General features: G+C 67.8%; 50 protein-coding genes and 1 pseudogene (2 of these 51 cut by a window edge). 25 read left to right on the top strand and 26 right to left on the bottom strand.

Annotated features, from left to right (window positions below; translation table 11 throughout):
• The 9 genes in view from GQ56_RS0103695 to GQ56_RS0103655 are tightly spaced (at most 50 nt apart) and all read left to right on the top strand, a layout consistent with a single transcriptional unit that may run on beyond the window.
• On the top strand, positions 1-1,024 hold the 3' portion of the coding sequence (locus GQ56_RS0103695) for an undecaprenyl-phosphate glucose phosphotransferase (protein WP_052007136.1). 398 nt of this gene lie to the left of the window's left edge; 1,024 of the gene's 1,422 nt are visible here — the last part of the coding sequence; its start codon lies off the left edge, out of view; it ends in the stop codon at positions 1,022-1,024.
• 50 nt (positions 1,025-1,074) lie between these two features.
• The gene (locus GQ56_RS0103690) at positions 1,075-2,229 is read left to right on the top strand and encodes a polysaccharide biosynthesis/export family protein (protein WP_031397362.1); all 1,155 of its coding nucleotides are present in this window, start codon (positions 1,075-1,077) and stop codon (positions 2,227-2,229) included.
• Complete coding sequence (locus tag GQ56_RS0103685; RefSeq protein WP_031397361.1) at positions 2,226-2,717, top strand: low molecular weight protein-tyrosine-phosphatase; 492 nt, start codon at positions 2,226-2,228, stop codon at positions 2,715-2,717. Before GQ56_RS0103690 ends, GQ56_RS0103685 begins: the two co-directional genes overlap by 4 nt.
• 4 nt (positions 2,718-2,721) lie before the next feature.
• Positions 2,722-5,022 (top strand): polysaccharide biosynthesis tyrosine autokinase, encoded by a 2,301-nt coding sequence (locus GQ56_RS0103680; RefSeq protein ID WP_031397360.1) that lies wholly within the window; start codon positions 2,722-2,724, stop codon positions 5,020-5,022.
• Positions 5,019-6,266: a glycosyltransferase family 4 protein gene (locus GQ56_RS0103675; RefSeq protein ID WP_031397359.1), complete on the top strand. Its 1,248-nt coding sequence runs from the start codon at positions 5,019-5,021 to the stop codon at positions 6,264-6,266. Before GQ56_RS0103680 ends, GQ56_RS0103675 begins: the two co-directional genes overlap by 4 nt.
• Positions 6,263-7,417, top strand: a complete 1,155-nt coding sequence (locus tag GQ56_RS0103670) for a polysaccharide pyruvyl transferase family protein (protein WP_031397358.1) — start codon at positions 6,263-6,265, stop codon at positions 7,415-7,417. Before GQ56_RS0103675 ends, GQ56_RS0103670 begins: the two co-directional genes overlap by 4 nt.
• A gap of 16 nt (positions 7,418-7,433) precedes the next feature.
• On the top strand, positions 7,434-8,717 hold the full coding sequence (locus GQ56_RS0103665; RefSeq protein WP_031397357.1) for a lipopolysaccharide biosynthesis protein: 1,284 nt from the start codon (positions 7,434-7,436) through the stop codon (positions 8,715-8,717).
• Positions 8,707-9,846, top strand: coding sequence for a hypothetical protein (locus GQ56_RS0103660; protein ID WP_043301056.1), 1,140 nt, complete (start codon positions 8,707-8,709; stop codon positions 9,844-9,846). Before GQ56_RS0103665 ends, GQ56_RS0103660 begins: the two co-directional genes overlap by 11 nt.
• Positions 9,839-10,876 carry an acyltransferase family protein gene (locus GQ56_RS0103655; protein ID WP_052007145.1) on the top strand — a complete coding sequence of 346 codons (1,038 nt, stop codon included), beginning with the start codon at positions 9,839-9,841 and terminating at the stop codon, positions 10,874-10,876. The genes GQ56_RS0103660 and GQ56_RS0103655 overlap by 8 nt, the downstream gene beginning before the upstream one ends.
• 380 nt (positions 10,877-11,256) lie before the next feature.
• Here GQ56_RS0103655 and GQ56_RS40345 read toward each other — a convergent pair whose 3' ends face one another.
• The 11 genes from GQ56_RS40345 to GQ56_RS0103595 form a co-directional block, all read right to left on the bottom strand.
• The gene (locus tag GQ56_RS40345) at positions 11,257-12,192 is read right to left on the bottom strand and encodes a fimbrial protein (RefSeq protein WP_200877965.1); all 936 of its coding nucleotides are present in this window, start codon (positions 12,190-12,192) and stop codon (positions 11,257-11,259) included.
• 100 nt (positions 12,193-12,292) lie between these two features.
• A complete protein-coding gene (locus tag GQ56_RS0103645) occupies positions 12,293-14,827 on the bottom strand; it encodes a fimbria/pilus outer membrane usher protein (protein WP_235212616.1) in 2,535 nt (844 codons plus the stop codon).
• 220 nt (positions 14,828-15,047) lie between these two features.
• On the bottom strand, positions 15,048-15,794 hold the full coding sequence (locus GQ56_RS0103640) for a fimbrial biogenesis chaperone (RefSeq protein ID WP_235212615.1): 747 nt from the start codon (positions 15,792-15,794) through the stop codon (positions 15,048-15,050).
• Between the two features lie 132 nt (positions 15,795-15,926).
• Positions 15,927-16,502, bottom strand: a complete 576-nt coding sequence (locus GQ56_RS0103635) for a fimbrial protein (protein ID WP_052001007.1) — start codon at positions 16,500-16,502, stop codon at positions 15,927-15,929.
• A 731-nt stretch (positions 16,503-17,233) separates the two neighbouring features.
• A complete protein-coding gene (locus tag GQ56_RS0103625) occupies positions 17,234-20,299 on the bottom strand; it encodes an ATP-binding protein (protein ID WP_031397350.1) in 3,066 nt (1,021 codons plus the stop codon).
• 177 nt (positions 20,300-20,476) lie between these two features.
• Positions 20,477-21,151 (bottom strand): response regulator, encoded by a 675-nt coding sequence (locus GQ56_RS0103620; protein ID WP_031397349.1) that lies wholly within the window; start codon positions 21,149-21,151, stop codon positions 20,477-20,479.
• Positions 21,152-21,563: 412 nt separating this feature from the next.
• The gene (locus GQ56_RS0103615; protein ID WP_321029191.1) at positions 21,564-21,836 is read right to left on the bottom strand and encodes a hypothetical protein; all 273 of its coding nucleotides are present in this window, start codon (positions 21,834-21,836) and stop codon (positions 21,564-21,566) included.
• Positions 21,837-21,861: 25 nt separating this feature from the next.
• A complete protein-coding gene (locus GQ56_RS0103610) occupies positions 21,862-24,933 on the bottom strand; it encodes a hybrid sensor histidine kinase/response regulator (protein ID WP_043301055.1) in 3,072 nt (1,023 codons plus the stop codon).
• 363 nt (positions 24,934-25,296) lie between these two features.
• On the bottom strand, positions 25,297-26,328 hold the full coding sequence (locus GQ56_RS0103605; protein WP_031397346.1) for a hypothetical protein: 1,032 nt from the start codon (positions 26,326-26,328) through the stop codon (positions 25,297-25,299).
• A gap of 113 nt (positions 26,329-26,441) precedes the next feature.
• Positions 26,442-27,269, bottom strand: a complete 828-nt coding sequence (locus GQ56_RS0103600) for a hypothetical protein (protein WP_031397345.1) — start codon at positions 27,267-27,269, stop codon at positions 26,442-26,444.
• Between the two features lie 116 nt (positions 27,270-27,385).
• Positions 27,386-27,976, bottom strand: coding sequence for a tetratricopeptide repeat protein (locus tag GQ56_RS0103595; protein WP_031397344.1), 591 nt, complete (start codon positions 27,974-27,976; stop codon positions 27,386-27,388).
• Between the two features lie 361 nt (positions 27,977-28,337).
• Here GQ56_RS0103595 and GQ56_RS0103590 point away from each other — a divergent pair, with 361 nt between their 5' ends.
• The 3 genes from GQ56_RS0103590 to atsR are packed head-to-tail and all read left to right on the top strand — an operon-like array spanning position 28,338 to position 31,589.
• A complete protein-coding gene (locus tag GQ56_RS0103590; protein ID WP_031397343.1) occupies positions 28,338-29,210 on the top strand; it encodes a response regulator in 873 nt (290 codons plus the stop codon).
• Positions 29,211-29,251: 41 nt separating this feature from the next.
• Positions 29,252-29,755, top strand: a complete 504-nt coding sequence (locus tag GQ56_RS0103585) for a molybdopterin-dependent oxidoreductase (RefSeq protein WP_031397342.1) — start codon at positions 29,252-29,254, stop codon at positions 29,753-29,755.
• A 13-nt stretch (positions 29,756-29,768) separates the two neighbouring features.
• Positions 29,769-31,589, top strand: a complete 1,821-nt coding sequence (atsR, locus tag GQ56_RS0103580) for a hybrid sensor histidine kinase/response regulator AtsR (protein ID WP_031397341.1) — start codon at positions 29,769-29,771, stop codon at positions 31,587-31,589.
• A 50-nt stretch (positions 31,590-31,639) separates the two neighbouring features.
• Here the strand turns inward: atsR and GQ56_RS0103575 are convergent, their stop codons facing one another.
• Complete coding sequence (locus GQ56_RS0103575) at positions 31,640-32,059, bottom strand: secondary thiamine-phosphate synthase enzyme YjbQ (protein WP_031397340.1); 420 nt, start codon at positions 32,057-32,059, stop codon at positions 31,640-31,642.
• Positions 32,060-32,070: 11 nt separating this feature from the next.
• Positions 32,071-32,397, bottom strand: a complete 327-nt coding sequence (locus tag GQ56_RS0103570; protein ID WP_031397339.1) for a thioredoxin family protein — start codon at positions 32,395-32,397, stop codon at positions 32,071-32,073.
• Positions 32,398-32,622: 225 nt separating this feature from the next.
• Between GQ56_RS0103570 and GQ56_RS0103565 the strand changes: the two genes are divergently transcribed.
• The 4 genes from GQ56_RS0103565 to GQ56_RS0103550 all read left to right on the top strand — a co-directional run bounded on the left by GQ56_RS0103565 (position 32,623) and on the right by GQ56_RS0103550 (position 35,661).
• Positions 32,623-33,324, top strand: a complete 702-nt coding sequence (locus GQ56_RS0103565; RefSeq protein ID WP_031397338.1) for a flavin reductase family protein — start codon at positions 32,623-32,625, stop codon at positions 33,322-33,324.
• 223 nt (positions 33,325-33,547) lie between these two features.
• Positions 33,548-33,880 (top strand): DUF2322 family protein, encoded by a 333-nt coding sequence (locus GQ56_RS0103560; RefSeq protein WP_031397337.1) that lies wholly within the window; start codon positions 33,548-33,550, stop codon positions 33,878-33,880.
• Between the two features lie 70 nt (positions 33,881-33,950).
• A complete protein-coding gene (locus tag GQ56_RS0103555) occupies positions 33,951-34,820 on the top strand; it encodes a hypothetical protein (RefSeq protein WP_052007133.1) in 870 nt (289 codons plus the stop codon).
• Between the two features lie 208 nt (positions 34,821-35,028).
• Entirely contained in the window at positions 35,029-35,661 is a 633-nt protein-coding gene (locus GQ56_RS0103550) for a LysE family translocator (RefSeq protein ID WP_031397335.1), read from the top strand.
• Positions 35,662-35,677: 16 nt separating this feature from the next.
• Here GQ56_RS0103550 and GQ56_RS0103545 read toward each other — a convergent pair whose 3' ends face one another.
• The 3 genes from GQ56_RS0103545 to GQ56_RS0103535 form a co-directional block, all read right to left on the bottom strand.
• Positions 35,678-36,379: a YebB family permuted papain-like enzyme gene (locus tag GQ56_RS0103545; RefSeq protein ID WP_043301053.1), complete on the bottom strand. Its 702-nt coding sequence runs from the start codon at positions 36,377-36,379 to the stop codon at positions 35,678-35,680.
• Between the two features lie 145 nt (positions 36,380-36,524).
• On the bottom strand, positions 36,525-37,094 hold the full coding sequence (locus tag GQ56_RS0103540; protein WP_031397333.1) for a hypothetical protein: 570 nt from the start codon (positions 37,092-37,094) through the stop codon (positions 36,525-36,527).
• A 220-nt stretch (positions 37,095-37,314) separates the two neighbouring features.
• Positions 37,315-37,773, bottom strand: a complete 459-nt coding sequence (locus GQ56_RS0103535; RefSeq protein WP_031397332.1) for an Lrp/AsnC family transcriptional regulator — start codon at positions 37,771-37,773, stop codon at positions 37,315-37,317.
• A gap of 125 nt (positions 37,774-37,898) precedes the next feature.
• Between GQ56_RS0103535 and GQ56_RS0103530 the strand changes: the two genes are divergently transcribed.
• The 3 genes from GQ56_RS0103530 (at position 37,899) to surE (ending at position 39,895) form a co-directional block, all read left to right on the top strand.
• Entirely contained in the window at positions 37,899-38,633 is a 735-nt protein-coding gene (locus tag GQ56_RS0103530) for an AzlC family ABC transporter permease (RefSeq protein WP_031397331.1), read from the top strand.
• Positions 38,626-38,934, top strand: coding sequence for an AzlD family protein (locus GQ56_RS0103525; RefSeq protein WP_031397330.1), 309 nt, complete (start codon positions 38,626-38,628; stop codon positions 38,932-38,934). The genes GQ56_RS0103530 and GQ56_RS0103525 overlap by 8 nt, the downstream gene beginning before the upstream one ends.
• A gap of 181 nt (positions 38,935-39,115) precedes the next feature.
• A complete protein-coding gene (gene surE / locus GQ56_RS0103520; protein ID WP_031397329.1) occupies positions 39,116-39,895 on the top strand; it encodes a 5'/3'-nucleotidase SurE in 780 nt (259 codons plus the stop codon).
• A 90-nt stretch (positions 39,896-39,985) separates the two neighbouring features.
• On the opposite strand, the gene GQ56_RS0103515 is transcribed toward surE, so the two are convergent.
• From GQ56_RS0103515 to GQ56_RS0103500, 4 genes are all read right to left on the bottom strand, one after another.
• Entirely contained in the window at positions 39,986-40,807 is an 822-nt protein-coding gene (locus GQ56_RS0103515) for an SDR family NAD(P)-dependent oxidoreductase (RefSeq protein ID WP_031397328.1), read from the bottom strand.
• Positions 40,808-40,992: 185 nt separating this feature from the next.
• On the bottom strand, positions 40,993-41,460 hold the full coding sequence (locus GQ56_RS0103510; RefSeq protein WP_031397327.1) for a cupin domain-containing protein: 468 nt from the start codon (positions 41,458-41,460) through the stop codon (positions 40,993-40,995).
• 164 nt (positions 41,461-41,624) lie between these two features.
• Positions 41,625-42,977 (bottom strand): pyridoxal phosphate-dependent decarboxylase family protein, encoded by a 1,353-nt coding sequence (locus tag GQ56_RS0103505; RefSeq protein ID WP_031397326.1) that lies wholly within the window; start codon positions 42,975-42,977, stop codon positions 41,625-41,627.
• Positions 42,978-42,996: 19 nt separating this feature from the next.
• Positions 42,997-43,296, bottom strand: coding sequence for an ArsR/SmtB family transcription factor (locus GQ56_RS0103500; RefSeq protein WP_031397325.1), 300 nt, complete (start codon positions 43,294-43,296; stop codon positions 42,997-42,999).
• Between the two features lie 129 nt (positions 43,297-43,425).
• Here GQ56_RS0103500 and GQ56_RS0103495 point away from each other — a divergent pair, with 129 nt between their 5' ends.
• Positions 43,426-44,565, top strand: coding sequence for a hypothetical protein (locus tag GQ56_RS0103495; RefSeq protein WP_052007131.1), 1,140 nt, complete (start codon positions 43,426-43,428; stop codon positions 44,563-44,565).
• A 13-nt stretch (positions 44,566-44,578) separates the two neighbouring features.
• Here the strand turns inward: GQ56_RS0103495 and GQ56_RS39135 are convergent.
• Positions 44,579-45,429 (bottom strand): annotated as a pseudogene (locus tag GQ56_RS39135) (LysR family transcriptional regulator).
• Positions 45,430-45,560: 131 nt separating this feature from the next.
• Here GQ56_RS39135 and GQ56_RS0103485 point away from each other — a divergent pair.
• Positions 45,561-46,598, top strand: coding sequence for an aldo/keto reductase (locus tag GQ56_RS0103485; protein WP_031397323.1), 1,038 nt, complete (start codon positions 45,561-45,563; stop codon positions 46,596-46,598).
• 36 nt (positions 46,599-46,634) lie between these two features.
• On the opposite strand, the gene GQ56_RS0103480 is transcribed toward GQ56_RS0103485, so the two are convergent.
• Positions 46,635-48,299, bottom strand: coding sequence for an ABC transporter ATP-binding protein (locus GQ56_RS0103480; RefSeq protein WP_031397322.1), 1,665 nt, complete (start codon positions 48,297-48,299; stop codon positions 46,635-46,637).
• 307 nt (positions 48,300-48,606) lie between these two features.
• Between GQ56_RS0103480 and GQ56_RS0103475 the strand changes: the two genes are divergently transcribed.
• Positions 48,607-49,083 carry a GNAT family N-acetyltransferase gene (locus GQ56_RS0103475; protein ID WP_031397321.1) on the top strand — a complete coding sequence of 159 codons (477 nt, stop codon included), beginning with the start codon at positions 48,607-48,609 and terminating at the stop codon, positions 49,081-49,083.
• 287 nt (positions 49,084-49,370) lie between these two features.
• Positions 49,371-50,357 carry a hypothetical protein gene (locus tag GQ56_RS0103470; RefSeq protein ID WP_031397320.1) on the top strand — a complete coding sequence of 329 codons (987 nt, stop codon included), beginning with the start codon at positions 49,371-49,373 and terminating at the stop codon, positions 50,355-50,357.
• 167 nt (positions 50,358-50,524) lie between these two features.
• Here the strand turns inward: GQ56_RS0103470 and GQ56_RS0103465 are convergent, their stop codons facing one another.
• The 4 genes from GQ56_RS0103465 to GQ56_RS0103450 form a co-directional block, all read right to left on the bottom strand.
• Positions 50,525-51,559, bottom strand: coding sequence for a fimbrial protein (locus GQ56_RS0103465; RefSeq protein WP_031397319.1), 1,035 nt, complete (start codon positions 51,557-51,559; stop codon positions 50,525-50,527).
• Complete coding sequence (locus GQ56_RS0103460; protein ID WP_031397318.1) at positions 51,556-52,296, bottom strand: fimbrial biogenesis chaperone; 741 nt, start codon at positions 52,294-52,296, stop codon at positions 51,556-51,558. The genes GQ56_RS0103465 and GQ56_RS0103460 overlap by 4 nt, the downstream gene beginning before the upstream one ends.
• A 3-nt stretch (positions 52,297-52,299) precedes the next feature.
• Positions 52,300-54,786, bottom strand: a complete 2,487-nt coding sequence (locus tag GQ56_RS0103455) for a fimbria/pilus outer membrane usher protein (RefSeq protein WP_081894810.1) — start codon at positions 54,784-54,786, stop codon at positions 52,300-52,302.
• A 65-nt stretch (positions 54,787-54,851) separates the two neighbouring features.
• Positions 54,852-55,361 (bottom strand): fimbrial protein, encoded by a 510-nt coding sequence (locus GQ56_RS0103450; RefSeq protein ID WP_031397316.1) that lies wholly within the window; start codon positions 55,359-55,361, stop codon positions 54,852-54,854.
• A gap of 507 nt (positions 55,362-55,868) precedes the next feature.
• Between GQ56_RS0103450 and GQ56_RS0103445 the strand changes: the two genes are divergently transcribed.
• Positions 55,869-56,072 (top strand): hypothetical protein, encoded by a 204-nt coding sequence (locus GQ56_RS0103445; protein ID WP_031397315.1) that lies wholly within the window; start codon positions 55,869-55,871, stop codon positions 56,070-56,072.
• Positions 56,073-56,334: 262 nt separating this feature from the next.
• Positions 56,335-57,671 carry the beginning of an ESPR-type extended signal peptide-containing protein gene (locus tag GQ56_RS0103440; protein ID WP_031397314.1) on the top strand. It continues 2,014 nt past the right edge of the window, so only the first 1,337 of its 3,351 coding nucleotides appear in the window; the start codon lies at positions 56,335-56,337; its stop codon lies off the right edge, out of view.

The raw sequence follows: 57,671 nt of genomic DNA, 5'->3' as shown, positions 1-57,671 counted from the left end.
GCACCGGACGCTCACGCGCAGGCATGCGGGCGAGCGGCTGGTCGCCGTCGTCGGCACCGGCCCGCACGGCGCCGCCGTCCTCGGCCGGATCACGCAATCGCCTTCCGGATATCGCGCGGCCGCCATGCTGGACGTGGCGGGCGCATCGGACGCGGCGCGAGACGCACACGCTGCTGGCGACGGCATGCGACGTTTCCACGCGCTCGATGCCTTCGCCGAACACGTGCGCTCGCACGCGATTCCGGAAGTCTGGATCGCGCTGCCGATCGCCGACGTACGCGGCGTCGAAAGCGTGCTCGATGCGTTCCGGCACGACCTCGTCAACATCCGCTTCATGCCCGACGTCAGCCGGCTCGCGATGTTCGACGCCGAAATGGTCGATCTCGTCGGCGCACCGGCGTTCAACCTCGTCGCCTCGCCGTTGCCGCCGCACGCGCTGACGCAAAAGGCCCTGTTCGACCGCCTGTTCGCCGCGGCGGCGCTGCTCGGCACGGCGCCGTTGCTGCTCGCGATCGCGGCGGCGGTCCGGCTGTCGTCGCCGGGCCCGGTGCTGTTCCGTCAGCGGCGCAAAGGCGCGGACGGCAAGACCTTCACGATCTACAAGTTCCGCACGATGCGGGTCCACGCCGCAACCGCCGGCAGCGTGCAGCAGGCGACGCGGGACGATCCCCGCGTGACGCGAGTCGGCGCGTTCCTGCGCCGCACGAGCCTCGACGAGCTGCCGCAGTTCATCAACGTGCTGCGCGGCGACATGTCCGTCGTCGGGCCGCGACCGCACGCGATCGAGCACGACAACCTGTACCAGACGGTCGTCGACGGCTACATCCATCGCTACCGCGTCAAGCCCGGCATCACCGGCTGGGCGCAGATCAACGGCCTGCGCGGCGAAACCGACCGCATCGAGAAGATGCAGCGCCGGATCGAGGCCGATCTCTACTACCTGCGCAACTGGTCGTTCGGGCTCGACATGCGCATCGTCTTCGCCACCGCCACGCACGGCTGGATACACCGCAACGCGTACTGACACGCGCGACGCCGCCCGGCACCGCGTCGCCTTACTCAAGAGGACTGCTTATGGAAACCACTCCGATCGAGCGGAATGACACAGCGCGCCCGCGCGGCGCCTGTATCGGGCTGATGGTCGCGGCCAGCCTCGCGCTTTCCGCGTGCGCCTTCGCGCCCGGCATGCGGATGAGCGACGCGCCGCCGCCGGCCGGCACGCAATCGGCAGACGGCCTGCCGCCGTTCGAGATCACGACGATCGACACCGGCCTCGTCCGCGCGCAGAAGGCGCAGGCCGACCGGCAACTGGCCGCGCAAGCCGGCCTGCTGGCCGCGCCGCCGGCCGCCTACCGGATCGGCCCGGGCGACGTGCTGCAGATCACGGTCTGGGATCACCCCGAGCTCGCGGCCGCACAGGGCGCCGCGCCGCAGGCCGCGCCGCGCGCGGCCGATCCCGCCGCGGGCTTCGTCGTCGACCAGAAGGGCGGCGTGTCGTTCCCGTTCGCGGGCACGGTGCCGGTGGCCGGGCTGACCGCCGACGCGGCGCAGGCCCGCCTCGCCGCCGCGCTGTCGCGCGTCTACCGCGCGCCGCAGGTCACGCTGCGCATCGCGTCGTTCCGCTCGAAGCAGGTGTACATCGACGGCGAGGTCCGCACGCCCGGCGGCCAGCCCGTCAACGACGTGCCGATGACGCTGTACGAGGCGCTCGGCCGGGCCGGCGGCATGGGCCCGGAGGCCGACCAGAGCCGTATCGCGCTGGTGCGCGACGGCGTCACCCATCCGCTCGACCTGACCCGGATGCTGCGCGACGGCCGCAATCCGGCGGACGTCGTGCTCGCGGCCGGCGACCTGCTGCACGTGCCGGCGCGCGGCGACTATGGCGTCTACGTGATGGGCGAGGTCAACAAGCCGTCGCTCGCGAGGCCGCTGCGCGACGGCCGGCTAACGTTGTCGGATGCGCTGGCGCAGGCCGGCAGCGTGAACGCCAATACCGCCGACGCCGCGCAGATGTTCGTGGTCCGCGGCTCCGGCACGGATCGTCCGCAGGTGTTCCATCTCGACGCCCGCTCGCCCGTCTCGATGGTGCTCGCCAACGAGTTCGAGCTGCAGCCGAAGGACATCGTCTACGTGGACGGCAACGGCCTCGTGCGCTTCAGCCGCGTGCTGAGCCTGCTGCTGCCGAGCGTCACATCCAGCGCCACCGCCGCGGCGCTCGCCGTCAAATGATCGCCGGCGCCACGCTCCTCGTCGTGTGCGTCGGCAACGTCTGCCGCAGCCCGATGGCCGAGGCGCTGCTGCGCGCGCGGCTGCCGGGCGTCGACGTGCAGTCGGCCGGCATCGGCGCGCTCGACGGCCGGCCCGCCGATCCGCACGCGGTCGCGCTGATGCGCGAACGCGGCCTCGACATCGGAGCGCATCGCGCGCGCCAGTTGCCGTCGTGGCTCGCCCTGCGCGCGGGCCTGATCCTGACGGCCGACCTCGACCAGAAGCACTGGCTCGAACGCCGGCATCCGTCGCTGTGCGGCCGCGTGTACCGCCTCGGCAACGGCGGCCGCTCGCCCGACGCCATGCGGCGCGGCTTCGACGTGCCGGACCCGTACCTCGGCCCGCGCGCGTCGTTCGCGCACAGCCTGCGGCTCATCGAGCGCGGCGTCGACGCATGGTGCGCGCGCATCGCGCCGCCGCCCGCCCCTTCCTCCCGCCTTCCGGACTGAACCGATGCCCCTTCCCCATTCGACCCAGCATCCGCCCGACCGCGCCGACGAGATCGACCTCGCGGCCGTGGTCGACGCCCTCGTCTCCCGGCGCTGGCTGATCGCGCTCGTGACCGCCGCGTGCGTCGGCGCCGGCACGCTGTACGCGTTCCTGAGCCACCCGCAATACCAGGCCGACATCCTCGTGCAGATCGAGGACGGCGGCGACGCATCCGCGGCGAAAAGCCTGCTCGGCGACGTGTCGTCGCTGTTCGACGTGAAATCGACCGCCGCCGCCGAAGCGCAGATCCTCGCGTCCCGGCTCGTCGTTGCGCGCGCCGTCGACGACCTGCGCAGCTACATCGTCGTTCAGCCGAAGCGCTTTCCCGTCGTCGGCGATTTCATCTCGCGCTTCAACGCGGGCGTCACGCGCCCCGGCGTGTTCGGCATCGGCGGCTACGCATGGGGCGACGAGCGCGTGGATCTCGCGCGCTTCGACGTGCCGAAGCCGCTCGAAGGCGAACGCTTCGCGCTGACGATGCTCGACGGCGGACGCTACCGGCTGTCCGGCGCCACGCTGCCCGCGGCGGTCACCGGCGCCGTCGGTCGCGCGGAGCGGTTCCCGACCGCCGACGGCCCGCTCGTCGTCGAGGTCACGCGCTTCGATGCGAATCCCGGCACCCGCTTCGCGCTCGTGCGGCAGTCCCGCGCCGAGACGATCGATACGCTGCGCCGCGCACTCGACGTGCAGGAGAAGGTCAAGCAGTCCGGCGTGATCGTCGCGACGCTGCGCGGCCCGGACCCGCAGCGCCTGCAGGCCCAGCTTCAGGCGATCGCCGATCACTACCTCCGCCAGCACCTCGAGCGCAAATCCGCCGACGCGGCGCAATCGCTCGCGTTCCTCAACAAGCAGTTGCCGGCGTTGAAGCAGCAACTGGAGCACGCCGAGCAGCGCTATACGAACATGCGCAACGCGAACGGCACCATCGACCTCACCGAGGAATCGAAGCTGCTCCTGCAGCAGGCGGCCGACACGAAAACCCGCCTGCTGGAACTGCAGCAAAAGCGCGACGAGATGGCCACCCGCTTCGCGCCCGGCCATCCCGACATGGCCGCGCTCGACGCGCAGATCGGCACGCTGCGCGGCCAGCAGCACCAGGTCGAGCGCCAGGTGAAGCGCCTGCCCGATCTCCAGCAGGATGCGGTGCGGCTGATGCTCGACGTGAAGGTCGATACCGATCTCTACACGGCGCTGCTCGCCAACGCGCAGCAGCTCGAGCTGGTGAAGGCCGGGCGCACCGGCAGCGTACGGCTCGTCGATGCGCCGGTCGTACCCGAGGAAACCGTGCGTCCGAACCGGCCGGTCGTGATCGGCGCCGCCGCGCTGCTCGGCCTGCTGCTCGGCACGTCGCTCGCGTTCGCCCGCAGCTTCCTGTTCGGCGGCATCGGCCATGCCGATGAAATCGAGCGGCACCTCGGCCTGAGCGTCTACGCGACGATCCCCGACTCCCCGGCGCAGCGCCGGATCGCTCGACAGCTCGACGCGCGGATGCCCGGCACCCATCTGCTGAGCGTCGCGCATCCGCACGAACCCGCGATCGAAAGCCTGCGCAGCCTGCGGACCGCCATCCATTTCGCGATGCAGGACGCGCGCAACAACGTGATGCTGCTGACGGGGCCGGTGCCGGGTGCGGGCAAGTCGTTCGTGTCGGCGAATTTCGCCGCGCTGCTGGCCGCGAACGGCCAGCGCGTGCTGCTGATCGACGGCGACCTGCGCAAAGGCCACCTGCACGACCATTTCGGCGTCGCGCGCGAGCGCGGCTTCTCCGGGCTGGTGACGGGCGCCCTCGCGCCGCACGACGCGATTCACGCGAACGTGGTCCCGAATCTCGATTTCATGGCGACCGGCACGCTGCCGCCGAACCCCGCCGACCTGCTCGCGCACGACCGCGTCGCGACGCTGATCGATACGCTGTCCGCCCGCTACGACGCGGTCGTGATCGACTCCGCGCCGATTCTCGCCGTCACCGACGCGGTCGCGCTCAGCCGCCATGCTGGCACGCTCCTGCTCGTCGCACGCGCGGGCGCCACGCGCCTCGCCGAGCTCGGCGAGGCTGCCCGGCGCCTCGCGCACAACGGCGTCGCCGCGAGCGGCGTGCTGCTCAACGGCGTCGACACGCACGCGGGCCGCTACGGCTCCCGCTACGGCACCTATCGCTACACGCAATACGACTACGCGCCGCGGCACGATCGCAGCCCCGGCTCGCCCGCGATGCGCGCGCTGCGCGCGTTCGCCGGCCGGATTCGACGCGGAGGTGCGCGATGAGCCAGACGCCCCGTATCGACGGCCCCGGCCGCGCCCGCCTCGAAGCCTCCCGGCCGGCCTTGCATGCCGCCGCACGCCCGGCGGCGGCAGGTACCGCCGCGCGTCCGCTGCGCGTCGTGCTCGTCGCGGAAGCGGCGGCCGGCGGCGTGGCGGTCCATCTCGCCAGCCTGATCGACGGGCTGCACGCCATCGAAGGCGTCGAGCTCCACCTGATCGTGCCCGACGGGCCGCGCTTCGACGCGTCGATCCTCGACGCGCGCGTGCTCGCGCGCTGCAAGTCGGTTCACCGGGCGCCGATGCGACGCGCGGTCGGCTGGCGCGACGCCCTCGCCGTCCTGCACGTCTACCGGCTGCTGCTGAGCATCCGCCCCGACATCGTGCACAGCCACAGCTCGAAAGCGGGCGCCATCGCGCGGCTGTGCGCGGGGCCGTGGCGGCACGTCTACACGCCGCATGCGGTCTACACGCTCAACCCGCTGTTGAGCGCCCGGCAGCGCCGCTTCTACGGCGCGATCGAGCGCCTGCTCGGCCGCGCGTGCACGAGCCGGATCATCGCGGTGTCGCAAGACGAAGCCGCGCACCTGCACGACGCGCTCGGCATTCCCGCGCACCGCATCGACACGATCGTCAACGGCGTGCCGCCTGCCGCGCCGATGCCGCGCGCCGACGCGCGGCGCGCGCTCGGCCTGCCGGACGACGCGATCGTCGTCGGCTTCGTCGGGCGCTTCGACCACCAGAAAGGCATCGACCGCCTCGTGCGGATCGCGCGCGGCGTCTTCCGGCAGTGCGGCGACGCCGTGCAGTTCGCGGCGATCGGCCCCGGCGATTTCAGCACGGCGGCGGGCCCGGAAGCCGACGACGTGCCGCGCAACCTGCGCGTCGTCGGCCCGCTTCGCGACGCCGCCCGCTACTTCTCCGCGTTCGACCTGTTCGCGCTGCCGAGCCGCTACGAAGGCTTTCCCTACGTGTGCCTCGAGGCGATGGCCGCGCAGGTGCCGACGGTCGCATCGCGCGTGGCCGGCGCCGCCGAGCTGATCCGCTCGGCCGGGATCGGCCTCGTCGTGCCGAACGACGACGACACGACCGATTTCCGGCACGCCGTCGTCACGCTGGCGGGCGATGCGCCGCTGCGCCGCGCGATGCGCGCGAATTGCGCGGCGGCCGTCGAACGCTATTCCGCCGCGGCGATGGTTCGCCGCACGCTCATTCTCTACCGCGGTCTCGTTCACAAGGAGCCGACATGACGTCGACCACCCACGTCGCGCTGCTGCATGCGTACAGCGCGTGCAATTCCGGGGACGGCCTTCTGGTCGACCTGTCCGTCAAGCTGCTGAAGGAAGCATTCGGAGACACGACGCGCGTGTCGATCGTCGCGGCCGATCCGTCGTCGTTTCCGCAATACGGCGACGTGCGCGCGGCCCCCGTGCTCGCGGATCGCGGCGCGGCCCGCCTGCGCGGCGCGGCCGGCTTCCCGCTGCCCGTCGGCGCGAACGGCCGCCTGCGCGACCTGCGCCGCCTGCTGGCCGGCGCCGACCTGATCGCCGGCGTCGGCGGCGGCTACCTGCGCGCGCGCCATGCGGTCGAGGCGCTCAAGCTCGAAGCCGGGCATCTGCTGCAGATGCGTGCGGCGAAGGCATCGGGCAAGCCCGTCGTGTATCTGCCGCAAAGCATCGGCCCCGCGCATTACGCATGGCCGATGCGCGCGCAACTGCGCGGGCTGCTCGCATCGTTCGACAGCGTCTTCGTGCGCGACGACCGTTCGCTCGCGTTTCTGTCGGCGAACCCGAACACACGGCGCGCGCCCGATCTCGCGGTGCTCGAGTTCGAACGGCGCCGCGATGCGATCCTGCAGCGCGCCGCGCGCGCCGGCGCCGATGTTCGCCACGTCGCGTTCGTGCTGCGCCGCGCGCCGGCGTGGAACCGCGCTCAGCGCGCCCGGTACGCGGCGTCGGTCGCGCGGCTGATCGAACGCGTCGGCGCGCACTGTCGCGTGACGTTCGCGGTGCAAAGCACCGGCCGCGGCAACGACGACGCCGCGTACTACCGCGACATCGGCATTCGGGACGCGCTCGTACCGCTCAGGACGCTGCTCGCGCACGATCCGCCCGACCGCGTCGTGTCGGTGCGCCTGCACGGTGCGCTCGAAGCGGTGCTGCAGGGCGTGCCCGCGTTCCACCTCAGCTACGAACGCAAGGGCTTCGGCGCGTACGGCGATCTTCACCTCGACGACTGGGTCGTCAACGGCGCCGGATTCGATCCGGACGAGGCCGCCCGCACGATCCTCGCGCCCGGAGCGGCCGCCGCGTTCTGGCAGGCGGCCCGGACCGGGCTCGACCGGATCGGCGCCGCGCGCGAACGCGTGATCGACGCGCTGCGCGCCGCACGGCAGGCATGACGACGGCGGATCCCCGATGCTCATTCGACTTTTTCTCCGGTTCGCCGCGCTCGGCCTGAAGTTCGGCCTGACGCTCGTCGTCGCACGCACGCTCGGCTTCGACGCGGTTGCCGCCTACGGCCTCGCGGTCGCCGCGTCGGTCATCGCGTCGAAACTGCTCGGCCTCGGTTTCAGTTCGGAACTCAACCGCCGCCTCAGCCTGCGCGACCCGCTGCCCGCGATCCACGATGCCCGCGCGTTGGGCGTCGTGTTCTGCACGCTCTATCTCGTCGTCTGCGCGGCGCTCGCCATCGCGCCGCTTGCCGGCCTCCGCGTCGACGCGTTCGGCATGCCGCCTCCCGTGGCGACCTGGATCGCGCTCGTCGCGCTCTCCGAGCATGCGGCCTCCGAAACGAACGCCTGGGTCTATTCGCTGCATCGCCCGCGCGCCGGTTCGCTGCTGCTGTTCGCCCGCACCGGCGCATGGGCCGGCGTCGCGTGCGCCGGGCTGCTCGCCGGCGCGGTGCGTTCGATCGATACCGTCTTCGCGCTCTGGTTCGCCTGCAACGCATGCGTCGTCGCCGCGTCGTGGCGCGTCGTCCGCGCGCACGCGCGCCACGCGCACCGCCCCGCCCGGTTCGACGCGTCGCCGCCCGCACGCCGCATGCTCGGCGTCTGGCTGAACGGCCTGCCGTTCTACGCGGCGGGCATCGTACTGTCGCTGCTGCAATATCTCGAACGCTTCTTGGCCGGCAGTCACGCGGACGCGGCCGCGCTCGGCCGCTACATCTTCGTGTGGTCGATCGCCAACGCCGTGCAGGCGGTCGCGTTCTCGACCGTCGTCGTCGCGGCCGGGCCCGGCTTCGTGCGCACGCTCGCGGACGAACCCGGCCGGCTGCGGACACGCATTCGACGCGCGACGGTAGCAAGCGCGGGCGTTGCCGCCCTGTCCGGCGTCGCCATCCTTGCCGTTCAAGACGACCTGTTCCGCCTCGCGCACCAATCGGGCGACACGCGGGAAGTCGCCCTGCTCGCGGTGCTGCTCGCGTCGTTCGTGCTGCGCGCGGTCGCGGACGTGCTGTGGACCGCGGCGATCGCGCTGCGCGCCGGGCTCGCGACGATGCTGTCGATGGGCGTCGTCGCAGTCGTCTGCGTGCCGGCCGCCTGGTTCCTGACCGTGCATTTCGGCATGCCGGGCGCCGCGCTCGCGCACCTGACCGCCAGCGTCGCGATCGTCGCCGTGCTCGCACGGCTCGTCGCGCGTGGCGCACGCGCCGGCACGCCGCGCGCAACCCTGGAGACCCTGCCCGATGCTGCATAAGCTGACCGAAGCCGGGCCCGCGCTCAGCCGGGGATTGAGATCCGCGATCGCGACGCTGGCCGTATTGCTGTACTGGATCGTCTATGCAAAGGCCGGCGCGTTTCTCCCCGAATACGTGTTCCGGGACGCCGACAAGATCCAGAGCCAGATCGGCGGGTCCGGCGACTACGACGGCACGTCGTTCGATGCGGTCGCGAAGTTCTACGCGATGCTGGGCGCTTCCGGCACGCACGTGCTGACCGCCGCGATCGGTGCGCTGTGCATCTGGATGACGATCGCGCACGCGCGCCGCGTCGGGTCGTTCGTCGCGAGCCTCGTGCTGCTCGCGCCGTGCGTATTCTTCAACCTGTTCGTCGCGAGCAAGGACACGCTCGTCGTGCTGATGGCCATCGTGCTCGCCCGCGTCGCGCAGCGCCGCTCCATGTTCGTCACCGTCACGGCCGCCGTCGTGCTGTACGGCGGCTACGCGGCCGTCGTGCGCGGCTATTTCGCGCTGATTCTCGCGATCGCACTCGCCGCGCTGCTGTTTCGGCGCGGATCGTGGGGCCGCAGGACCTGGCTGATGCTCGCCGCACTGCTCGCGCTGTTCCTGCTGCCGAACGACATCTATTACCTGCTGCAGCATCCGCGCGACATGGCGGCCGACTATCTCGCACACGGCTCCCCGTTCGGCGCGCGCACCAGCTTCCACAACCTCGTCGCGCCGGATTCGTTCGGCGCGTTCTGCATGAACTACCTGTACGCGCTGTCGCGGCTGAATCTGCCCGTGCTGTTCTCGCCGGGGCCGAAGGAAATCGCGATGCAGGTGTTCGTCTGGATCGCGCTGGCCGCCGTGTGGCGCCGTGCGCGCCATGACACGAAGCCTGCCCGCGACGTGCTCGCCGCGCTCGTCGTCGGGCACATCGCGGTGTCGATGCTGTTCGAGCCCGACCTGGGCAGCTACACGCGCCATCTGTCGAGCGCGGCGCTGCTGTGCGCCGTACAGTTCGCGACGGTGTCGCGCCCGGCGCGCAGGCCGGGCCGGCGACCCGATGCGCCCGGCATCGCCGTCGTCGACGCCCCGGCCGCCGTCCCCGGCACGCCCCCCGCCCGACGTCACGACCGCCCGTCGCGAGGGCGGCATGCGTGACGCCATGCGCGAACGCGCGTTCTTCCCGAACATCCAGGGCGCGCGCGCACTCGCCGCGCTCTCGGTGGTCGCCTATCACATGCACGTGCTGCCGTTCGGGCAGGCCGGCGTCGACGTCTTCTTCGTGATCAGCGGATTCATCATGTCGTGGGTCGCACCGGACGAAGGCCGTGCGTTCTTTCGCAAGCGCCTGATCCGGATCGTGCCGCTCTACTGGCTGACGACGATCGGCATCTACGCGATCGCCGTGCTGCGTCCGCAATGGCTGAACACGACGACGGCCGCGCCCGAATACCTGGTCAAATCGCTGCTGTTCGTGCCGTACGTCAAGGAAAACGGCCAATGGGGCCCGCTGAACCTGAACGGCTGGACCCTCGAATACGAAATGCTGTTCTACCTCGCCGTTGCGGCGAGTCTCGTGCTGGTTCGCGCCCGCCGTGCGACGGCGTGCGCCGCGCTGATGCTCGCGTCATTGTGGCTGTGGATCGAGATCGACGGCACGCCCGGCACCGTCGTCGATCATCTCGGGCGTCCGGTCGTGCTGGAGTTCGGCCTGGGTGTCGTCGCGTACCGGGTGCTGCAAACCGGCATCGCGAGCCGCATCGCCGCACCGGTATGGGCGGTCGTGGCGGTCGGCGCGGTCATGACGATTCCGCTGTCCCACGCCGTATACGGTACGCCGCAGGCATTCACACGGATCGCGCTATGGGGCGTGCCGTCGTGCGTGCTGATCGTTGCGCTGGTCGCGCTCGACATGCGCAACCGGACGATCACGAACCGGATGGTGGCGGCGCTCGGGTCCGCCAGTTATTCGATCTATCTGATCCATCCGTACGTCATCGGCATCGCCGACAAGATTCTCGGGATGCGCGCGGGCCTCCAGACGGGGGCCGGCATCGTTGGTGCGTGCGCCATCCTGGTCATCGTCTGCGTGGCCGGGCATGTCTGCCACGTCCGGATCGAACGACCGATGGTAGCGGCGCTGAACCGACATACCTCGGCGTCGCGCAAACCGACGACACCCCCCTGATCGCGCAGATTTCGTCCACGCCCGACAGAGCGCATGAGAAATGCACGCGGTAGGCGACTCAATACGCTCATCTCGGCGAAGCCGGTGATCGAAAGGACTGAACTGCCGTCGGTTCGTCGGCCTATGCTTCCAGCATATAAAAATGCGAGGAATGAAGCCCGGAAACGGGTTCACCCTCGCATTCGTCAAACCAGGCAACCGCCGTGATATCGGAAATTGCCCCTCGCCTTGCTTCTCGCCGACCGCCGTGGCCATGCGCCGATCAATCGGCTCGGCCATCGTCGTGATGCGAATCCGTCACGCCGGCATCGATATCGCTGTACCACGCCCCGTCGATTCGATCTCGACAACACGTGCCAAACGCGAACGCCGCCCTATTCTCACTGATAATCCAGCAACACGGTCATCGCACCGCTTACCGTGCCCAGCGTAACCTTCGCATCGGTCTTGATATACGATGCCAGCATCGGAACCGCATACGAACCGCCCGTGGCCTTTTCGTAGGCATTCAGCTTGATCGAGGTGCCGAAAGTCGCCGGCACGCCCTTGTCGTCGGTAATCCGGAGCTTCACGCCGCTGGCGGTCGACCCGGTGCCGAGCGGCAACACCCCCGGGGCATTCGCGATCGCGCCGCCACGCGGCTGGAGTACATAGCCGACCCGGTTGTATCCCTTCGGACAATTCTCGACCCGGATCTGGAAACTGTGAGCACCCACAGTCGAACCGACGTCGCCGAATTTATTCAACAGTGCACCCGGCAACGTCACATTCTGCGCCGGCGTCGAGCAGGTGCCGTCGATCGGCGTGACTGATCCCTGAAGGTAGATATTCAATTCGCGGCCGTTGGCCATATAGAGCGAGAAATAGCCCGACCTGGTCGTCCCTAGCGATCCCCTTTGAATGGGAGTGCCGCCGCTAAGCAGTTGCACTTCGAGCGGTTGAGAGAATTCGATCCGTTTTTCAGGCGTAGCCTCTTGGTTATCAATGGGTTTTCCTTCGACCAACAGACGCGCCAACACACCCGTCACGTTCGTCGCAATCGCCGGGCCATTTCCCCACGCGGAACCACCATAGGGGAAGAGTAAGTTTGAAATTATGGAGCACTTCGATAACCCGCACGCCTCCATCGGCGAAATGTAATGCCGCCCCAGCACGACATAACTGGCAGTGATCCTCGGGAACGCAATCTCCATCCCGAATGCAGTGATGTCGGTCGCCCGCGCCGATTGCAATGCTCCAGCCGCCAGCAACACGAGCGGCACCATCGTGCATAGCGCGCGCATCCGGCGCGGTCGCGTCAAGTCGTTTGTCGTCATCTCGTCACTTCCTCTTTCCTGGTATTCACTATCGGATCGCACGGCGGCGGCGCTACGTGAAGCGCCGCCCGGTCGCCGTGTCGGCAAACCCGGAGACATGTCACTGCGCATCGCACACCGCATCGAACCGCCGCACGGCATTGTTTCGCGCGCTGCTTTTTGCGACAGGCAACGCGTATCGGATTGAACACAGCGCGTTCGCGTCTTCGCTCCAGCGCACGGTCAGCGTCCCGTTGTCGTCGAGCCCGCGCGCGAATATCCGGCCACCCTGCCCGACGACGCCAATTTCCTTGCCCGACGCATCGACCACCGCCGCGCCGAACGGCAGCGTGCCGCCGTCCGCACGACGCGCGTCGATCACCGCCGATTTTCCCGATATCGTCTGGAACGACAGCATCGGCACCGCACCGGCGCGCGGCGCAATCTGCTGCGTCGTCGCCTTGATTTCGACGTCGGTCGACAAACCTTCCGGATCGAGTTCGATCGCATTCATCGAATACGGCGTCAGATAGGGCACGACCGCATACCCGCGCCAGTCGACACGCGCGCCCGGTGAATTGAGCACGCGCGCACCCGCCGCATCCGGCGCATTGACGATCGCGAAGGTTTCCGACAGCGGCTGCGCGAACGTGATGCCGCCACGGTGCGCGACCACTCCGCCGCGGATGCCGAGCGAGCCCTGTTGATAGCCGGTGCCGGCGCCCGCCGTGGCCGATACTTCGCCATAGGCGCCGCGATAGACGACCGAGCCGCTGCCGTCGTTGCTCGCGCTGCCGCCACCGCCGGACGAGCGGTTCGCCGTCACGCTGTACGACAGCCGATCGTCGTGAAGCGACGAGCCCGACACCGTCGCGAGCGCCTGCGTCTGGCCGTTCGTGTTGTGCGAGAAGCTCGTCGTCGCCATCGTCGACGACGTCTTGCCGAGCGGGATCGTCGCGCTCACGTAGTACTGCGTTTCGTTCCGGCCCATGCTGTTCTGCTGGCGAAGCACCGAAACGCCGTAGCTGACGTTGCGGAACGTGTTCGAATAGGACGCCGAGTAGCTGACGTCCGAACCGCCGCGATTCCAGTAATTCATCGCCGACACGGAGAGCGCCAGCCGGCCGCCGCGGTCGCCGAACGCCTGGTTGACCGTCAACGACGCACGGCTGCGCTGCCGCGCCACCGAGTCGACCGACCCCCGGTTGTCAACGCGTTCGCGCACGAGCATCGCGTCGTTCAGCCCGAAATAGCCGCTGGTCGAATAGCGATAGGCGGCGATCGTCACGTCGGTTTGCGTCTGCGTGATCGACTTCGAGTAGCTGACGCGCGCACTCGTCCCGTTGAAGCGCTTGACGCCCGGCACCGAGGTCGACGCCTGCGTGACGTCCATCCCCAACGCGCCGAACGGCGTGTTGAACGCGCTGCCGAGCATCACCGAGAGATAGCCCTGCGCGGCGGTAACACCGCCGTACCCGGTCAACAGATTCGTGATGCCCTGCTGCCACGTGCCCTGCATGAACAGCGGATTACGGTCGCTTTGCGTATCGCGCACCGTCCCCGCGACGAAGCTGTAGCGGTGAATGCCGGGCCGCAGCGCCATCGGCACCGCCGCATACGGCACGCTGAACTGGTGAACCGAACCGTTGGCCTCCGTCACCGTCACCTTCAGGTCGCCACCGTAGCCCGTCGCGTACAGGTCGTCGATCTCGAACGCGCCCGGCGCGACGGTCGTCTCGTAAATCGTCACGCCGTTCTGGCGGATCGTCACCTTCGCGTTGCTGTTCGCCACGCCGCGAACGACCGGCGCATAGCCGCGCATCGACTCCGGCAGCATCCGGTCGTCCGACGCGATCTGCACGCCACGGAACTGCGTCGAATCGAACAGTTCGCCTGTCGTATACGATTCGCCAACGGTCAACTGCGCTTTTAACGCGGCGAGGTCTCGGCGCACATAGGTTGCGATATCCTGATACTTGCCGCCGCCCGCCGTCGCCCAGTTGTACGAGCCCTCGTGCCGGAAATGCCATGGCCCGAGGTTCATGCCGGCCGTGAGACCAACGTAGCCTTGCGTGAGCGTCGGCCCGCCGGAATTGCGATGCGTGTAGAGGTTCGCGTTGTAGTTCAGCATGCCCATCGTCACGCCGGAATCCCAACGATTCGGGCCGACGTAGCCGCGCGGGCTACGGCGCAGCACGCTTTGCGGAATGCTCAGGTTGAGCCGCTGCTCGTCGAACGTGAAAACGGCCAGCGCGTCGGGAATCGCGTCCGGCAGCGCCATGCAGGCGTGTCCGTCGCGCAATTGCGCGAGCGCATCGGCATGCAGCCGTTCGACGTCGACGCCGATATCCTGCAGCAGCCGCTCGTCGAAACACGGTTGCGCGTCGATCGACTTCGCGGACGCGCGGAACGTGACCTGGGTGCTCGTGACAAGGTTGTCGTTCACGTAGACGTCCACGGCATACATGCCCGGCATCACCGCGTTGCCTTTCTCGAAGCGCGACAGATCGGCCGCGTTGCGCCCGCCGTCAGTCAGGAAGCCGCTGTCGAACTGCACGCTCGCCACCTGGGTCGCCACGGCTTGCGCGTTCCCGGCGCCGGCCAGCGGCACCTGTTCGGCGCCGGCGGATGCATGCCAGCCGGCAATCGCCGACATCACCATTGAAGTAATCAGACTGACGCGCGGCGCAGAGCGCGTACCAGCACCGCATCCAATAAGTCGATTCATTTTTTCTCCGAATTTACTTCGGATAACGAATTTCTTTATTCGATCGTCCGAAATTTATGTCGTTTGCTGGATCGCACGAGTTCGAAATCAGCCTGCAGGTACTTCCTGTGTGACCGGCACGATCGAACCGGGCCACACGTGCCTGTTATCAGTCGTTCCGCTTGCCGCCGATATCGCTTTTCTTGGGCGGCCGGATCGCGCCCCAGTCGTCGATGATGCTGTAGTCGACCGTTGCCCGCGCCGGCACGGCGCCGAGCTCCTGAACGTCGAAGGTGGCGGAATCCTGCGGGCGAATGAAGCCCGGTTGCAACACGTACTTGCGCCCTTCCGCCTCGAGTTCGATCGCACCGAGGTTCACGACGTATGGCCCGGCATTGGTCGCCTTGAGCGCGACGCCGCGCCCATCCTGCTTCGAAACGATCGTCCAGCTCACCTGGTCGGCCGCGTTGGCCGCGCTACCCGGCAATCCTGCCGGCCGATACATCATTTTGATCCGCGAGCGGAATGCAAGTTGAATCCGGTTCGCGTCGTCGTTGCCTTCCACTTTCGGCGGCACTTCCAGCACGTTCAGCCAGAACAGCGATTCGCGGTCGGCAGGCAGCGGCTCGCCGGCATACAGCACTCGCAGCGACTGTCCCTTGCCGGGATCGAGGCGGAACATCGACGGCGTCAGCGCGAACGGCACGACGATCTGTTCCGGCGACTCCTTCGCGTTGCCGGTATCGATCCACGCCTGAACGAGTGCCGGCGAATTGCCGTCGTTCATCAGGCGCACCGTGACTTCACGGCTCTCGCCCGGAAAAACGACACGCGTTCCGGTAACCACGACGCTCGCCTGTGCGCATTGGGCCCACACGGTCGCGCATAGCGCGAGTGCTGCCAGGGATTTCGGCATCCTCCAGTTCATAGGTCAACTCGTTTGGTAGATCGTACAAGCCGCGGCTCCGGGCGGAGCGAGCTTGAAGATGGGTCAGGGAGAAATGGGAAACCACCCTGCACGATACCGGGCGGCTTCCCCGTGCGAGACTTACTGGTAGTCGAGCGAGTACTGGATGCGCGAATTCGCGGAGCCGGCGGTTGCCTTGCCGGTTGCGTGGTATTCAGCGTAGTAGTTCAGCGTGGCGGCGCCGTCCTTCAGCGCGACGACCTGCGAGTTCTGCTGCGAGCTCGCGAGGCCTGCCTTGATCTGTTCCTGCGCATCGTTCAGCAGGCTGATCTGGACGTTCGACGCGACGGTATCTTCCGCGCCGGTCGACACGAGGTTCAGGCGGCCGCTGGCGGTATCGACCGTGCTGCCCGCTTCGAACACCGTCGACACCTTCGTCGACTCGCCCGTGCAACCGCTCAGCTGGATCGAGAACGGCGTGCGGCCTGCCACGTCGCCCGAGTTTGCCAGCGCGTTCACCGACACGCTCGGCAGCTTGACCGTCATGTTCTTGTCGCCGGACGCACCGCCGCCCGCGCTGATCGTGCAGGTGGTCGACAGCACCTTGCCGTTGAATGCGATTTCACCATCGGCAGCCATCGCCGGCGACATCGATGCGATGATCGCAACCGCTGCCGCACCCTGAATGAAACGAGCTACATTGAGTTTTTTCTGCATACAGTCACCCTAGATTCAGTTTATTTAAATGAAGCCACTTAAATGAAGCGTTACTCCCGCAGCGCATATCCTTGATTAACCGTCAAGACATGGCTCACATGCTTCAGAATCAATTCTGACGTTTATTGATTGAATCGAATATGAGACGATTACTAAATAAAACCTCACGCCATTAGTACAAGTACTAAAAAAATGAGATAACCCCGGAGAAACGCCAAGTGATCGAAAGAGAAGTGAGATCGATAGGAAACAGCTTCGCACTCCTTCTGGATCCAGACTCGCTTGCGGCAGGCCGCGACGCAAGGCGAAGCGATCCAGGATGCACGCCATGCATGCCCGCCGGTCGCTCGCCCCCGCGCGACGACTACCGTCTGGTGCGCGGCATCGTCGGCCGCCGTCGGTTCCCGGTCACGCGGCCTGACGCTGTTCGACCAAACATGAAATCCATCGCCGGGACCTGATCGACTACCGGCGGCCGCCCCGGTGGCGGGCGATATGAAGCCGGTGCCTCGGCGACATCTCGACAACTTCGCAACGCATCGCGCGCGGCCTCGTTTTCCGGAAGCGATTGCACGCTGAATCGCAGGCCACGCAAACGCGAAAATCGGCCGAGCCGGTTCGCCGACGGCAATCCGGATGCATCGCGCCCGGCGCGTCATGGCCGGGGACAAGGCGACGATCCCGTCATGCGGCACGGTCGGACTTGCGCCCGACACCGACACCGATCGCAGCTACGCGGAATCGTGAGGCCCGTCCGCGCGCGCCTCGGACAGCGCCATCAAGGCACGCTCCATTGCGCCTCGGAACGACGGCCAGATCTCCCGGAATGCAGCCAGTTCGCCTTCATTCAACGTTCTCTCTGCGGACGCGCACGCGTCTCTCGCTTCCGTTGCATGAGAAAGCGCGAAACCGCCGCGCATCGAATGAAGTTCGATCCTGACCAGATCGCAACGATCGTTCGCCAACGCGCTTTCGATCGCGGTCAAGGAATGCAGCGTCGCCGCATGCAACGTCCGCCTGATCTCGTCCGTCATCTCCGGATTCGCGCGATGATCCGGACGCCCGGCATCCGTCTGCGCATCGCGACAGGCATGCCGCCGCAACACGGCTTCGAGCGCACCGATCGACAGCGGCTTCAGCACGACCTCCACCACGCCGGCCCGCTCGCAGTGCCGGCGGTCCTCATCGGTCGCATGCGCGGTCATCGCGATCACCGGCACCGTCGCACCCTGCTCCCGCAGAAAATTCGCCAGCGCGAATCCGTCCAGTTCCGGCATGCCGAGATCCGTCAGCACGACGTCGAACGGATGCGTGAAGTACGCGCGCATCGCCTCCACGCCGTTGGACACGATCGTCGCGTCGTATCGCAACGCATCGAGCTGATCGCGCAGCAACGCACGGCTCGCCGGATGATCCTCGGCAACCAGCACGCGCAGTGGTTCGTCGTCGTCCGCGGCCGGCGCGTGCGGTTCGACGCCGTCCGTCGCATCGCCGCCCTCATCCGGCTCCGGCACGTCGCCGTAACCGCCCGCCGTGTCGGCGAACGCCGGCAGTTCCGGCGCGGCTGCCCGCCACCCGCCGGGCGCCTCGCGCAGCGGCAACGCCGCCACGAACGTCGAGCCTTCGCCGACGCGGCTGTCGACGCTCAGGTCGCCGCCCATCAACCCGACGATGCGCCGGCACAGCGGCAGCCCCAGGCCGGTCCCGCCGAAGCGGCGGTAGATCGACGCGTCGGCCTGGATATACACGTCGAACAGGGTGGGCAGGCTGTCCGCCGGAATGCCGATACCGGTATCGCGAACCACGATCTCGACGCGCTGCGCGCCCGTGCCGCCCGGCGCGAGCCGCACGTCGACCGTCGCGCCGCCGCGCTCCGTAAACTTGATCGCGTTACCGACCAGATTCGACATCAGTTGACGAAGCCGCGTCGGGTCGCCCACGTAGCCGTCGGCGAGGTCCGGCGCGATACGGCAAGCCAGTTCGAGGCCTTTCGCATCCGCGAGCGGCCGGAACATCGCGATCACGTCGGTCGCGACGCGGCGCAGATCGAACGGAATGCTTTCGAGCACCATCTGGTTCGATTCGGCCTTCGACAGGTCGAGCACGTCGTTGATCACGCGCAGCAAGGTGTCGGACGACGACGCGACCGTCCTCAGGCGCCGCCGTTCCGCCGGCGGCAGGGTGGCGCGCGCCATCAACTCGAGATTGCCGATGATCGCGTTGAGCGGCGTGCGGATTTCGTGGCTCATCGTCGCGAGAAACGTCGACTTGGCCTTGTTCGCATGCTCGGCCGCCTCGCGCGCTTCGCGCAGCGTCTCCTCCACCGCCTTGCGCGCGGTGATGTCGATCAGCGTGCACAGCAGCACGTCGATGCCGCGATACTTGGCGCGCACCATGTGCGCATCGAGATAGACGGCGCCGTGTTCCGCATGCTCGATCGTGAACTCGTGCGTGACGAGCCTGCGTGCGCCGCCGTCGCGCACCGCGTCCCGATAAAGCTGCCACAGCCGCTTGCCGAGCGGCAGGCCCGACACGGCCCTCTCGTACGCGACCATCGCGTCATTGCGCACGATCGTGTCGCCGTCGATGATCGACAGCAGCGCCAGCCCGGCCGGCGCCGTGCGGATCAGCGTCCGGTTGAGCGCCTCGCTTTCGATCAGGCGTATCGCACGCCGATTGGCGGGGCGCAGCGCGCGCCGGTCGAACAGCACGATCGCGGCCCACAGCACCGCGATGCCGAACAGCGCCAGGCCGGACGTGATGCCGATCCGCATGGCATTCGCCAGCACCGCGCTTCGCCAAGAATAGCGCCGGATCAGCACGAGATCGGATTCGCCCACACGGTCGCCGAGCACGAACCAGTCGCCGATGCGGTGCGGGATGACCGGAACGGCACTTCGATTCAGGACGCGCGCGAGCGTTCGCGCGACGAGCGCGCCGTCGCGCAGCCTTCCGTACACGACCTGTCCGTTCGGGGCGACGAGCATGTTCTCCACGTCGGGCGTCTGGGACGCCATGATCCGGTCGAGCTCGGGACGGCCGTTGAAGACGAGCCACGCAAACGGCTTGCCGTCCACGTCGTTCAGCAACTGCGCGAAGCGGATCACGGGCCTGCCGAGCACCGGATCGTCGCGCGTCTCGATGACGAGGCCGGCGTGGGCATCGGCCGGTTCGAGCCGGCGCGCAAGCGCCTTCAGCCCGGACGAATCGAATCGCGCGGGGGCCCGCCTGGCCAGTTCGGCGCCGAACAACACCACGAAGTCGCCGTCCACGCCGACGAGATAAGCCGAGAACTGCCTGGCGATCGAAACCGGCGACGGCGTCGACACCGCGTGGCCCATCCGGTAGAGCGCGCCGATATAGCGCGCATACGCGGCCGGCGATTTCCCGGACGCGAGATCGGCGAACCCGACGACCGTCGACTCGCCATGCGGGTCCAGCCAATCCAGCCGGCCGCCACGGTCGATCATGGCTTGCAGGTCGGACGGCGGCACCGCATCGGAGCTGCGGTTGGCCGCGGTCATGTTGTCGGCAAAGCGCCCCAACAACACCTTCGTCACCTGCAATTCGCCGTGCAGTTCCGCCGCGTCCCTCAGGAACGACGAACGCATCTGCGCGACGTAGTCGCCGACGGCGAGTCGCACGACGAGCAGCGCACACAGCATGATGAACGCGGTAATCGCCACGCCTCCGCCGTACAGCAGCCCCTGCTGCTGACGCCGGACCCTGCCCGGCTCGAACGGCTTCCGGCCGACGGCGGCGGCCTGCGCGGCCAGCCTTTTCAATTTTTCGGGCATACGATCCGCCGGGGTTGCACTATCGCCGGCCCCGGGCCGGCATTCGCCCGCGCCCCCGGCAGCTTGCCGGGGAGGCGACCGTGACGACGCGTCGAACCGGCACGCCGGAGCGGCATCCGCACCGCGCCTGCCGCGCGGCTCGCCCGCCCGCTACCCGCGCCGGGTCGTGCGCGCACGTCAGTCCCGCGCGGCGGGCCCGCCCCGACCGGACGGAGCCTGCACGTTGCCTTCGTCCGCATAGCGGATCAGGTCGGCGTCGCGGACGATCCCGAGCTTCTTCATCGCGCTCGACTTCTGGGAGCTGATGGTCTGCTTGCTGCGATGCAGCTGCGTGGCGATCTCGCCCACTGTATAGCCCGCACCGAACAGCCGGACCACCTCGATTTCGCGCGTGGTCAGCGCACGCGCGACGGACACGGCATCGCCGTCCTGCAGCAGCTGCTTCACGAACGGCGACATGTAGTTCGCGCCGACATGGGCCGCATGCACGGCGCCGATCAGGTGCGACAGCGCATCCGACTTGCTGAGGATGCAGTTCACGCCCTGCTTCTGGATCGCACGCAGCACGCTCGGGTTGTCGATCATCGTGATCGTCACGATACGCAGCGCGGGGTAGCGGCGCTGCAGGAACGACAGCAGCACGAGACCGTCGCCGTACTTGCCGCCGGGCATCACATAGTCGAGCACGAGCACGTCGCTCGGCTGCGCATCGAGCGCCGCGACCAGGTCCGTCGAATCCGAAACGGTATTCACCAGCTTGATCGTGCTGTTGCCTTGCAGCGCCTGCGACATTCCGAGCGCCGATGCCGGGTGGTCGTCCGCCACCATCACGCGCACTGAGAATTCGTCCATGTTCCTGTTTCTCCCCGAGGCTTTCCGTCACGCATCCGGCTCGCGGCGCGACGCCCGCATGCTCGCGTCGTCAGCCGATCGTCAGCCGCATTCGGCTCGCCGGACAATATTGACCCAATTTTAAGATAAATCCGGCTGCATTCATCGCGGGCGGGCGGACCGTCGATGCACCGCCCATCCCGCTCGCCGACAGGCTGGTGCGCTGCGGCGGCCACATCGCGCGGCCCACGGGCCACGGCATCGAAAACCGCGCCCCCGGGAAAGCCGTTGCGCCGCGCACCCACACGCGCCAGCGGCGGCCCTTGCGGCCGGCTGGCCCGAGTCGGTCGTCCCGACCGACGCTATCGTACGCCGTGCGGCGCGACGGGCCGGCGCGTCACGATCCCGACGCGCGCCGGCCCGATGCCGCGCGCTACCGGTGCACCGACTCGCCGGGTTCGTCGAATCGGCCGTTTTCCTGGCGCATTTTCCATTCGCTGATCGCGCGACGTCTCTGCGCCGGCGACATCAGCAGGTACTCGTTCATCATCGTCAGAAACTCCTTGCGCGAACGCTCGGACAGCGTCGCGAATTCGATCAGCAGTGTGAATATTTTCCCCAGGTGACGCATGGCCTTCCCCTCCAGTGTGAATTGAAATGTGCTCTGCGACTGGCGCCGGCACTCTGCCTCTGTTATTTCGAACATGCGTTACTGCGTTACCTGTTGTCGGTTACTTGCCCGTCAGTGCCGACTCGCGATCGGCCTGCCCGCGCGGCGCGCGGCGCGATGCGGCGTCGCACCGCTGCCATGCAGGCGCGAGCACGCCGTGCAGGTGCGCAAGCGTCACGGGTTTCGTCAGCACGCGCCGCACGCCCGCCGCCATGCAGCGGCGCATGCCTTCGGGCGTCACGTGCGACGTGATGACCACCACGTCGCTCACGGCCCCCTGGTCGCGCGCGGCTTCGGCCAGCACGTGCGCGGGCAGGTCGTGAAGATCGGCGGCGATCAGCAGCACGTCCCAGCCGCCGCCGGCCAGCGATTCGAGCGCCGCGCGCCCGGACCCGACCTCCGCCACCCTGCAGCCGAGCGCGTGCAACTGCTCGCGGAAAATCGGCCCGTCGACGGCTTCGTCGTGCGCGACCAGCACACGCAATGCACCGGACGCGGGCTGCGGCGGCCATGCGTGCCCGGCGCGCTGCCGGCCACGCGTCGCGACGTGCGACGGTTCGCCGGCGGACGACACGGCGTCCGCACTTGCGCCGCCGCACGCCAGCGCGGCACGCAGGCCGCCGAGCGAATAGCTCGAGACGCGCACCGTGCCACCCGCGCGATGCGGTTCGAGCGGGCCGTCGCGCGTGGCGAGGATCAACGGCGCGCAGCCGTGCAGGCCGCCCAGCTCCGCATGCGACCAGGTGTCCGGATCGCCGAACAGCACGACCGGGCCGGCCAGATCGCCCGGCAGGCTCGACAGGCTGTCGTACACATCGACATCGAACCCCCATGCGTGCAGGTGCGGCAATGCGAACTCGCGCCACGCGCGATGCGCGGCAACGAGCGTCAGCGCGCCTGCCTGGGCGCCTGCGCCGTGCGGCCGGCCGAGCACCGCGACGCCTGCGCCGAGCGGCAGGTGCATCGTGAAGCAGCTGCCGACTCCCGGCTCGCTCGCCACGTCGATGCGGCCGCCCATCGCCGCGATGAGGCCATCGCACAGCGCGAGCCCGAGCCCCGTGCCGCCATAGCGGCGCGTGATCGACGTATCGACCTGCGAGAACGCCTTGAACAGCGCGCGGCGATGCTCGGCGGCAATGCCGATGCCGGTGTCCTCGATCGCGACCGACAGCGCCGGCGCGCCGTGCCCCTCGGCAACGACGGCCACGCGTACGGTCACGCGGCCTGCGCTCGTGAACTTGATCGCGTTGTTCAGCAGGTTGCCGAGCACCTGCGCGAACCGCGTCGGATCGCCGCGCATCCGCTGTGCATCGGACGCGCCGATTTCGCAGAACAGTTGCAGGCCCTTCGCCTTCGCGATCGGCGCAAACGCACTCAGCTCGCGCGCGACCGCCGCGATCACGTCGAACCCGATCGACTCGACCTGCATCGCGCCGGCCTCGATCTTCGACAGATCGAGAATGTCGTTGACGAGCGCGAGCAGGCTCGTCGCCGACGTGCGCAACGTGTCGACGCGGCCGTGCTGGACCGCGTCGAGCGCCGAGCGCTCGAGCAGCTCGAGGTTGCCGAGGATCACGTTCAGCGGCGTGCGGATCTCGTGGCTCGTTGCCGCGAGGAACGACGATTTCGCGGCATTGGCCGAATCGGCCGCGCGCACGGCCTCTTCGAGCTTCTGCATCAGCCGGTGCTTCGCGGTCGTGTCGGCAACCGCGGCGATCAGCACGTCCTCGCCCTGATAGCGTGCGCCGCACGCCGTGAATTCAAGATGCAGGTGCGCGGCCGCGCCGCTGCCGACCACGAGATCGTCGTGCAGCACGCGGCCCGCGCCGCCGTTCGCGACGTGCGCCTGCCACGCGGCGGCCATCTGGTTCGACAGCTCGCGATGATCGCCGCCGATCCGCGCGACCATTTCCCTGAGCGCGGGGCTCGCGAGCATGCAGCGCCCGTCGTCGCGCGCGATCAGCCCCAGCCCGATCGGCGCCATCTCGATCACGCTGCGGCACAGCGCCTCGCTGTCGACCACGCGCTGCGAGCGCGCGTAGAGCGGTGCGAATTCGCGCCGGTGAAAGCGCAACAGCAACACCCACATGACCGCGAGCGTCAGCAGCGTAGCCGCCATCAGCGTGCCGGCCGAATGCCCGACGCCAGACGCGATATCGGCCCACGACAGCGCGTAGGCGAAGGTCCAGCCCGTCGATTCGAGCTTGCCGTGAAACAGCAGGAAGCCGTCGCGGAACGCCGGCGAACCCGGGGTCGCGCCGCTGCGCCACGGAGCCAGTTGCAGCAGGCGCGCGGCGCGATCGGCGTCGCGCGCGGCGGGATCCATGGCAACGAGCCGCCCGTCGGCCGTCGTGATGTAGAACGCGCCGTCGGGCCGATAGTCGGCCAGCCACGACAGCAGGTAGTCGGGCGGATATTCGGTCACGAGCACCGCAAACGTTTTACCGTTGTCGTGTGCCTCGGCCGCGATCCGGATGCGCGGCTGCCCCGATACGGGATCGGTGAACGGTGCGAGCCAGCGCACGTGCGGGCGGGCGTCGACGATGCCCGGATATGCACGATCGAAATCGATACGCAGCGCATCGAGCACACGGGCGCGATCGTCGGGCGACACCAGCGCGGGATCGTCGCGGTTCCGGTTCGGCACCAGCCCGAACATGCCCGTGCGCGTGCTGTAGTGATAGCCCTCCAGCGTGCGCCCGCGATTGAGCGAACTCGCCGCGCAGATGCGCGACAGCAGCACCGACAGCGACAGGTAGCGGGCGACCTCGACGCGGTCGCCGGTTTGCCCCGGCACGCCGAGCACGAGCGACGGATGCGGCCGGATCGCGACGCGCTGGTCGTCGCTGAAGAACGCATCGACGAGCGGTTCGGGCGCGCTATCGGCCTCGCGCCAGATCAGCTGCGCATTCGCGACGCCGTTGCGGAACGAGGTCTCGCTCACCTGGATCTCGTTGAGCGTCTGCTCCAGGCCGTTCAGGTAGTTGCGCCGCTCTCCCTCGACATGGCCCGAGACGATCGCCGTCATCCCGAGACCGCAAGCGATCAGGACCAGGACGGTAACGACGATGCCGCCACCGAACACCGAAATGCTCAGGTAGCGGCGGAGGGCTTGAAGCGGGCTCTGCGACATGACACGCGACGAGGGTCGCGCCCTCGAACGATGCCGATTCGAAACGCGACGTCTTGCCGGAACTCACCCTGGAAAAGATGGAATGAATGCCGACGATGCCAAACGTGTGGGAGAGCGTCCACCCCGAATGAACCGTTTCGTACACGTCAAGTTCTATTGATTGAATATTTAGAACTTGACCTAGACTCGACGTGGAAAAAGGGCGCGCCAGGGCGCGTTCAGGCTGCGTGCACGGCACACCCGACGTGCAACCGGGAGGATGCGGAAACGGGAAAAAGGCGGGGGCGAGCCGTCGAGCGGCAACCCCCGCGGAGGCGCCGCTCAGGCGGCGAGGCACATCGTCGGCCGTCGGGCGACGGCCGGTCAGTTCTGGGTGAGCGGGTTGAGCGTCGTGCACAGGAACCCCGTGCAGTTCGCGGGCTTGAAATAGAACGATGCCATCACCGGCGTCGACACGCCGAGCGCGAGATCGCCCAGATACGCGGTGCTCTGCGCGCCGAATGTATCGGCCTGCTGGACGAAGCCGGCGCCGCTCGACTGGATCGCGGCCGACTGGTACGTGAAGGTCGACGATTGCGTCCGGTCCTTCACGTAGACCCACGAGATCGTGCTGCCGAATTCCATCCCGCCCTTCGCGCGATAGCCCTTCGCGCCTTCGCTGTTCGCCTGCGCGATGAAGTCGCCGACGGTCGTCGTCGGCACCAGTGCATCGTACGCATAGGTCGAGTTCGACGCGTTGTTCTTCATGTACACGTTCGCCTGCGACGACGGCACCGTCCCCACCTGCATCGGCCCCAGGAACCAGAAGCCCGACTGGCCCTGGCCGTTGGCCTGCGTGAGGAACGCGTTCGAATCGGCCGGCAGGGCGGCCGTCGTGTACGTGTAGGTGGCCGGCGAGCCGCCGTCCTTGCGATAGAGATAGCCGTACGCGTACGGCCCTTCGAAGCGATAGCCGCTCGCGCCTTGCGTGTTGGCCTGGTTGACGAAGCTCGTCATGTCGGACGGCGCCGCCTGCAACTGATAGGTGTACGTCGGCACGGTGCCGTCGTTCACGAAGATCGAGCGCGACCCGCCGCTGGTCGGGTCGTAGTAGTCATCGCCCAGATAGCGGTAACCCTTCGCGCCTTCGCTGTTGAGCAGCGTCAGGAAGCTCGCCTGGTCCGCCGCGGTCGGCTGCGCGTCGTAGCGCAGCGTCAGCGTGGCGCCGCCGGAACCGCCCGCGCCACCCGAACCGCCCGAACCGCCGCTTCCGGTACCGCCTGAGCCCGTGCCGCCGGCGCCGCCATTGTTGCTCGTGCCCGAGCCGCCGCCGGACGACGCGGGCGAAGCGCTGTCGTCGCCGCCGCAAGCAGTCAGCGCGAGACAGGTCAATGCGATCACGGCGACGGTTTTCATCGGGGTCCCCTCGAAACGAACAGGACGAACGAAGCCGGCGCGCGGATCATGCCGCACGCACGGACGCTTGCGAAGCGGAAACCGGCCTGCGGCGCACCGCCGGCCGGGAAACGTCAGTTGACCTGGAGCTGGCCGCCGCGGCCGAGGCCGCCCTTGACGTCCTGCGCCTTGTAGCTGCGCAGTGCGATGACCATCTTGTTGTACGCGTCGATGAACGCGACGACGGTCGCCTTGCCTTCCGGCGTCGTCGAGAAGCCCGCGAGCGCGCCGCCCACGCCGCCGCCGAAGCCGCCCAGCGCCGCGCCGTAGTTGGTCGCCGTCGAGCTGCCTTCCGACGCCGCGATCTGCACGGCCGAGCGCACGTCGAACAGCGTCAGCGTGACGACCGACGCCTTCGACTGCAGGTGCCCGGCCACCGCCGCCACCGCGCTGTTGCCGATCAGCCCGCCGATCATGCTGCCGATGCCGCCGATCGGCGAATCGTTGATGATGATCTGCGGTTCCATGTAGTAGTCGGCCGCGACACGCTGGCCCTTCTGCTGCTTCGAGCCCGCGCGATACTCGCCCGAGTTGCGCTGCAGTTCCGTGATGCGCGACAGGCGCGCGTCGCTCTTCTGGTTGCCGATCGAGGTGATCACGAAGCAGTTCGACTGCTGGACGGCCAGGCGCAGCAGCGGGTCGATCGACGTCATCTTGGTCGCGCTGCCGAACGGGCCCCACCAGTCGGCGTTACGGCCGTCGTCGACGGCGATCGTGCCGAGCGGCGACGCGCAGCGCTGCAGCCCCGAATCGGCGCCGGCGCTCGCGCCGCCCGCGGCCGCGCCCGTCACGCCGACGTTCTGGCCGCCGGGCGTCACCATGCCGCCGCAACCCGCCACGGACGCGCACAGCGCCGCGGCAAGCGCACCTTGAGTAAGACGTTGGGAAAAGATGGTCTTCATGTCGTTGTCGATCGATAGTGTCGTTGTTCGGCTTATGTGTTCGTGCGAACTTCGTAAGCCCCCCGGGCATGGCGCGATGGTGGTCTCCCCGCTGCCGCCCGTTGCTTCAGGTCCGGTCAGTAGTACCAGTACGTCTGATGCCAGACGCCGTAGTACTGATAGCCCGAGTACCAGTAGCCGTAATAGACGTCACGCCACTGCGTGCGCCATTTCCAGTCTTCTTCGTCTTCCTTCTTGGCCTTGCGGGCAAGGTCGAGCAGTTTCTTCGATTCCTTGTCGCCGCGCCCCGCTGCGATCGACAGCCACTTGTCCGCTTCGCGCGGATCGGAGCCCATTTCCTCGAGGCCGAACAGGTAGAAACTGCCGAGCGCCTTCTGCGCCTGCAGGTCGCCGCGCTCGGCCGCGTCGCGCATCCACTTGAGTGCCTGATAGCTGTCCTGACGCACGCCGTCGCCGCGGAAATAGCGCAGGCCGAGGTCGTAGGCAGCCTTCGGCTGGGCCTTCGCGGCCTGCTTCAGCGCGACGATCCGCGGATCTTCGCGGTCATCCGCATCGTCCTTCTTTTGGTAGGACACCTGATCTTTTGGACGATCGGAGCAACCTGTGTCGTCGCAGATCCGCACCGTGTTATTGGTCACGGAAGGATCCTGCGCGCACGCGGCCAGCAGCAGCATCAGCAGCCCCGGTGCGAGTAAACGGCGATACATTGGTACTTTCCTCAGGTTTTATTGGCGCCGCAATTCTTCGAGCCATCCCACCCCCGGGAGCACGCCCTATACCCGGTTGCGCGCGGCGCGGCGAATATAATCCGCCAGCACCGTCACGCACCCCAAGGCTCTCTCAGGTTCTCTCTTCGAATCGATCTGTCACTACCTAATACCGCCTATCGCAGCGCCGACTGCCGTCGGCAACGGTCTCCAAACATGACGCGACAAACAATAGTGACGTGGTGAGCAATAATAATGCAGAAAAATGGCATGTCAAGGTCATTCGCTTTTTCAAAGCTTGCATGGCGCGTCACTTTTGATATGCTGTTCCTCGCCAAAAACCCCTGGAGACCCCATCGAGATGTCCAACAGCGAGCAGGCCAACGTCGATCTCATCACCGCCACCAAGGTGCGCGACCTTCTGACCCGGAACGGCATTCCGCCACGCAGTCACAACACGACCATCGCGAACGTGCTGGGCCTCAGTTTCTCGGTCGTCACGCGCAAGATGAAAGGCCTGATCCCGTGGAACCTGTCGCAGTTGCAGGACATCGCGACGCACTTCGGCGTGCCGCCCGCGATCCTGCTCGACGACAAGGGCGCGCAGCCGGTCGCGGCCGAGATGATCGACGCGACGCTCGTGATCGAATCGCGCCGCTTCCGCTGCCGGGCTGCGATCTCGACCAAGGCCAGCAGCCAGATCGACACGGATTTCGTCGCGCTGCAGTGGCAGGGCGAATGGATCGTGACGGAGCGTCAGCACGCACGCGAGGGGCGCACGTATGCGGTCGACGTCATCGAGTTGCGCTCGAGCCAGCCCAACGTGTACGCGGCCCGGATCGCCGTGGTCGACGATTCGCAGGACGTCGCCGAAACGGTGTGTGAGTATTTCATCGAGAAAGGCGTGAACGCGATTCCGTATTTCGACGGCGCGACGTTCCGCAAGGCGCTGGAGGTCGAGGATTTCGACGGCTACATCCTCGACTGGATGCTCGGCGACCAGACGGCCGCCGAACTCGTGCGCGGCATCCGTTCGAGCGAGAACAGCGGTGCGCCGATCTTCCTGCTGACCGGCAAGATTTCGACCGGGGAAGCGAGCGAGGACGAGATCGCGCACATCGTGTCGCACTACAACGCGCGCTGCGAAGAAAAGCCGGTCCGCCTGCCGATCCTGTTCGCCGAAGTGGCGCGCGAACTGAAGATCGCGCTGCCGGCCACGGCCGCCGCAAACTGAGCCCCCCACAAAACCAATCAAGACACGACCGAGGGAATGACATGCGAGTTTCGACCATCTGGATCAAGCGCCTGCTGACGGCCTGCCTGCTCGGCATGGCGGCCGCGTCATGGGCCGCCTCGTCCTTTACGTTCACCGTCGACGGCAGGATCGACAGGACCAACCAGCCGGGCAGGAAGGTCTACGTGTTCTCCGAGCAGGCGCTGATGGCGCTGCCGCAGTACACGATCGTCACGTCGACGAGCTGGACGCCGAAGGCGACCTTCACCGGCCCGCGGCTGTCCGACGTGCTGAAGACCGTCGGCGCGCACGGCACGCAGATCGAGTTCCGCTGCATCGACGAGTACACGTTCACGATTCCCGTGGCGGACGCCGACCGGTACGGCGTGATCCTCGCGCGAACGATGAACGGCAAGGTGCTCGGCAACGACAACTACGGCCCGCTGTGGATCATGTATCCGCGCGACCAGTATCCCGACGACCTGAAGACGCCGCTCGGCGAAGCGAAGTTCGCGTGGCAGATCATCGGCCTGACCGTGAAGTGAGCCTGCACGCAAGATGAAACGCCGGCGCTGGAAGAACCGCAAGATCCTCCTGATCCTCGGGACGCTGTGGATCGCCGGATGCGCCGCGTGGGCGGTCCTGCTGTGGGACCTGCTTGCGACTTCGGTCAACGAGGGCGTGCTCGAAGGGCCGCGCGAAGGCGTGTTCTGGACGGCCGCGCAGTACCGGAACGTCTATACGCGGTTCGACCGGCAACTGATCCTCTACGCCACGGGCGAGGACGACGACTTCGACCACGTGCAGATGCAGCTCGACAGCCTGTCGGTATCGTTCGGATTCCTGCAGCGGCCGTCCGAAGTGTCGGAATACTGGCTGCGCATCCCGCGCGCGCGCAACGAGATCGAGGCGCTCGGCGAATTCATGGCGCGCCTGAAGCAGGAAGTGCCGCTGCTGCGCCAGACGCCGAAGAATGCGCAGAACGTGATCGACGACGTCAGCGCGTACTGGCCGAAGGTCAACGGCCTCGCGAACGACTTCCGTGCGATCGAGATGGCGCAGCGCGACTTCACGTTCCATCAGTTGAGGAACAAGCAGCGGGCGATCCTGATTCTCGGCGGCGTGCTCGGCGTCATGCTGTGCTCGCTGTTCCTGATGCTGTTCTATACGATGCGCACCCGCGACGACCTGCTCGAACGTCAGGATGCGGCGCTCGACGCGGAGCGCAAGGCGTCCGACCGGGCGTTCGAGATGATCGAGGCGAAGAACGCCTTCCTCGGGATGGTCAGCCACGAGCTGCGCACGCCGCTGCAGGCGATCTGCGGATCGATCGAGATCCTGCTCGCGCGCCCGCAGTCCGACGCGAACCTGAAGACGATCCGGCGGCTGCAGAATTCCGCGCTGTCGCTCGAGGCGCTCGTCAAGGACCTGACCGACTACATCAAGCTGCGCTCGACGAAACGCCTCGCCGAACTCGAAGCGGTCGGCATGGCGCCGCTGCTCGCCGAAGCAATCGAGCCGCTGCGCGAGAAGATGGCGGCCAAGCGGATCGCGATCGCGCAGTTCGTCGAGCCGCCCGATCTCGCGATCCGCACCGATCGCAAGCTGTTGCGGCAGGTGCTGTCGAACCTGATCGAGAACTCGGTCAAGTACACGCTCGGCGGATCGATCCACGCGTCGATCATGCTCGCCGACGCGCCGGCCGGCCAGCAGGTCAGGATCGCCGTGCGCGACACGGGCGCCGGCATCGCGAAGCAGCACCTGTCGAAGATCTTCGAGCCGTTCTACCGCGCGAACGACGCGGTCGGGCTGCACGTAGACGGAATCGGCATGGGGCTCGCGGTCGTGCGCGAGATCGTGACGACGCTGCGCGGGCATGTGGACGTGCGCAGCGTGGTCGGCGAGGGCAGCGAATTCATCGTGACGCTGCCCGTCGAAGTCCCCGGCATCGACACGGCCGGCCACGCGGCCGGTGAAGCGCCCGCGCTGCCGCACGCGCCCGCGCTCCGCGGCCGGCGCGCGCTGGTGGTGGACGACAACGACAACGCGCGCGAAACGATCGGCGCGATGCTGGCGGCGCTCGGCATCGAAGCCGACCTGTGCGGCACCGGCCAGGACGGCGTCGCGCGCTTCGGCACGGGCCGCTACGACATCGTGGTGCTCGACCTGGAACTGCCGGACCTGAGCGGCTTCGAAGTCGCACGGCGCATTCGCGCCGTCGCGCAACCCGACGACGACGGCCGCCATCCGGCGATCCTCGGCGTCAGCGCGTATGAATCGGCCGCGCTGCGCGAGGACAAGCACGTGTTCGACGCATTCCTGCCCAAACCCGTCCACCTGCGAGAACTCGGCGCGCTCGTCGAGAAGCTGCTCGGCTGAACCGGTGCGCCGCATGCCGCGCGAGCGGTTGGGCGCGCCTGCCTGCTCGCCTATTCGCCGATCAGGTGCAGCACGATGTCGCGCCGGTGCGCCGCGCGCCGATGCTCGAACAGGTAGATGCCCTGCCAGGTGCCAAGCACCATGCGCCCGCGTTCGACCGGGATCGACAACTGCACCTGCGTGAGCGCCGTGCGCAGGTGCGCGGGCATGTCGTCGGCGCCTTCGGTGTCGTGCTCGTAGCGTGTGTCGTCCTCGGGCGCGAGCGCCGCGAAGTAGCGTTCGAGATCGCGCCGCACCGACGGATCTGCGTTTTCCTGGATCAGCAGCGATGCCGACGTATGCCGGCAGAACACCGTGAGCAGGCCCGTGCGGATCGCCTGCTGATCGACGAACGCGCGCACTTGCGGCGTGAATTCGACGAGGCCGCTGCCGCGCGTGTCGACCGCGATGTGCGTGATGGCCTGTTGCATGACCGGCGGCGTCAGGCCAGCGCGGCGAAGCCGTCGGCTTCGATCTGCTTCGCGTCGGCGGGGCGCACGACGCGGGCGACCTCGACGCCGTCGCGCAGGAACACCAGCGTCGGCCATAGCTTCACGCGAAACGAGCGGCCGAGCGGGCGGCCCGGGCCGTCCTCGATCTTCAGGTGCCGCACGGCGGGATGCGCGGCGAACGACGCGACGATCGCGGGCTGCGCGGCCGCGCAGATCCCGCACCAGTTCGTGCCGAATTCGATCACGGTTGTACCGCCCAGTGCGTCGACTTCCGCGCGCGTCGGCGCATTGGCGGTGTAGCGTTGCTCGGTGTCCATCGGGCCCTCGTGTGCGGTGGCGGAACGTGGCACGCCCCGTGTGCATGGTGCGGCGGGCGCGGCCTGCGGTTTCCTACTGTAGCGGAAAAGCGTGCGTGACGCCGGCCGGTCCGGCGCCTGCCTGCGCGCGCCGTCCGGAATGACATGACAAGATTCGGAGCGCCGCGCCGCCGGGACACGGTCAGCATGCGACCTGATCCGTCAACGAGGGCCCCGATCATGAATGTGAATGCACCGCATTGCGTCGCCGAACCGAACATCCTCTATTTCGGCACGCCTGTCGTGCTGGTCAGCACGCTGAACGAGAACGGCACCGCCAACCTCGCGCCGATCTCGTCCGCGTTCTGGCTCGGCTGGCGCGGCGTGATCGGCATCGCGGCCAGTTCGCAGACCACCCGCAACCTGCTGCGCACCGGCGAATGCGTGCTGAACCTGCCGTCGTCGGCACAAGCGCACGCGGTCGACCGCATCGCGCGTACCACCGGCACCTGGCCGGTGCCCGACGGCAAGCGCGCGCGAGGATACGTGTTCGAACCCGACAAATTCGGCACGGCCGGGTTGACCGCGGCCGCGTCGCACACCGTCGCGCCGCCGCGCGCGCTCGAATGCCCGGTGCACATGGAGGCGATGGTCGCGGCCACGCACGGGATCGGCGAGGAAGCGGCCGACCTGCGCGGCCACATCCGCGTGTTCGAGTTGCGCATCCAGCGCGTACACGTCCACCCCGATCTGCTGATGGACGGCGATCCGGATCGTATCGATCCGGACAAGTGGTCGCCGCTGATCATGAGCTTCCAGAAGTTCTACGGCCTCGAACCGCGGCAGGTGCACGCGTCGCGGCTCGCCGAGATTCCCGAGCGCGCATATCGCAGCCCCGACATCGAGCGTTCGCGCGAGGCCGGCGCGCCGGTTGGCGCCGCACACTAGTCGAATGCGGCGGCCGGCGCGGCGGGGCCCCGGCCGTGCCGTGCCGAATTCGCCGGAACCCACCGGAACCACCGGAACCACCTCATCGTCGCATGCGCGTGGGCGCAGCGCTCGCACGGCGCACCGCCGGCCGCCGCGCGCGTACGGGTGCGCCGAAGCCGATCGGATAAGATACGGTCGGCCACGCACGGTGGCTCATGACCGAACCGACGGAGTGTTTTCAGTGATTCAACCGACCGCAGTATTCAAGGACAACCTCGCGCAATTGCCGGCCATCGATGGCATCGCACGCATCGATCTCGTCGGCGCGAACGGCGACGTGGTCGCGACCATCGAAAACCAGCCGGGCAAACAGGGCTCGCTCGCGGTGTACCACTACCTGAAGCAGGCATTCGGCACGCTCGACGCGCAAGCCGCCGAACACGGCCTCGCGGTGTTCGCCGAACACACGGCCGACGCGCGCAACCGCCCGGGCGCCCATCCGAACGTCGATCGCCTGCTGGCGATCGTCGCCGGCGGCGACGCGCTGCGAATCGACGTCGTCCCGAAGGGCTGAGCCGTTGCCGGCACGCACACGGCACCCCGCAATCCTCCCGTCCGGAGGCGTTGCCCCGGAGACTGCCCGCGTGTCCCGCCACATTGCGCTTTCGCCGGCCTGCCGTCTCGCGTCCGTCGCCGCGATCGCGGCCGTTGTCGGCGCCGCGTCCGGCGGGACGGCATCCGCCGCGACGCTGCACACCGCGTCCGATATCGCCGGTGCGTCGCTGGTGCCGCTCGGCGTGCTGCCGCACTCGCCGGAGCACGGCGCGCTCGACCCGTTTTGCACGCAATATCGCGCGAAGACCACCACGGCCGCCAGCCGCGAAGTCGAGAAACGCGGCTGGCTCGTGACGTCCGAGGCGCCGCTCGGCCGCTACACGGTCGTCACGTTTGCGAGCGGCTTCAGCGCCGGCACGAGCGCGATCTGTTTCACGCGCAACGGCAACCTCGGCGTGTTCGACGGCACGACGCTCGTCGCGCTCGGCTATACGGCACGCCATGCGGGCTGGCAACTCGGCTCGGCCGACCGGCTGGAAAACGGTGCGCTGCTGATCTGGGGCGGCGACGGGCCGGCGCCGCCCGCCGGCGAGTTGCACGCCACGCGTGACGGCCTGCGCCTGACCCGCGTCGCCGACACTCGCACCGACTGCCAGGGCCGTGCGGTCGTGCCCAACGTGTACGGCAAGCCGCTCGATGCGGCGCGCCGGATCCTGATCGCGCACGGCTGGCAGCCGCTGCGCCCGCGCGAGCCGCCGAACGCGACCGACGGCGCGGCGACGCTCGCGAAGCACGGCATCGTCGAAGCCGAAGCGTGCTCGGGCACCGGCATGGGCTATTGCGCACTGCGCTACCGGAGCGCGGCCGGCGTGCTCGGCGTGACGACGGCGGGCGGCGAGCCGGACAAGCCGTCGGCGAACACAGTGATCGACTATCAGGTCGCGTGTCGCAAGCCATGAGCCGGCTATCGCATGCGCAACCGTGCGCGTCCTCCGGCACGTGACGCCGATTTCGTTTCGGGACGCGCCATGTCGCCGAAAGCGGCACGCGGCGGCGGGCGATCCGCTTCGCCGGCATGCGCGGCCCTCGTCCCTGCGTCCGATTGACCGGCCTCACCCGCCCGCCTAAACTGACCACCCTTTACGTCCCCGCGACGAAAGGGCTGCCATGATCGATCTCTCCACGCTCGCGCTGTTCTCCGGTGCGTGTCTCGCGCTCACCGCCACGCCGGGCCCCGACATGCTGCTGATCGCATCCCGCAGCGTGAGCCAGGGCCGGCGCGCCGGCTTCGCGACGCTTGCGGGCATCCAGGCCGGCACCTACTGCCACGCGCTTGCCGCCGCGCTCGGGCTGTCGCAGCTGTTCGTCGCGGTGCCGCTCGCGTACGACGCCGTGCGCTTCGCGGGCGCCGCCTATCTGCTGTATCTCGCGTGGAAGACCTTCCGTTCGAACGCGACCGCGCTGTCGCCGGTCGCGTCGCCGCGCCGTCACTCGACCGCGACGATCTTCCGTCAGGGGCTCACGACCAACCTGCTGAACCCGAAGATGGCGCTGTTCGTGCTCGCGCTGTTCCCGCAGTTCGTGCGGCCCGAGCACGGTTCGATCGCCGTGCAGATCCTCGTGCTCGCGACGGTGCTCAACCTGATCGGGCTGGTCGTGAACGGCGCCGTGATTCTGTCCGCGAGCCGGCTGAGCCAGCGGATCGGCGCGCGCCGCCGCCCGTCGAAGCTGCCGCAGTATCTGCTCGGGTCGGTGTTCGTCGGGCTGGCGGCACGGCTCGCGGTGGCGGGGCGGCAGTAGTCCCGGCTTGCCCGGGTCAGGCCGGGCCCGGATCGACGCCTGCGGATAGGCTCGCAACGCACTGGCGCGTATCCGCCACCACATGCAACGCGTCGCTGTCGAGCAGGCTCGCCGGCGTAACCGTGCGGCGCCGCCACGGAATCCGGCCGAAATACCAGATCTTCCAGAAACCGAGCGGATGGCCGGGATTGCGGCGCAGCAGCGTGTCGAAGGTCTCGACGTCGCCGAGCGCGATCCGCGTGGCGTCGCGCACGACTTCGCGCACGAACCGCGAGCAGAACTGCCGGCTCGACGCGAGATTGAACCCCGTGTCGTAGACCACGCCGATCCGGCGCATCGCCGCGTCGACGAGTTCGCGCCGCTGCGCGGCGTCGAGCGGCTGCTTCAGGCGCGCGATCACGCACGCGCCGCGATCGGAGCGCGCGAGAAAGCGCGACATCGTCGTGACGCGCGACAGCGGAAACGTGCTCTCCGCGACGAGCACCTCGCCGCCGCGCTCGCCGACGACGATCCCGACGTGATTCGTCCACGAGCGCGTCGCGCTCGCCACTTCGAGAAACGGCCGCACGGTCACGCGGATGAACACGATGTCGCCGATCTGCGGCTCGACCGGCAACGGCATGTCGTGCGGTTCGGATGAGGCGACGGAGAAGCGACTCCGCCGGCCCGCGCCGGGCGAGCGGATCATGAGCGGCCGGCAACCGGAATCGACAACCATACGGACCTCGCGCAAGTGGATATGGCGCGAGGATGTCAGCAGCCGCCGCGCGCCGCATCCGCTTCTTGCGCGAGGGCGGATATCCGTGCCGGCGGGTGGCGAAATGCGATACCGGCGCAACGCGCGCGGTGCGATGCGGCGGCCCTCAGCGCGTCGCGCCCAGCGCCACGCGCAGCCGCTCCATCAGTTGCGTGTAATACCGCAGCACATCGTCCCTGGGCACGACATTCGCGGTCGCGAAACGATCGGACCAAGCAGGCTTCCATTCATACGTACCGTGCACGCTGCGATCGCCGTCGGGCGCCTGGATCAGCGAGCGGATCCGCGCGTCGCGGCCCGGGCCCGTATGCACGTCGAACAGTGCGTGGATGTACGTGTGATACGCGTCGTACACGTCGTCGTCGAACAGGTAACGGTAGATGTGGAACGTGCGGTCGAGCTCGCGCTTCGCCCGGATCGCGTCGTCGGGCGAAATGTCCTTCCAGTAGCCGATCCACGTGTAGAAGCACAGCAGCGCGTTGAGCTGCGGCGCGACCGCGTCGTACAGCGCCAGCCGCTTCTCGATCAGCCGCTGGTTGGTCCATTGCACGAGTTCGAGCCGCTTCAGCCGGCGTGCAACGAGCCAGCCGAGGCACGCGACCGACAACGGCGTCAGTACGCCCAGCACGAGCTTGACGATTTCCAGCGAATTCCACGGGTTGTTGATTGGCTGCATGAAGGGCCCGACAAGAAGGAACGCGTTCGCAACCATGCACGGCCCGGCGCCCCGCGCCGCCCGCCCGACCGTGCCGGCATTGACCGTTAGTTGCTTGCGCATCGAACGTCGCACGGCCACGCGGGCCGCCCGTTCGATGCGGCGTGATGCGTCAGTGTATCCGGCGATTGTCACCGCGCCGTGACCGTTCGTCGACGCGCCGTCGCCCGCCCGCACCGCGTCAAGTCGGCAGCGCCGACGTGAGCTTGACCTTCTGCATCGGGATGTCGGTCTTCACGCTGAGCACGCCGGGAATGCGCGTGAGGGTTTCCATCTGGAAGCGCCGGTAGTCGTCGATGTCGGCCGCGACGACGCGCAGCAGGAAATCGCAGTCGCCGGCCATCAGGTGGCACTCGACGACTTCCGGCATCTGCTGGACGGCCTCCGCGAAACGGTTCACCGATTCCGCGTCCTGCCCCTTCAGCCACACGCGCGTGAAGATGGTCAGCCCCTTGCCGACCTTCGCGGGATTCAGCACCGCCACGTATTTCTCGATCACGCCGGCCTCCTCGAGAAGCCGCACGCGCCGCAGGCACGGCGACGGCGACAGCCCGACCTCCTGCGCGAGCTCCACGTTCTGCATGCGGCCGTCGCGCTGCAGCGCGTTCAGGATCCGGCGATCGATGGCATCAAGTTTCATTTGGCATCCAATTCCAAAAAATTCACGTATTGCACGTTCAATGCCAAATTCTGTGAAAAATCTGGACACAACGCAACCCGATTCGAGTCAAAAAAGCAGACAATTCCTCCCCCGAAGGAGGAGTAATGAGCAGTAGCGTTTCAACGTCGTCCGGGCTTCGCGACAAGCCCGCCTATGTCGCCGAGATGGGTCGCGGATTGCGCGCGGCGCTGCCCGTCATGCTGGGTTTCGTGCCGTTCGCGCTCGTGCTGGGCGCGCAGGCCGCGCAAAAGGGGCTGAGCCTGTTCGAGGTGCCGATGATGACCGGCATGAACTTCGGCGGCGGTTCCGAATTCGCGGCGATCCATCTGTGGACGTCGCCGCCGCATGTCGCGCTGATCGTCGCGATGTCGTTCCTCGTCAATTCGCGCCACATCCTGATGGGCGCCGCCTTCGAGCCGTATATCCGGCGCCTGCCGCGCCGCCGCGCGTTGTTCGCGCTGTTCTTCATGTGCGACGAGAGCTGGGCGATGTCGCTCGCCGATGCGCGCGCGCGCTCGGCCACGCACATCAGCGTGCCCTACTACGCGGGCATCTGCGTGGGGCTCTACCTGACGTGGATCTCGATGACCACGCTCGGCGCGGCGGTCGGCCCGACGATCGGCGACGTCGAGCAATACGGCTTCGACATGGCGTTCACGGCCGTGTTTCTGGTACTGCTGCGCGGGATGTGGAAAGGGATGCGCGCGAGCCGCCCGTGGTTCGTGAGCCTCGTCGTCGCGGCCGCCACGCACCTCGCCGTGCCCGGCGCGTGGTACGTCGCGGCCGGGGCCTGCGCGGGGCTGATCGCCGCGCTGCTGTGGGAACCGCGCGATGCCTGAGCTTCCGGATTTCAGCACCGTCGCGACGATCGTGCTGATGGCGTCGACGACCTACCTGTCGCGCATCCTCGGCTACGTGCTGCTGCGCAACCGCACGCTGAGCCCGCGGATGGCCTCGGTGATGGAAAACGTGCCCGGCTGCGTGCTGATCTCGGTGATCGCGCCGGCCTTCGTGTCGACGCGCCCGGCCGACCTGCTCGCGCTGGCCGTCACGCTGATCGCGGCGACGCGCCTGTCGATCCTGCCGACCGTCATCGTCGGCGTCGCGTCGGCCGGCCTGCTGCGGCACCTGCTCGGCTGAACGGCTCCGACCCGCCGCATGCGCGGCGCGGCCACCGGCGAACGGGCGCGCGATGCGCCCGTTTTCACGTCCGCGCCGCCCGCGCGACACGACGACTCATGCGCGGGAGTGCTAGCCTTGTGGCTTGCGCGTGGCTGCACGCCCCGCGCATTGCCCATCCATCTCCGCGAGGATCGTCCCGATGCCAGAAACCCGCCCGCTGTTCGACTGTGTCCTGCTCACCAACGACGACGGATTCGACGCCCCCGGCCTCGATGTGCTCGAACAGGTCGCCGCGCAACTGGCGCGCGAAGTGTGGATCGTCGCACCGGCGGAAGACCAGAGCGGCACGTCGCATTCGCTGAGCCTGCACGCACCGCTGCGCGTACACCGCAAGGGCGAGCGCCGCTTCGCGGTGCGCGGCACGCCCGGCGATTGCGTCGCGATCGCGGTCAGCCACCTGATGAAGGACGCGCGGCCCGACGTCGTGCTGTCCGGCGTGAATCGCGGCGCGAACCTCGGCACCGAGACGGTGTTTTCCGGCACGGTCGGCGCCGCGATGACGAGCATGCTGGTCGGCGTGCCGGCCATCGCGCTGAGCCAGGCCTTCACCGATCGCCACGCGGTGCCGTGGGGCACGGCCCTCGCGCACGCGCCGGACGTCGTTCGCCGGCTCGCCGCCGCCGGCTGGGACAACGATGCGTGCCTCAACGTGAACTTCCCCGCCCGCCCCGCGCAGGACGTGCGCGGGCTGAAAGTGACGAACCAGGGCGCCGGCACGTTGCAGGGCGTCGAAATCGTGTCGGGCCGCGACCCGCGCGAGATCGACTATCACTGGCTGAAACTCGCCCGCGCGCCGCGCGAGGACGATCCCGATTCGGAAACGGTCGCGCTCGGCGAAGGGTATGTCACGGTCACGCCGCTGAAGTTCGAGCGCACGCACGACCATGCGCTCGCGCGGCTGCGGTCGAACCTCGGCTGAGCGCGACACCCGGCCTGCGAACGGGCACGGCCGTCGTCGCGCGCGGGGCGCCGGCGCGCGGCCGCCCGGGCGCGGCGCCGTACCGCCGCATCACGTCAGGTTCAATCCCCCGTCGAGCATCACGATCTCGCCCGTCACGTAATCGGACGCGACGAGCATCGCGACCGTCTGCGCGATGTCGTCCGGCGTCGCCGCGCGGCGCATCGGCGCGCGCTCGCGCCAGAGCCGTTGCGCATCCGTCCAGTCGGCGGTGAGCGGCGTATCGACCAGGCCCGGCGCGACCGCATTGACGCGAATCGCCGGCGCAAGCGTGCGCGCCAGCAGCCGCGTCGTGTGATTGAGCGCGGCCTTGGCCGCCGCGTACGGAATCGACGCGCCCTTCGGCCGCACGCCCGCGTGCGAGCTGACGTTCACGACACACCCGGCCCGCCCGCGCGACGCCGCCTCGAGCAGCGCGGGCTGCGCTTCGGCGACGAGCCGGAACGGCGCGATCACGTTGACCTCGTGCATCTCGCGCCACACCTCGGGCGTCGCAGCGGCAAGATCATCGTGCGGGATCACGCGGCTGATCCCCGCATTGTTGACGAGCACGTCGAGCCGCCCGTACACGGCGAGCGCGTCGCGGATCAGCCGCACGCGTTCGGCATCGTCGGCGAGATCGGCCTGCACGTAGGCCCCGCCGAGTTCGCGCGCCATCGCGCGGCCGGCTTCCGCCGAGCTGCGGGAATGCAGGATCACCGCATAGCCGTCGGCCGCGAGGCGTCGCGCAACGGCCGCGCCGATCCCCGACGTCGAGCCGGTGACGAGCGCAACAGGCCGGTGCAGGCGCGCCGCGCGCGGCTCGGCGACGGCTTCGGCTTCAGGTCCGGTTTCGGAAATCGGGGCATGCTTCGGCGGGAACGGCGCGTCCATGTCGGAAACCCTGTCGGTAGTGTTCCCGCATCATAAACGCGACGCCGGCCACGGCCGGGATCGCATCGCCCCGATCGAGGCGGCCGGCCGCACGCTGCGCGACGGCAGTGAAAAACCCGGCGTGCGACGATCGCCGCGACGGCCGGGCGCGGTGCCGGCATCTCGCGTCTCGACGACGCGAGACGTCACGGCTGCTTCGGCATGTCGACGTAATCCTCGAGTTCGCCGGCGACATAAAGCCGCTTGCCGAGCCTCGGGTATTCGCACACGTCGTGTTCGAGACGCTGGCCCATGACGATCAGTTCGAGCGGCGCGTCGCCGGTATTCTGCAACGTATGCGCTTCGCCGCCGCGCGGAAAGCCGAGGAAGTCGCCGGGCCCGACGTCGTACGTGCATTCGCCGATCGTGACCGCGCCGGTGCCGGACAGGACGTACACGCATTCTTCTTCGTACAGGTGCCGGTGATACTCGGCCGATTCGTGACCGGGCATCAGCGTGAGCAGATGGACGCCGAATTGCGTCAGGCCGGTCAGGTCGCCGAGCGGCCTTTTGAGGCGCACGGCATTGGGATTAAGCGAATGCACCGCGCGCGTCGGTTCCATCTTCGCGATATCGGCGGCTTTCAGCAGTTCCCGGGGGGGAGTAGGCGACATGGGGCTCTCGTCGGGTTGGTATCGATTGAACACGCAACCCGGCCCCGCAAGCGGGTTGCCGACGTCGCGCGACGCAGCGCGGGGCTGCGCACGAACATTGTCCGCCAATTCCGCTCGCGACGAGAGACGGCGCCGCGCGGCGACGCCGTCCCGCCCACCGCCGCTCAGCGCGCGTGCACGCCGTGCAGTTCCGTCAGCAACGCGACGAGCCGGTCGATGTGCGCCTCTTCCGTGCGCCACGACGACACGCTGATACGGAACGCCGGGCGGCCCTGCCACACCGTCGCGCCGAACCACACGTCGCCCGACGCCTGCGCGGCCTCGCGGATCGCGACGGTGGCGTCGTCGCTGCCGGCGCGCACGAGCACCTGGTTCAGCACGACACGATTCACGACGTCGTAGCCGGCCGCACGCAGGCCGTCCGCGACCCGCGTCGCCTGCGCGCAATGCCGCTCGACCATCGTGGCCACGCCGGCGCGGCCGAGCGAGCGCAGCGCCGCCCACACCGGAATGCCGCGCGCGCGCCGCGAGAACTCGAGGTTCAGGTTCTTCTGAGCGTCCCGCGCGCCGCTCAGGTAGACGGCGTCGCTGTTCATCGCGGTCGCGAGCGCGTCCGCGTCGCGGCAGATCACCATGGCGCCGTCGTAGGGCGTGTTGAGCCACTTGTGGCCGTCGGTCGTCCAGCTGTCCGCGCCGTCGATGCCGTCCGTCAACGCGCGCTTCGACGATGCGCGCGCCCACAGGCCGAACGCGCCATCGACGTGCACCCACGCGCCAGCCGCCTTCGCGCGGGGAATCAGGACCGCGAACGGATCGAACTCCCCGGTGTTGACCTCGCCGGCCTGCACGCAGAGGATCGTCATGTCGTCGAGCGCCGGCAACCGGGCCGGGTCGATGCGGCCGTGCGCGTCGACCGGCGCGACGACGAGGCGCTTCGTCCCGAAGCCGAGCACGCGCAGCGCCTTCTTCACCGTGATGTGCACCAGTTCCGAGATCACGACTTTCACTTCGGGCGCGCCGCTCAGGCCGTCCTCGTCGACTTCCCAGCCCTTGCGGGCGAGCAGCGCGCGGCGCGCGGCCACCAGCGCGACGAGCGTGCAGGCCGTCGCGCTCGTGCCGAAGCCGACCGCGCTGCCTTCGGGCAAGCCAAGCACATCGACGACCCAGCGCGCGGCCTGACGCTCGATCGTCGCGGCAACCGGCGAATTCGCGTACGACGACGCGCACTGGTCCCATGCGAGCATCAGCCGCTCCGCCGCCGCCGCGGCCGGCAACGCGGCCCCGATCACGAAGCCGAAGTAGTTCGGGCCGTTCGACGCAACGGTTGCGGGCGTGCCGCGCTCGTCGAGCAGGCGCAGCATCTCGTCGGCCGGGCGGCCCGCGTCGGGCAGCGGTTCGTCGAACGCGGCAAGGCCGGCCAGCGCCGCCTCGTCGGGAAACGCGCGCCGCTCGTGAGTCGCGGCGAGATACGCATGCGCGCGCCGGTCGGCGTCGGCCAGCAATGCCAGTTCATCCATGTCGGTTGCCTCGGGAGAATCAGAGTTGCGAGAGATCGCGGCCGAGCTGCTGCAGCGCGCTGTCGATCCGCTTGTAGTACGTGAACTTGCCGACGCGGGTCGCCTGCACGAGCCCGGCATCCGCGAGGATGCGCATGTGGCGCGTGGTCGTGGCCGGCGCGATGCAGAGCTTCTCGGTGATGTAGGTGCAGCACACGCCGAGCGCGTCGAAGTCGCCATGCGGCTGCGGCGGGAAATGCCGGCGCGGCTCCTTGAGCCAGCGCATCACGGCCAGACGGCTTTCGTTGGCCAGGGCGCTGATACGGGTGACGTCGTCCATGAGGTGCGGTTTCGTTTAACGTTTTGAATATTAGCTAAATGACGAAATGTTGGCAAGCGATTCGAACGATGCGTTAGAGTGCCTGCCATTCATCGAACAACAAAATCATTCATTCCATCGGGATCGTTCATGATCGATCGAAAGTTGCAGCCCGCCGGCGTCATGCGCGCCGCCCGTTGCGCCGCGGCTACGCTGGCCGCCTCCGCTTTGCTGAGCGCATGCGCGACCGCTTCGGATCCGAAGCCGCGCACCGTTGTCGGTCCGCTCTATCCGTTCATGCAGTTCGATGCGCATCGCGCATTGCTGACCGAACCGGTCGCGGACGGTAACTACCGCTCGACCCGCTGGCGCTTCGCCGACAGCGCACGACATATATCGACCGACTTTCCGGACGGTGCACGAATCGAATACATGACGTTCCACAGCGACGATCCCGATACGATCGTCATTTACGCGGGACAGGATTCGTCGAGCCGATGCAAAACCGGCGTCGCCACGGACAAGGCGTGCCCGCGCCTGTTCATCTGGCTCTCGACGGACGGCGGACAGCATTTCCTGCGCCGGACGATCGACATGCCGGCGCTCGTTCACCACATCTACACCAACAGCGGCAAGCACGGCGGCACACCACCGATCCCGGTGCCGGCGATGGTCGTCGAGCGCGGAATCCTGTACATCGCGACGGGCGGCGACTCGAAGCCGCTCGTACACGTGAACGAGCAGGGCGACATGACCCTCTTGTCGACGGGTGAACCCGTCCAGCACGATATGTCGATCGGGCGGTACTACACATGGCCCGAAGGTATCGAGATGCTGCGCAACTACGACAAGATCGGGCCGATGAAACGCATGCCCGTCTACTTGTTCGCGGTCACGCTTCCGGCCGCCGCACAGCTGCCGCCCTACGAACCCGTGACGGGCGATGCGCCCGGCACCAACGCGTCAGTCTGCACCTACCGGCGCATGCGGAAGGCATCGAGCACGCTTCCGAACCTGACGGCGATTCCGCTCGTCGGCAGCCGGGTCGATCAGGCGCCCGCACTGCCCGACTACGTCGCACCGACGAAGATGCCGTACGCGGATGGCGACCTCTACTATGCGAGTGTCAGCGAAACCCGGCGAGGCGAGCTGATCGACAAGTGGCGCAGTATCTATCCCGAGTGGGCCGCTGCACAGCCACCCGTCAGGCCGTTCGTGCCGCGCGTCTTGCTGGAACCGCGTGCAACCGAGATCGACTGCGGCCCCGACTACACCGCCTGGTGGGATTGACGCCAGCCCACCCTCACTCTACCGCCAGCGCCTGCGCCAGCCTGTCGATCAGCGCACGCACGCGCCTCGGCCGCGCGGCACTGCCCGGATAGACGATCTGCAAATCGACGTCGCCCGGCGAGAAGGCGCGCAGGATCTCGACGAGCGCGCCGGACGCCAGATCCTGCTCGACGTCGACCAGCGACTTCAGCGCGATGCCATGCCCCGCGATGCACCACGCGCGTACGAGCGCGCCGTCGTTGGCCACGCGGCGGCCGCGCACGATCACGCGCTTCGGCTCGCCATCGATGCTGAACGGCCATTCGGCATACAGGTCCGCCCCGAAACGCATCACGATGCAGTCGTGAGACGCGAGATCGTCCGGATGCGTTGGCGTGCCGTGCGCGGCGAGATACGCGGGCGGCTGCGCAGCGAACTGTCCGCGAGCATGCCGCGGCGGATCGCGAAATCGAGCCCCTGCCCGACGAGATCGACATAACCGTCGCCGAGATGCAGGTCGACCGTCACACCCGGGTGCTCGGCCAGGAACGCATCGACGACCGGCACGACGCGCTCGCGCCCGAGATCGGCCGGTGCGCTCAGCCGCACGGGCCCCGACAGCGTCTGCACGCCCAGCCGCACACGGCTTTCGAGTTCGTCGGCTTCGGCCAGCAGGCGCCGCGCGCCGTCGACGAGCGTGCGGCCCTCGTCGGTCAGGCTGATCGCGCGCGTCGTGCGCGTGAGCAGCGCCGCGCCGTAGTGGCGCTCGAGCGCCGTCAGCCGCTCGGACACCGTGGCCGGCGACAGCCCGACCTCGCGACCCGCCGCGGCCAGCCCGCCCTTCTCCACGATGCGCAGGAACAGCGCGAGATTGTCGAGCAGCATTGTTCGCCTCTGTCGAAGGATATTTTCGAAGTCTGCCCAATTATCCGGAATATCCGCAAGCGATACAGTGGGGCGACGCCTGGCCTCGCGGCCGCCCCCTCGGCAGTTCGAACATCCAAAGGAAACCCGCCATGGAATATCGCCCCCTCGGCCGCTCCGGCCTCAAGGTTCCCGTCCTGAGCTTCGGCGCCGGCACGTTCGGCGGCACCGGCCCGCTGTTCAGTGCATGGGGCAACACGGGTGTCGACGAAGCGCGCCGCCTGATCGACATCTGCCTCGAAGCCGGGGTGAACCTGTTCGACACGGCCGACGTGTATTCGGACGGCGAATCCGAGCGCGTGCTCGGCGCCGCGATCAAGGGGCGTCGCGACCGGGTGCTGATCTCGACGAAAACGGGCCTGCCGACCGGCGACGGCCCGAACGACGCGGGCACGTCGCGCGCGCGACTGGCAAGCGCCGTCGACAACGCGCTGCGCCGCCTCGGCACCGACACCATCGACCTGCTGCAACTGCACGCGTTCGACGCGGGCACGCCGGTCGAGGAAGTGATGTCGACGCTCGACGCTCTCGTGCGCGCGGGCAAGCTGCGCTACATCGGCGTGTCGAACTTCGCGGGATGGCAGATCATGAAGTCGCTGGCAGCGGCGGATCGGCACGGCTGGTCGCGTTACGTGGCGAATCAGGTCTACTACTCGCTCGTCGGCCGCGACTACGAGTGGGACCTGATGCCGCTCGGCGCCGACCAGGGCCTCGGCGCCCTCGTGTGGAGCCCGCTCGGCTGGGGCCGGCTCACCGGCAAGATCCGGCGCAACGCGCCGCTGCCCGAAGGCAGCCGCCTGCATGAAACGGCCAGCTACGGGCCGCCGGTCGACGACGAACGCCTGTACGACGTGGTCGACGTGCTCGACGCGATCGCGGAGGAAACCGGCAAGACGGTGCCGCAGATCGCGCTGAACTGGCTGCTGCAGCGGCCGACCGTGTCGTCGGTCATCATCGGCGCGCGCAACGAGGAACAGTTGCGCCAGAACCTCGGCGCGGCGGGCTGGGCGCTGACCGATGCGCAGGTCGCCAGGCTCGATGCGGCGAGCGCGGTGGAAGCGCCCTATCCGTACTTCCCGTATCGCCGGCAACCGGCGTTCGCGCAGCTCAACCCTCCGATCCTTCGGTAAGCGGCGACGGCCGATCGGCGCCGCGGTCGAGGTGCACTACGCCGAGACGCCCGCCTCGCCGAGCCGCACGACCGTGTCGGCCGCACCGATGACCGAGCGCCGATGCGTGATCGCGATCACCGTGACGTCGCGGGCCAGCAGCCGCACGTGCTCCATGATGTCGCGCTCCGTCGCTTCATCGAGCGCGGAACTCGCCTCGTCGAGAAACAGCACGGTCGGATTCCCGTACAGCGCCCGCGCGATCGCGATGCGCTGGCGCTCGCCGCCGGACAGCTTCAGCCCGCGCTCGCCCACCGTCGTGCGGAAGCCGTCCGGCAGGCCGTCGATGAACGGCAGGATCGTCGCCTTCGCGGCCGCCTCGCGCAAACGCCGCGCGTCGTGCGGCCGGCCGAGCAGGATGTTGTCCTCCAGGCTTTCGTTCAGCAGCACGACATCCTGCGGCACGACGGCGACCGCGCCGTACCAGTCGGCGCGATCGATGTCCGCGAGATCGACGCCGTCGACGAGAATGCGGCCGCCGGTCGGTTCGATCGACTTCAGCGCCAGCTTGAAGACCGTCGATTTCCCTGCCCCCGTTTCGCCGACGACGAACGTGATCGCCCCGCGCTCGGCGACGAAATCGACATCGGTCACGCCGCGCCCGTTGCCGTACGCATAACCGACGCGCTCGAACACCACGCGCCCTTCGCGCGGCACGAACGTCGACGCGTGCGACACCTGCCGCTCCTCGGGCGCCGTCCACAACGCCGCGAACGGCACGAGGGCCGCGCGGGAGCGCGCGCTCTCGTCGATCGAACGCGCGAGCATTTCGAACGGCAGGTTCAGTTGCAGCAGCAACGTGTTGAACAACACGATGTCGCCGATCGACAGCGCACCGGCTTCATGGCGCGGCAGCAGCAGCCAGAACGTCACCGAGAACTGGACCGCGAGGCCGAGCCCCAGCAGCACGAGATAACCGACGTGCTGCAGCACATACGCGCGCCAGCTGTCGCGCTCGACGCGCGCTTTCTCGGTGAAACGTTCACTCATCCAGCGATGGCTGCCGAAGTGTCGAAGCGTCTCCATCGCATTGATCGCGCCGCCGACGAAACGCGCATTCTCCTGCCCGGCCTCGATGGCACGGTCGAGAAACGCGCGCGAGCGCCGCGCGGCAACGATCGCGATCGTCACCGCGACCGCGCCGTAGGCGGCCGTGATGGCCACGACCTCGAAATTGATCAGCGCGCCGAGCGTCGCGAGCGTCAGCACGATCTGCAGCGTGCCGGGGATCAGGTCCATCAGCGCGAGCTGCACGAGCACCGACAGTGCGCGGCTGCCGCGCTCGTTCGCATTCTGTATTTCGGCCGGGTTGTGTTCGACGAAGAAGGCCGTGGTCTTCTTCAGGATGCGCTCGAAGAAGCGCGTGCCGGTGATGAATCCGAGATTCTCGGAACTCATGAAGGACAGATACTGCACCACGCGTTGCAGCGCGCTGGACAGGCCCAGCAGCACCGCATAGAGCACGAAGCCGGGGATCAGTGCCTGGAGCACGCCGCGATGCGACAGCGCGTCGATCAGGCGCGAGAACAGGTAAGGCGCGGCAACGGCGCTCGCACTCGACAGGACGACCACCGCCGCGACCGTCAGCAACATCCAGCGATCGGCCTTCCAGTAGGCTCGCAGCACCTCGGTAATCGGATTCGGCGCGTGGTGTTCGTTCATGACGCGAAAACCCGGGGGCGACCCGGATGGCGACAGGCGGGCGGAAAGTCTAACAGATCGAAAGGAAACGCATGACGGCGTTCCGGCGGCATGGCGGCGACACCTTGTCGCGAAGCCGGGACGCGCTCGCCCGGCTTGGCCGCGTCGTCACGACCCTGTTCCGCGGATGCCCGGCCATTGGTCGTGGCACCATGAAATGCTGTCGCCATGGGCCTACCCATGGTGCCGCGAACTTCCTATCGTGGAGACCTGCGACGCGCCGGCCCGATCGCCAGCGCGCGCCCTCCTCATCGAAAGGCCAGCCAACATGAACGCCAACGACACCGGACTGACCGTACGCGCGGTCACGGAAAACGACTACGACCAGTGGCTGCCGCTGTGGGACGGCTATAACCGCTTCTACGGCCGCTTCGACGACACGGCCCTGCCGCTGCGCATCACCCAGCTCACGTGGTCGCGCTTCTTCGACGTCTACGAACCGGTGCATGCGCTCGTCGCCGAGCGCGCCGGCCGGCTCGTCGGGCTCGTGCATTTCCTGTATCACCGCAGCACGACGCTCGCCGGGCCGACCTGCTACCTGCAGGACCTGTTCACGCTCGACAGCGAGCGCGGCAAGGGCGTCGGCCGCGCGCTGATCGAAGCCGTGTACGACACCGCGCGTGCGCATCGCGCCGAACGCGTGTACTGGCAGACTCACGAGACGAACCACACGGCGATGCGGCTCTACGACACCGTCGCGGAAAAGCCGGGGGCCGTGCTCTACCGGAAGGAATTGTCGCGCTGAGTGCGCACGGCCGGGCGCACGACTCATCAGTCACCTTGCCCGACGAAGACGGCCGCATGCCCGCCCCTGCCTTCAACGCGCTGTATGCAGGAACGCAAGCAAACGTCGGCCCCTGGATAAAGCCGAAGCGGCGGAACGAGGGAGCATGCAAGCCGACTGCGCCGAATCTGACGATTTCCGTTTCCGGCGGCGAAGTTCTACAGTGATTGAAAACAACCCGCACCGCCGTGCGCCATCCGCGTGCGACGCGTTGCGTCCGACGCCGCACCCGTTTCCGAGGAAAGTCCATGCCGTCCATCGTCGCCGCCCCCGCCAACCTTCCCCCGAGCCCTGTCGCGGCCGAAACGCGCATGGTGCATGACGTCGCGACGCTGAAGCCGGCCGACTACCGCTCGGCGGACGGCGCATCATGGGTCATTTCCCGCATCACGCCCGCGCAGGACAGCGGCGCGAACGTGACCGGCACGTCGTATTTCGACACCGCGAAAGGACAGACCGTGCCGGTGCCCGATGCGCGGCGGCGTTATGCGAATCGCGGCACGTGGGAAGTCGTCGCGAGTTCAGGCGCTTCAGTGCCCGCCACCGGCCGCTACGACTGGCTGACGCTCGCGTGGCTGCCGATCAACCGGCGGCCGCTGCCGCAGACGCCCGAGCACCTGTATTCGCCGTTCCTGCGCGGCGGCACGATCGTCTATCGATGGAATCCGGCCGCGGAAGGCGGCGAGCAGTTCGGCAACGTGCGGATGATCTTTCCGGACTGGACGCAGCAGGTGGCCGACGCGTTGCGCGCGCCGCCGACGAGCGCTGCCGGCAAGCCGCCGCTTGACCGCGTCGAACAGGACCACAATCCGATGACCGCCGTGCTCGACTTCGGCGATGCGCTGCGCGACGAACCTGTGGACAAAATCGTCGCGCGCCTGCCCGGCCTGATGCGCGCGGCCGAACCGCACGAACTGTCCGCACTCGTGTTTCTGTGCCTGTCGGCGTCGCGCGATGCGGACCGCGCGCATTTCATCGACACGATCGATACGTCGATCGGCAGCATCGACGATAACGCGCGCTTGCTCGCGATCGCCTACGGCGCGTTCGCGGCGGGAAGATCGCGGCCATATCCGTTCAACGACGCGGCGCAGAAGGCGTCGATCAATACCGTGTTCACGGCGCTCAGGCAACGTGTGTCCGCCTTGAACGTGCCGGTCGACAACGGGTCGCCATGGTACGAGTTCTTTACCGCGTATCGGCTCGGCGAACCGTCGGCCGGCACCGGCTCGTAACCGCCGCCCATAAAAAAACCGCCGCTTCTTTCGAAATCGGCGGCAAACAGACACGGACGGTCTCTCTCGGGTTCCCCGTTATCACCGGGTTTCGCCCGCCCTCGGAATGCCCCGCTGAACGCGGGGTTCTTGTTGAATCGGCAAATGGCCGCGCATGCGCCGCAAGGTCAGTCGTACAGCACCTGCACCGTCACCGTGGCCGTGAACGGCCCGATCTTCGGCCTGCCGAGCGACTTGAGCGTCGCGGTGAACGGCACGTCGATGCGCGTCTGCGTCGCCGAGAAATTCGCGAGATCGAACGGCTCGCGCAACGGCACTTCCGCTCCTTTTGCGTCATGGATCGCCACGCCGAACCCGCTGTCGCTCGACGGCAGCACCAGGTTGCCCTGCACCGGATTCGACGTGTCCAAATAGCCCTGTATCTTCACGGACGTATCGCATTGCTGCTTGGTGAGCGCGAGCGAGAACGGCTGCGTGGGCGTCACCGGCGAAAAACCGGTCGGCGTGGCCTGCACCGATCCGAAGTCGACGATGCCCGGCTCGGGCGTGACCGTCACGTCGACGACGCACGGCGTCGGCTTCAGGTTCTCCAGCCCGCTCAGGATGTACCGGAAACTCGTGTTGCAGCAATTCAACCCTTTCACGCCGTCGAACTGAAATGCCGCATAGGTATCCTGCGGGATGCCGACCCAAGTCCCGGCCTTCCGGACGACGACCTGGTATGTGATGCTCACCGGAATCTTCGGGCACAGCCCCTCCGCGAAATTCGCATCGCTGCAGATCGGCACGACGAACCCGGTCGGCACGCCGGTGCCCGGCTGGTTGCCCGCACCGAAATAATCGACGCCCAGATAACGAATGCCGATCTCGAGGCCCCACGCGAGCGGGTTCTCGCCATTCGGGTTCGCATAGAACGAGATCGGGTCGTCGAACGTCAGCGAACCGGCGCCCAGGTCCTTGTAGCAGTAGCCGGTGGTCGTGCGCGTCGGCGAGATCCAGATCACGTAGCCGTCGGGCGCATTGACCGGATAGGTCTGCACCGAGCCGATCGGCTCGACGAACTGGTCGGCACCGCTGCTCGTCAGGCAGCGCACGGCCCAGGTCGACTGCGCAACGGCCAGCAGCCCGAATGCCAGCAGCAGGCGCACGCACACCTCGACGACGCGCGCACGCGCGCGATGCAAACCGTGCGCCGCGCTCATTTCGGCTGGCTCCGGCAAGCCGACGCGTCACACGCATACCTGACGGCCGTTTCACCGCCCGAGTCGTTCATGTGCACGACCGCCAGCATCGCGGGCAGCGGGCCCGCCACGTCCGTCGTCGCGGCCGACTTCGGCGACACCATCACGCCGGTGAATTTCAGCGGCCGCCTGTCTTCGCCCGCGAGCAGCTTGACCACCGTCACGTGATACGGCGTCGGGTTGTCCAGCACAAGCTTGCGCGTCGCCGGATCGAGCTTCACCGTCATCGGCAGCGTCGGATCTTCATCCGCCGCCGGCTGCAGGCCCTTCGGCCGATAGAACAGCTTCAGCTTCGAATGCAGCGCGATCTGGATCGCGTTGACGGCGTCGGTCTTCGGCGGAATCTCGCGGATGTTCAGGTAGAACACCGATTCGCGATCGACGGGTAGCGCATCGCCGGGCAGCTTCACGATCCGCAGCACGTTGCGCTCGCCGGGCTCGATCCGCTGCAGCGGCGGCAGCACCATGAACGGCGACGTGATCTTCTTGCCGCTCTCGTCCTCGATCCACGACTGCACCACATACGGGTACGTATCGCTCTTGTTCGCGACGGTCACGCTCTGCGATTGCGCGTCGCCATCGTAGATCACGCGCGTGCGATCGGGGACGACCGCCGCACGGGCGGCAGCCGCTGCCAGCGTCACGCACGCAATGGCCGCGATCAAGCGCGCGGAGCGTTTCAACAGGTTCGGGTTCATCTCTTACCTTTCAGAAATCAGGTTGGAATCGACGCAATCGATCCGCACCGGATCGGCGCCGAGCTTCATCTCGGGCGGCAGCGCCGCGATGCGGCAGATTTCGCGTTCGGCGATCCGCACCGCCAGCTCCGCGTCCCGGCGCACGCTCGTCAGGTACGTGACGCCGCGCTCGCCGACGATGCCCACTTCCTTGCCGCTCTTGCGGTCGACCACCGACGCGCCGAACGGCACTTCCTTGCCGGAAGGCAGCATCAGCGCGACGAGCGCGTTCTCGCCATGCGCGGTGTCGAAGTGCACGTAGCCGATCGCGCCGTCGGTCAGCACGACGCGCTGCACCGGGTTCGCGACCGTCGTCTGCAACGACGCGCGATTGGTGTTGACGCGCGCGTCGAAGGTGCTGAACGGCGAAATCGCGCCGAGCACCGCGTAACCGCGCGCGTCCGAATGCGCCTGCGTGCCGGAGAACGGCACGTCCGGCACGCCGTCGGTCGACACCAGCAGGCGCGTGTCGCCGTTGTAGCTGTTCGAATGCGCGGTCACGCCGTACCGCGTCGCGACGAACGAGCCGTCCAGCTCGACCGACGCTGACGTGTTCGAGCGCGCGTTCGCCGCTGCCTGCACGTTGGCCGCGACGGTACTGAACTGCTTGCGCAGGTTGCCGCTCGCCGTCGCGACGCCGTCGATCGACCCGGAATACAGCGAATAGCCGAGCCCCTTGTCGTCGCCGCCGAGATAGCCGACGGTCGCGTTGGTACCACCGCCGCTTGCCGACGTGATGCTCGTCGTCACCGTCTGGCGCGACCCGAACGGAATCGTCGCGGACAGGAACATCTGATTGCCCGACCCGGACGCGCTGCGCGTGCGGTAGGCCGACAGGTTCAGCGACACATTGCGCAGCGGGCCGACGCGCACCGTCTTCGCGGCCGTCACCCCGATCCGTTCGTCGGACGGCCGGTTCCAGTAGCTCGTGTGGTCGTACGACAGATACGTCGACACGTCCATCACGCGCTTCGCGAGACTGATCGAGAAGCGCTGCCTGCCTGGCGCGAGCGCGGCCGCGCTCGGGTCGCCGTAGTACTGCGGAAACGTCGTATACGTGCGTTCGGAGAAGCGGTAGCCGAAGAAGCGCAGGTCCGAATCGAACGCATCGAAATGCTTCGAGTAGTTGAAGCGGTACGAGCGCCCGGTACGCGTTTCGCCGTTCCACCACAGGCGCGCGCGCGTGGTCGTAACGTCGGCCGACACCGCGCCGAACGCGCCGAGATTCTTGCCGAGCCCGAGCGCGATCGCCGCATACCCCGACGCGCCGATCGCGCCGCCGTACACGGTGAAATCGTGCGGCAACCCGTACGCGGCTTCCGCGAAGCCAAACACCGGCGTGACGCCCGCGCCGCCAAACAGGCGTGGCTTGCCGGTCGCCGCGCGGTAGCGCAGCTCGCCTTCGCGCGCGAGGAACGGCACGGCCGCGCTCTGCACGGTGAAGCGCTGCGTACTGCCGTCTTCTTCCTGCACTTCGACATCGAGCGCGCCCTGCACGCTCGACGAAAAATCCTGCAGCGCGAACGCGCCCGGCGGCACGCGCGTCGCATAGAGCACACGCCCCTGCTGCGACACGACGACGGTCGCGTTGGTACGCGCGACGCCCGCGATCAGCGGCGCATAGCCGCGCATGCCGGGTGGCAGCATCCGGTCGTCGCTTTGCATCGTCGCGCCTTCCAGCGCGAACGTGTCGAAGATGTCCGAGTTCAGGTAGTTCTGGCCGAGCGAGACCGTCGACCCGAGCTTCGGATACGCGCGAAACGCGTACAACCGGTTGAACTGGAACGTCTTCGTGCTGCCGCCGAAATTCGCGTTGCCGCCCGCGGCGAACTGCGCCTGGTAGTCGCCGCGAATGCGCCACGCGCCGGCGTTCGCGCCGAGCGTGCCGTAGCTTTGCAGCGTGCTGCTCTGCGAACCCGGGCCGTGCGACGTCGTGCCGATCAGCCGGTAGTCGAGCAGCGCGCCCGTCACGCCGTCGCTCCACGCGGCCGGCGGTACATAGTCGGGGTCGCTGTACTCGAACGCGACCTGCGGAATCGTGATGCGCAACTGCGACTTCGCCTTGTCGTGACGGATCGACGTACCGTCGATCGCGAGCAGGTCGACGCACTTGCCGTCATGCACGCGTGGCAGCGTGACCAGCACGGTCTGCCTGAGGCCCATCTGCTCGACGAGGTCAGCCGGCACGCACGCGACGCTCGCGTCGCGCTGGTCGGGCTGCGCCGACGCGACGTAGTCGATCGCGCGCGTCGTCATCGTCCGGCCATTGAGGACGACGTCGAGCAGATACGCTCCGGGAACCGCATAGTCGGCGCGCGCGAACTGCGTGAGATCGACGTCCTTCGCATCGTCGACGCTCAGGAACTGCGAGTTGAATTCGGTTCCGTGGACGTGCTTCGCGGCCAGCAGGCAGGTCACGAAGACGCCGAGAACGCGCCGTTGGGTATTCACGAAAATTCAGCCGGAGGGAAGCGGAAGGGAGGAGGGACGACGTCCCTCCCCGGGACTCCCGACGATTACTGGTAGCGCACGGTGAAGTTCGCGACCGAGTTCGCGATACCCGGCGTGACCGATGCGCCCGTCGCTTCGTACATCGCGCCGAACTTCACGGTGTTGTCGCCGTTCGACAGCACGACCGGCGCCGACTGCTCGGTGCCGTTCTTCAGGTATTCGTTCGACGACGACTGCAGGCGGATGCCGACGTTCGCGGCGCTGCCCGTCGTGGCGAACAGTTCCGGGTTCGCCGAATCCGATGCGCCCGTGAACGTGAAATACGCGTTGCTCTGCGTCGACGTATCGCAGTCGGTCAGCACGATGTTGAACTGCTGGGCCTGCGAGCGATCGCCGACCTTCTTGAACACGTTCGACGGCACCTGGCCGAGCGACACGGTCTGGTCGAGCGTGTCGGCGCTGATGCCGCATGCGCCGGCGACGATCTCGCCCTGGAACGTGATCGTGCCCGGGTTGGCGGCGAACGTGGATGCCGACACTGCGGCGAATGCCGCTGCTGCGATTACCTTCTTCATTTTGATATCCGTACTTTCTTTGGTCGAAATGCACGCGGAATTGCGTACGGGGTGGATTATCGGAAGCGCGCGCAGTTGGCGATATCTGACTGGTAAGAAATGTGAAGGCGTGTCGCGCGCAAGTCATGCGATTCGGTTCGGCGCGCGGGGAAAGCATGTTCGCGCATGGAACGAAGGTGTTCCGGTGCGGGTTCGCGCGAATCGGGACCAGTCGGATTGGGTTTCCGTGCGATTACACGGAATGAGAAGTCGCGTGTTTACAGCATGCGTCCGTCGAAGTTCATACGGCATCGATTCACGCGCGCACAGCCGCGATCAACCATCAATGACGATCTGCGCGAGCGTGCCGCCAGATTCAGATTGGTCAGATGGGCTAATCGTCAAACGCGTCTTACACTTTTTCGCCATTACGACGAGCATCGCCCGTTCGCGTGGCCGCGCGAACACGGCGATTACCGGTCACGACGGACATCGCCGTGCTCGCCGGATCAACGCCGCGAGGATCAAGTGTCGAAAAACAACCACCTGGCGCTTCAGCAGATCCTGCTCACCTTCGCGGGACTCACCGACGCCCAACGCCAGTTGTTCATCTCGCAGATGAACAAGTACCTGCTTGCATCGAGCAGCCAGCGCAAGCAACTCGTCGAGCAGTGGCGGCAGATGCTCGAATCGATGCCGTTGCCGATGCCGCGCGATGCATGGAAAGACTGACCGATTCGCGTCGTTCCTGCCGCTTCATCGCATCACTCAACCTCGTGTGCCGCGTCGATGGCAGTCCGCATCCGACCCCACCGTAAACGCCGCCAGTCAAGCCTCGCCGCGCTTTTCTCACCATTCTTCAGACATCACATCGAACCGGTCCGACGCCCGAAATTCAGACTGGTCAGATCGGCTATCTGACCGATCACATATTCAGCGATCCGCCCGAAAAATAACCTATCCCTGTCGATCAACTCTTCAAACAGGGGCAGTCATGAACAACGCATATCGAGTGGTCTGGAACGCGGTCACGAACACCTGGACGGCCGTCTCCGAACATGCACGCGGCCATCGCAAGGGCGCGGCGCGCGGCACGCGCACCGCCGTCATCGCGCTGACGGCCATCGCGGCCGGCGTCGGCTTCGCTTCCGGCGCGCATGCCGACGTCGCCGGCATCCAGGCCGACGGCACGAACGCGGTCACGCTCGGCACCGGCGCGAGCGCCGCCGGCGAAGGCGCACTTGCAGTGGGCGCGAATGCGAACGCAACGCCTGACGGCAGCGTCGCGCTCGGCGAGAACGCAACGGTCGATGCCGCCGCAACCGGCAGCGTCGCCCTCGGCTCGGGCAGCATCGCGGACCGCGCGCAAAGCGTGTCCGTCGGCTCCGCCGGCAACGAGCGGCAGATCACGAACGTGGCCGCCGGTACGCAAGCCACCGACGCAGTCAATTTCACGCAACTGACGAACACCGCGCAAAGCGTCGCGGCATCGCTCGGCGGCGGTGCGTCGGTCGCGATTGACGGCACGATCGTCGCGCCGACCTACACGCTGAAGGGCACCGATTACCACACGGTCGGCGACGCGCTGTCGAACCTCGACACGCGTGTCACGAGCGTCGAGAACATCTCGGCGACCGGTAGCCCGTATCTCTCGGTGAGCAGCCCGACCGGCCCCGCTTCGGCAACCGGCCAGTATTCCCTCGCGGTCGGCATGAGCACGCGCAGCACGGGCGTGGGTTCCGTCGCGGTCGGCGCAAGCGCGAGCGCAGCAGCGAACGGCGCGATCGCGGTGGGCCAGAATGCCCGCGCGACCGCGAACAACGGCACCGCGATCGGCTACCAAGCGACGGCGTCGGGCGGCAATGCCGCCGCTTTCGGCACGAATAGCTCGGTGACGGCCACCAATGCGGTTGGCCTGGGCAACAACGCGACGGCCGCGGCCGGCAGCGCGGTCTCGCTTGGCTCGGGTGCCAAGGTCCTGTCCGGCGCGACCTCGTCGATGGCGCTCGGCGCGAACGCAACGGTCAGCGCAACGGCAACCAACTCGGTCGCTCTCGGCGCGGGCTCGGGCGTATCACGCGCCAACACGGTGTCGGTCGGCGGGACCGGAAACCTGCGCCAGATCGCGAACATGGCGGCCGGCACGATGGCCACCGACGCGGTAAACGTGTCGCAGCTTCAGGGCATCACGGATGCGCTCGGCGGCGGCGCATCGACCGATGTGAACACCGGCGCCGTCATCGTGCCGACGTACAACGTGCAGGGCGGTACGCAGAATACGGTCGGTGATGCGCTCGATGCGCTCGACGGCGGGCTGAAGACGGCCCAGGG

The organism is Burkholderia paludis, assembly GCF_000732615.1.
In the GTDB taxonomy this organism is placed as follows: domain Bacteria; phylum Pseudomonadota; class Gammaproteobacteria; order Burkholderiales; family Burkholderiaceae; genus Burkholderia; species Burkholderia paludis.
This window is presented reverse-complemented; position numbering and strand designations above follow the sequence as displayed.

Coding starts and splice junctions, on each gene's coding strand:
- GQ56_RS0103690 (WP_031397362.1), top strand. CDS start 1,075: ATGGAAACCACTCCGATCGAGCGGAATGACACAGCGCGCCCGCGCGGC.
- GQ56_RS0103685 (WP_031397361.1), top strand. CDS start 2,226: ATGATCGCCGGCGCCACGCTCCTCGTCGTGTGCGTCGGCAACGTCTGC.
- GQ56_RS0103680 (WP_031397360.1), top strand. CDS start 2,722: ATGCCCCTTCCCCATTCGACCCAGCATCCGCCCGACCGCGCCGACGAG.
- GQ56_RS0103675 (WP_031397359.1), top strand. CDS start 5,019: ATGAGCCAGACGCCCCGTATCGACGGCCCCGGCCGCGCCCGCCTCGAA.
- GQ56_RS0103670 (WP_031397358.1), top strand. CDS start 6,263: ATGACGTCGACCACCCACGTCGCGCTGCTGCATGCGTACAGCGCGTGC.
- GQ56_RS0103665 (WP_031397357.1), top strand. CDS start 7,434: ATGCTCATTCGACTTTTTCTCCGGTTCGCCGCGCTCGGCCTGAAGTTC.
- GQ56_RS0103660 (WP_043301056.1), top strand. CDS start 8,707: ATGCTGCATAAGCTGACCGAAGCCGGGCCCGCGCTCAGCCGGGGATTG.
- GQ56_RS0103655 (WP_052007145.1), top strand. CDS start 9,839: ATGCGTGACGCCATGCGCGAACGCGCGTTCTTCCCGAACATCCAGGGC.
- GQ56_RS40345 (WP_200877965.1), bottom strand. CDS start 12,192: ATGACGACAAACGACTTGACGCGACCGCGCCGGATGCGCGCGCTATGC.
- GQ56_RS0103645 (WP_235212616.1), bottom strand. CDS start 14,827: ATGTCGGCGATTGCCGGCTGGCATGCATCCGCCGGCGCCGAACAGGTG.
- GQ56_RS0103640 (WP_235212615.1), bottom strand. CDS start 15,794: ATGCCGAAATCCCTGGCAGCACTCGCGCTATGCGCGACCGTGTGGGCC.
- GQ56_RS0103635 (WP_052001007.1), bottom strand. CDS start 16,502: ATGCAGAAAAAACTCAATGTAGCTCGTTTCATTCAGGGTGCGGCAGCG.
- GQ56_RS0103625 (WP_031397350.1), bottom strand. CDS start 20,299: ATGCCCGAAAAATTGAAAAGGCTGGCCGCGCAGGCCGCCGCCGTCGGC.
- GQ56_RS0103620 (WP_031397349.1), bottom strand. CDS start 21,151: ATGGACGAATTCTCAGTGCGCGTGATGGTGGCGGACGACCACCCGGCA.
- GQ56_RS0103615 (WP_321029191.1), bottom strand. CDS start 21,836: ATGTTCGAAATAACAGAGGCAGAGTGCCGGCGCCAGTCGCAGAGCACA.
- GQ56_RS0103610 (WP_043301055.1), bottom strand. CDS start 24,933: ATGTCGCAGAGCCCGCTTCAAGCCCTCCGCCGCTACCTGAGCATTTCG.
- GQ56_RS0103605 (WP_031397346.1), bottom strand. CDS start 26,328: ATGAAAACCGTCGCCGTGATCGCATTGACCTGTCTCGCGCTGACTGCT.
- GQ56_RS0103600 (WP_031397345.1), bottom strand. CDS start 27,269: ATGAAGACCATCTTTTCCCAACGTCTTACTCAAGGTGCGCTTGCCGCG.
- GQ56_RS0103595 (WP_031397344.1), bottom strand. CDS start 27,976: ATGTATCGCCGTTTACTCGCACCGGGGCTGCTGATGCTGCTGCTGGCC.
- GQ56_RS0103590 (WP_031397343.1), top strand. CDS start 28,338: ATGTCCAACAGCGAGCAGGCCAACGTCGATCTCATCACCGCCACCAAG.
- GQ56_RS0103585 (WP_031397342.1), top strand. CDS start 29,252: ATGCGAGTTTCGACCATCTGGATCAAGCGCCTGCTGACGGCCTGCCTG.
- atsR (WP_031397341.1), top strand. CDS start 29,769: ATGAAACGCCGGCGCTGGAAGAACCGCAAGATCCTCCTGATCCTCGGG.
- GQ56_RS0103575 (WP_031397340.1), bottom strand. CDS start 32,059: ATGCAACAGGCCATCACGCACATCGCGGTCGACACGCGCGGCAGCGGC.
- GQ56_RS0103570 (WP_031397339.1), bottom strand. CDS start 32,397: ATGGACACCGAGCAACGCTACACCGCCAATGCGCCGACGCGCGCGGAA.
- GQ56_RS0103550 (WP_031397335.1), top strand. CDS start 35,029: ATGATCGATCTCTCCACGCTCGCGCTGTTCTCCGGTGCGTGTCTCGCG.
- GQ56_RS0103545 (WP_043301053.1), bottom strand. CDS start 36,379: ATGGTTGTCGATTCCGGTTGCCGGCCGCTCATGATCCGCTCGCCCGGC.
- GQ56_RS0103540 (WP_031397333.1), bottom strand. CDS start 37,094: ATGCAGCCAATCAACAACCCGTGGAATTCGCTGGAAATCGTCAAGCTC.
- GQ56_RS0103535 (WP_031397332.1), bottom strand. CDS start 37,773: ATGAAACTTGATGCCATCGATCGCCGGATCCTGAACGCGCTGCAGCGC.
- GQ56_RS0103530 (WP_031397331.1), top strand. CDS start 37,899: ATGAGCAGTAGCGTTTCAACGTCGTCCGGGCTTCGCGACAAGCCCGCC.
- GQ56_RS0103525 (WP_031397330.1), top strand. CDS start 38,626: ATGCCTGAGCTTCCGGATTTCAGCACCGTCGCGACGATCGTGCTGATG.
- surE (WP_031397329.1), top strand. CDS start 39,116: ATGCCAGAAACCCGCCCGCTGTTCGACTGTGTCCTGCTCACCAACGAC.
- GQ56_RS0103515 (WP_031397328.1), bottom strand. CDS start 40,807: ATGGACGCGCCGTTCCCGCCGAAGCATGCCCCGATTTCCGAAACCGGA.
- GQ56_RS0103510 (WP_031397327.1), bottom strand. CDS start 41,460: ATGTCGCCTACTCCCCCCCGGGAACTGCTGAAAGCCGCCGATATCGCG.
- GQ56_RS0103505 (WP_031397326.1), bottom strand. CDS start 42,977: ATGGATGAACTGGCATTGCTGGCCGACGCCGACCGGCGCGCGCATGCG.
- GQ56_RS0103500 (WP_031397325.1), bottom strand. CDS start 43,296: ATGGACGACGTCACCCGTATCAGCGCCCTGGCCAACGAAAGCCGTCTG.
- GQ56_RS0103495 (WP_052007131.1), top strand. CDS start 43,426: ATGATCGATCGAAAGTTGCAGCCCGCCGGCGTCATGCGCGCCGCCCGT.
- GQ56_RS0103485 (WP_031397323.1), top strand. CDS start 45,561: ATGGAATATCGCCCCCTCGGCCGCTCCGGCCTCAAGGTTCCCGTCCTG.
- GQ56_RS0103480 (WP_031397322.1), bottom strand. CDS start 48,299: ATGAACGAACACCACGCGCCGAATCCGATTACCGAGGTGCTGCGAGCC.
- GQ56_RS0103475 (WP_031397321.1), top strand. CDS start 48,607: ATGAACGCCAACGACACCGGACTGACCGTACGCGCGGTCACGGAAAAC.
- GQ56_RS0103470 (WP_031397320.1), top strand. CDS start 49,371: ATGCCGTCCATCGTCGCCGCCCCCGCCAACCTTCCCCCGAGCCCTGTC.
- GQ56_RS0103465 (WP_031397319.1), bottom strand. CDS start 51,559: ATGAGCGCGGCGCACGGTTTGCATCGCGCGCGTGCGCGCGTCGTCGAG.
- GQ56_RS0103460 (WP_031397318.1), bottom strand. CDS start 52,296: ATGAACCCGAACCTGTTGAAACGCTCCGCGCGCTTGATCGCGGCCATT.
- GQ56_RS0103450 (WP_031397316.1), bottom strand. CDS start 55,361: ATGAAGAAGGTAATCGCAGCAGCGGCATTCGCCGCAGTGTCGGCATCC.